General features: G+C 40.0%; 53 protein-coding genes, 2 tRNA genes and 3 pseudogenes (1 of these 58 running past the window's edge). 39 read left to right on the top strand and 19 right to left on the bottom strand.

Annotated elements, in window-relative coordinates; translation table 11 throughout:
* Window positions 1-247, bottom strand: partial view of an ArsR/SmtB family transcription factor gene (locus HCR01_RS02870; protein ID WP_413773921.1) — the 5' portion only. Its footprint begins 38 nt before the window's first position; the window shows 247 of its 285 coding nt (coding positions 1-247); its start codon is at window positions 245-247; the stop codon falls past the left edge of the window.
* Window positions 248-476: 229 nt separating this feature from the next.
* Between HCR01_RS02870 and HCR01_RS02865 the strand changes: the two genes are divergently transcribed.
* Complete coding sequence (locus tag HCR01_RS02865; RefSeq protein ID WP_193194354.1) at window positions 477-1,346, top strand: metal ABC transporter permease; 870 nt, start codon at window positions 477-479, stop codon at window positions 1,344-1,346.
* Window positions 1,347-1,423: 77 nt separating this feature from the next.
* Window positions 1,424-1,496 (top strand) — tRNA-Phe (locus tag HCR01_RS02860).
* 160 nt (window positions 1,497-1,656) lie between these two features.
* On the opposite strand, the pseudogene HCR01_RS02855 reads toward HCR01_RS02860, so the two are convergent.
* Window positions 1,657-2,062 (bottom strand): annotated as a pseudogene (locus tag HCR01_RS02855) (Uma2 family endonuclease); the annotation flags it as partial.
* Between the two features lie 945 nt (window positions 2,063-3,007).
* Here HCR01_RS02855 and HCR01_RS02850 point away from each other — a divergent pair.
* The 16 genes from HCR01_RS02850 (at window position 3,008) to HCR01_RS02775 (ending at window position 20,937) form a co-directional block, all read left to right on the top strand.
* The gene (locus HCR01_RS02850) at window positions 3,008-3,424 is read left to right on the top strand and encodes a hypothetical protein (protein WP_193194350.1); all 417 of its coding nucleotides are present in this window, start codon (window positions 3,008-3,010) and stop codon (window positions 3,422-3,424) included.
* Window positions 3,425-3,485: 61 nt separating this feature from the next.
* Window positions 3,486-5,705 (top strand): GumC family protein, encoded by a 2,220-nt coding sequence (locus tag HCR01_RS02845; RefSeq protein WP_193194348.1) that lies wholly within the window; start codon window positions 3,486-3,488, stop codon window positions 5,703-5,705.
* 77 nt (window positions 5,706-5,782) lie between these two features.
* Window positions 5,783-7,096, top strand: a complete 1,314-nt coding sequence (locus HCR01_RS02840; RefSeq protein WP_193194346.1) for a flippase — start codon at window positions 5,783-5,785, stop codon at window positions 7,094-7,096.
* Between the two features lie 259 nt (window positions 7,097-7,355).
* Entirely contained in the window at window positions 7,356-8,273 is a 918-nt protein-coding gene (locus HCR01_RS02835) for a glycosyltransferase family 2 protein (RefSeq protein WP_193194344.1), read from the top strand.
* 57 nt (window positions 8,274-8,330) lie between these two features.
* A complete protein-coding gene (locus tag HCR01_RS02830; RefSeq protein WP_193194342.1) occupies window positions 8,331-9,176 on the top strand; it encodes a class I SAM-dependent methyltransferase in 846 nt (281 codons plus the stop codon).
* 24 nt (window positions 9,177-9,200) lie between these two features.
* Window positions 9,201-9,815 carry an acyltransferase gene (locus tag HCR01_RS38355; RefSeq protein WP_226889096.1) on the top strand — a complete coding sequence of 205 codons (615 nt, stop codon included), beginning with the start codon at window positions 9,201-9,203 and terminating at the stop codon, window positions 9,813-9,815.
* A 60-nt stretch (window positions 9,816-9,875) separates the two neighbouring features.
* The gene (locus HCR01_RS02820; protein WP_193194340.1) at window positions 9,876-11,132 is read left to right on the top strand and encodes a glycosyltransferase family 4 protein; all 1,257 of its coding nucleotides are present in this window, start codon (window positions 9,876-9,878) and stop codon (window positions 11,130-11,132) included.
* 122 nt (window positions 11,133-11,254) lie between these two features.
* Window positions 11,255-12,490 carry an O-antigen ligase family protein gene (locus HCR01_RS02815; RefSeq protein ID WP_193194338.1) on the top strand — a complete coding sequence of 412 codons (1,236 nt, stop codon included), beginning with the start codon at window positions 11,255-11,257 and terminating at the stop codon, window positions 12,488-12,490.
* Window positions 12,491-12,566: 76 nt separating this feature from the next.
* Window positions 12,567-13,583: a hypothetical protein gene (locus tag HCR01_RS02810; protein ID WP_193194336.1), complete on the top strand. Its 1,017-nt coding sequence runs from the start codon at window positions 12,567-12,569 to the stop codon at window positions 13,581-13,583.
* Window positions 13,584-13,677: 94 nt separating this feature from the next.
* Entirely contained in the window at window positions 13,678-14,553 is an 876-nt protein-coding gene (locus tag HCR01_RS02805) for a glycosyltransferase family 2 protein (RefSeq protein WP_193195169.1), read from the top strand.
* A gap of 132 nt (window positions 14,554-14,685) precedes the next feature.
* On the top strand, window positions 14,686-15,855 hold the full coding sequence (locus HCR01_RS02800; protein WP_193194335.1) for a hypothetical protein: 1,170 nt from the start codon (window positions 14,686-14,688) through the stop codon (window positions 15,853-15,855).
* Between the two features lie 70 nt (window positions 15,856-15,925).
* On the top strand, window positions 15,926-17,074 hold the full coding sequence (locus HCR01_RS02795) for a glycosyltransferase (RefSeq protein ID WP_193194333.1): 1,149 nt from the start codon (window positions 15,926-15,928) through the stop codon (window positions 17,072-17,074).
* A gap of 116 nt (window positions 17,075-17,190) precedes the next feature.
* Window positions 17,191-17,943, top strand: a complete 753-nt coding sequence (locus HCR01_RS02790; protein WP_193195167.1) for a WecB/TagA/CpsF family glycosyltransferase — start codon at window positions 17,191-17,193, stop codon at window positions 17,941-17,943.
* Window positions 17,936-18,148, top strand: coding sequence for a hypothetical protein (locus tag HCR01_RS02785; protein WP_193194331.1), 213 nt, complete (start codon window positions 17,936-17,938; stop codon window positions 18,146-18,148). Before HCR01_RS02790 ends, HCR01_RS02785 begins: the two co-directional genes overlap by 8 nt.
* 118 nt (window positions 18,149-18,266) lie before the next feature.
* Window positions 18,267-19,694, top strand: a complete 1,428-nt coding sequence (locus HCR01_RS02780; protein WP_193194329.1) for a sugar transferase — start codon at window positions 18,267-18,269, stop codon at window positions 19,692-19,694.
* A gap of 175 nt (window positions 19,695-19,869) precedes the next feature.
* Window positions 19,870-20,937, top strand: a complete 1,068-nt coding sequence (locus HCR01_RS02775) for an acyltransferase family protein (protein WP_193194326.1) — start codon at window positions 19,870-19,872, stop codon at window positions 20,935-20,937.
* A gap of 199 nt (window positions 20,938-21,136) precedes the next feature.
* On the opposite strand, the gene HCR01_RS02770 is transcribed toward HCR01_RS02775, so the two are convergent.
* Window positions 21,137-21,292, bottom strand: coding sequence for a hypothetical protein (locus HCR01_RS02770; RefSeq protein ID WP_193194324.1), 156 nt, complete (start codon window positions 21,290-21,292; stop codon window positions 21,137-21,139).
* Window positions 21,293-21,402: 110 nt separating this feature from the next.
* Here HCR01_RS02770 and HCR01_RS02765 point away from each other — a divergent pair, with 110 nt between their 5' ends.
* The 5 genes from HCR01_RS02765 (at window position 21,403) to HCR01_RS02745 (ending at window position 26,121) form a co-directional block, all read left to right on the top strand.
* Window positions 21,403-22,203 carry an S-adenosyl-l-methionine hydroxide adenosyltransferase family protein gene (locus HCR01_RS02765; protein WP_193194322.1) on the top strand — a complete coding sequence of 267 codons (801 nt, stop codon included), beginning with the start codon at window positions 21,403-21,405 and terminating at the stop codon, window positions 22,201-22,203.
* Between the two features lie 179 nt (window positions 22,204-22,382).
* Window positions 22,383-23,039, top strand: a complete 657-nt coding sequence (locus HCR01_RS02760) for a DUF2301 domain-containing membrane protein (protein ID WP_193194320.1) — start codon at window positions 22,383-22,385, stop codon at window positions 23,037-23,039.
* Complete coding sequence (locus HCR01_RS02755; RefSeq protein WP_193194318.1) at window positions 23,039-23,728, top strand: ElyC/SanA/YdcF family protein; 690 nt, start codon at window positions 23,039-23,041, stop codon at window positions 23,726-23,728. The genes HCR01_RS02760 and HCR01_RS02755 overlap by 1 nt, the downstream gene beginning before the upstream one ends.
* Before the next feature lie 214 nt (window positions 23,729-23,942).
* Complete coding sequence (gene dprA, locus HCR01_RS02750) at window positions 23,943-25,061, top strand: DNA-processing protein DprA (protein WP_193195165.1); 1,119 nt, start codon at window positions 23,943-23,945, stop codon at window positions 25,059-25,061.
* A gap of 571 nt (window positions 25,062-25,632) precedes the next feature.
* The gene (locus HCR01_RS02745) at window positions 25,633-26,121 is read left to right on the top strand and encodes a class I SAM-dependent methyltransferase (RefSeq protein WP_226889093.1); all 489 of its coding nucleotides are present in this window, start codon (window positions 25,633-25,635) and stop codon (window positions 26,119-26,121) included.
* Window positions 26,122-26,138: 17 nt separating this feature from the next.
* Here the strand turns inward: HCR01_RS02745 and HCR01_RS02740 are convergent, their stop codons facing one another.
* Both HCR01_RS02740 and HCR01_RS02735 read right to left on the bottom strand, forming a co-directional pair.
* A complete protein-coding gene (locus HCR01_RS02740; RefSeq protein ID WP_193195162.1) occupies window positions 26,139-27,701 on the bottom strand; it encodes a serine hydrolase in 1,563 nt (520 codons plus the stop codon).
* Between the two features lie 175 nt (window positions 27,702-27,876).
* Window positions 27,877-28,617, bottom strand: coding sequence for an RNA methyltransferase (locus tag HCR01_RS02735; protein WP_193194314.1), 741 nt, complete (start codon window positions 28,615-28,617; stop codon window positions 27,877-27,879).
* A gap of 142 nt (window positions 28,618-28,759) precedes the next feature.
* Between HCR01_RS02735 and HCR01_RS39815 the strand changes: the two genes are divergently transcribed.
* From HCR01_RS39815 to HCR01_RS02705, 7 genes are all read left to right on the top strand, one after another.
* A complete protein-coding gene (locus HCR01_RS39815) occupies window positions 28,760-29,671 on the top strand; it encodes a class I SAM-dependent DNA methyltransferase (protein WP_264299873.1) in 912 nt (303 codons plus the stop codon).
* A 50-nt stretch (window positions 29,672-29,721) separates the two neighbouring features.
* Window positions 29,722-30,879 (top strand): SAM-dependent methyltransferase, encoded by a 1,158-nt coding sequence (locus tag HCR01_RS39810; protein ID WP_264299872.1) that lies wholly within the window; start codon window positions 29,722-29,724, stop codon window positions 30,877-30,879.
* Window positions 30,876-31,727 (top strand): restriction endonuclease subunit S, encoded by an 852-nt coding sequence (locus tag HCR01_RS02725; protein ID WP_193194312.1) that lies wholly within the window; start codon window positions 30,876-30,878, stop codon window positions 31,725-31,727. Before HCR01_RS39810 ends, HCR01_RS02725 begins: the two co-directional genes overlap by 4 nt.
* A gap of 87 nt (window positions 31,728-31,814) precedes the next feature.
* Window positions 31,815-32,009 (top strand): hypothetical protein, encoded by a 195-nt coding sequence (locus HCR01_RS02720; RefSeq protein ID WP_193194310.1) that lies wholly within the window; start codon window positions 31,815-31,817, stop codon window positions 32,007-32,009.
* Window positions 32,010-32,088: 79 nt separating this feature from the next.
* Complete coding sequence (locus HCR01_RS02715; RefSeq protein WP_193194308.1) at window positions 32,089-32,394, top strand: DUF3800 domain-containing protein; 306 nt, start codon at window positions 32,089-32,091, stop codon at window positions 32,392-32,394.
* A gap of 54 nt (window positions 32,395-32,448) precedes the next feature.
* Window positions 32,449-32,679, top strand: coding sequence for a hypothetical protein (locus HCR01_RS02710; protein ID WP_193194306.1), 231 nt, complete (start codon window positions 32,449-32,451; stop codon window positions 32,677-32,679).
* Window positions 32,680-32,840: 161 nt separating this feature from the next.
* Window positions 32,841-33,290 carry a UvrB domain 3-containing protein gene (locus HCR01_RS02705; protein ID WP_193194304.1) on the top strand — a complete coding sequence of 150 codons (450 nt, stop codon included), beginning with the start codon at window positions 32,841-32,843 and terminating at the stop codon, window positions 33,288-33,290.
* 94 nt (window positions 33,291-33,384) lie between these two features.
* On the opposite strand, the gene HCR01_RS02700 is transcribed toward HCR01_RS02705, so the two are convergent.
* A tRNA-Val gene (locus HCR01_RS02700) sits at window positions 33,385-33,458 on the bottom strand.
* A 441-nt stretch (window positions 33,459-33,899) separates the two neighbouring features.
* Here HCR01_RS02700 and HCR01_RS02695 point away from each other — a divergent pair.
* Window positions 33,900-34,682 (top strand): SDR family NAD(P)-dependent oxidoreductase, encoded by a 783-nt coding sequence (locus tag HCR01_RS02695; protein WP_193194302.1) that lies wholly within the window; start codon window positions 33,900-33,902, stop codon window positions 34,680-34,682.
* Between the two features lie 12 nt (window positions 34,683-34,694).
* Here HCR01_RS02695 and HCR01_RS02690 read toward each other — a convergent pair whose 3' ends face one another.
* The 7 genes from HCR01_RS02690 to HCR01_RS02660 all read right to left on the bottom strand — a co-directional run bounded on the left by HCR01_RS02690 (window position 34,695) and on the right by HCR01_RS02660 (window position 42,163).
* Complete coding sequence (locus tag HCR01_RS02690) at window positions 34,695-35,474, bottom strand: photosystem II S4 domain protein (protein WP_193194300.1); 780 nt, start codon at window positions 35,472-35,474, stop codon at window positions 34,695-34,697.
* Between the two features lie 322 nt (window positions 35,475-35,796).
* Window positions 35,797-36,303 carry a hypothetical protein gene (locus tag HCR01_RS02685; RefSeq protein WP_193194298.1) on the bottom strand — a complete coding sequence of 169 codons (507 nt, stop codon included), beginning with the start codon at window positions 36,301-36,303 and terminating at the stop codon, window positions 35,797-35,799.
* 164 nt (window positions 36,304-36,467) lie between these two features.
* The gene (locus HCR01_RS02680; protein ID WP_193194296.1) at window positions 36,468-36,845 is read right to left on the bottom strand and encodes a hypothetical protein; all 378 of its coding nucleotides are present in this window, start codon (window positions 36,843-36,845) and stop codon (window positions 36,468-36,470) included.
* Between the two features lie 397 nt (window positions 36,846-37,242).
* Window positions 37,243-39,408, bottom strand: a complete 2,166-nt coding sequence (locus HCR01_RS02675) for a TolC family protein (RefSeq protein ID WP_193194294.1) — start codon at window positions 39,406-39,408, stop codon at window positions 37,243-37,245.
* A 104-nt stretch (window positions 39,409-39,512) separates the two neighbouring features.
* Entirely contained in the window at window positions 39,513-41,075 is a 1,563-nt protein-coding gene (gene kaiC / locus HCR01_RS02670; RefSeq protein ID WP_193194292.1) for a circadian clock protein KaiC, read from the bottom strand.
* Window positions 41,076-41,160: 85 nt separating this feature from the next.
* Window positions 41,161-41,469 carry a circadian clock protein KaiB gene (gene kaiB, locus HCR01_RS02665; RefSeq protein ID WP_193194290.1) on the bottom strand — a complete coding sequence of 103 codons (309 nt, stop codon included), beginning with the start codon at window positions 41,467-41,469 and terminating at the stop codon, window positions 41,161-41,163.
* 112 nt (window positions 41,470-41,581) lie between these two features.
* The gene (locus HCR01_RS02660; RefSeq protein WP_193194289.1) at window positions 41,582-42,163 is read right to left on the bottom strand and encodes a KaiA family protein; all 582 of its coding nucleotides are present in this window, start codon (window positions 42,161-42,163) and stop codon (window positions 41,582-41,584) included.
* 667 nt (window positions 42,164-42,830) lie between these two features.
* Between HCR01_RS02660 and HCR01_RS02655 the strand changes: the two genes are divergently transcribed.
* Entirely contained in the window at window positions 42,831-46,256 is a 3,426-nt protein-coding gene (locus HCR01_RS02655; protein WP_193195160.1) for an ATP-binding protein, read from the top strand.
* A 70-nt stretch (window positions 46,257-46,326) separates the two neighbouring features.
* On the opposite strand, the gene HCR01_RS02650 is transcribed toward HCR01_RS02655, so the two are convergent.
* Window positions 46,327-48,243, bottom strand: a complete 1,917-nt coding sequence (locus tag HCR01_RS02650; protein ID WP_193194287.1) for an ArnT family glycosyltransferase — start codon at window positions 48,241-48,243, stop codon at window positions 46,327-46,329.
* A gap of 206 nt (window positions 48,244-48,449) precedes the next feature.
* Entirely contained in the window at window positions 48,450-49,082 is a 633-nt protein-coding gene (locus tag HCR01_RS02645; RefSeq protein WP_193194284.1) for a hypothetical protein, read from the bottom strand.
* Window positions 49,083-49,838: 756 nt separating this feature from the next.
* Between HCR01_RS02645 and HCR01_RS02640 the strand changes: the two genes are divergently transcribed.
* Genes HCR01_RS02640 through HCR01_RS02630 form a run of 3 tightly spaced genes read left to right on the top strand, consistent with a single transcriptional unit; the run spans window position 49,839 to window position 51,510 of the window.
* On the top strand, window positions 49,839-50,075 hold the full coding sequence (locus tag HCR01_RS02640; protein ID WP_193194283.1) for a hypothetical protein: 237 nt from the start codon (window positions 49,839-49,841) through the stop codon (window positions 50,073-50,075).
* Window positions 50,075-50,407 carry a DUF565 domain-containing protein gene (locus HCR01_RS02635; protein ID WP_191759467.1) on the top strand — a complete coding sequence of 111 codons (333 nt, stop codon included), beginning with the start codon at window positions 50,075-50,077 and terminating at the stop codon, window positions 50,405-50,407. The genes HCR01_RS02640 and HCR01_RS02635 overlap by 1 nt, the downstream gene beginning before the upstream one ends.
* A gap of 32 nt (window positions 50,408-50,439) precedes the next feature.
* Window positions 50,440-51,510 (top strand): glycerate kinase, encoded by a 1,071-nt coding sequence (locus HCR01_RS02630; RefSeq protein WP_193194281.1) that lies wholly within the window; start codon window positions 50,440-50,442, stop codon window positions 51,508-51,510.
* A gap of 120 nt (window positions 51,511-51,630) precedes the next feature.
* On the opposite strand, the gene HCR01_RS02625 is transcribed toward HCR01_RS02630, so the two are convergent.
* Both HCR01_RS02625 and HCR01_RS02620 read right to left on the bottom strand, forming a co-directional pair.
* Window positions 51,631-52,482, bottom strand: coding sequence for a DUF2382 domain-containing protein (locus HCR01_RS02625; RefSeq protein WP_193194279.1), 852 nt, complete (start codon window positions 52,480-52,482; stop codon window positions 51,631-51,633).
* Window positions 52,483-52,792: 310 nt separating this feature from the next.
* A complete protein-coding gene (locus HCR01_RS02620; protein WP_193194277.1) occupies window positions 52,793-52,975 on the bottom strand; it encodes a CsbD family protein in 183 nt (60 codons plus the stop codon).
* 427 nt (window positions 52,976-53,402) lie between these two features.
* Between HCR01_RS02620 and HCR01_RS02615 the strand changes: the two genes are divergently transcribed.
* Entirely contained in the window at window positions 53,403-53,840 is a 438-nt protein-coding gene (locus HCR01_RS02615) for a response regulator (RefSeq protein WP_193194275.1), read from the top strand.
* 227 nt (window positions 53,841-54,067) lie between these two features.
* Here HCR01_RS02615 and HCR01_RS02610 read toward each other — a convergent pair.
* A pseudogene (locus tag HCR01_RS02610) lies at window positions 54,068-54,562 on the bottom strand (cation:proton antiporter); the annotation flags it as partial.
* A gap of 242 nt (window positions 54,563-54,804) precedes the next feature.
* Here HCR01_RS02610 and HCR01_RS02605 point away from each other — a divergent pair.
* The 3 genes from HCR01_RS02605 (at window position 54,805) to HCR01_RS38350 (ending at window position 57,522) form a co-directional block, all read left to right on the top strand.
* Window positions 54,805-56,358, top strand: coding sequence for a cation:proton antiporter (locus HCR01_RS02605; RefSeq protein ID WP_193195158.1), 1,554 nt, complete (start codon window positions 54,805-54,807; stop codon window positions 56,356-56,358).
* A gap of 503 nt (window positions 56,359-56,861) precedes the next feature.
* Window positions 56,862-56,990: a hypothetical protein gene (locus tag HCR01_RS39805; protein ID WP_264299871.1), complete on the top strand. Its 129-nt coding sequence runs from the start codon at window positions 56,862-56,864 to the stop codon at window positions 56,988-56,990.
* Between the two features lie 178 nt (window positions 56,991-57,168).
* A complete protein-coding gene (locus tag HCR01_RS38350) occupies window positions 57,169-57,522 on the top strand; it encodes a hypothetical protein (RefSeq protein WP_226889092.1) in 354 nt (117 codons plus the stop codon).
* Between the two features lie 41 nt (window positions 57,523-57,563).
* Here the strand turns inward: HCR01_RS38350 and HCR01_RS02595 are convergent.
* Window positions 57,564-57,671 (bottom strand): annotated as a pseudogene (locus HCR01_RS02595) (DUF3124 domain-containing protein); the annotation flags it as partial.

The following is a 57,671-nucleotide window of genomic DNA, read 5'->3' as shown; positions in this document are numbered from 1 at the left end:
AGTGTTCGGCAACAGCCTGATAAAGTTGGAAAATATGGCTATCGTGTAAGCGATAGAATACATTACGACCTTGCTTGCGATAACTTACCAAACGCATCGCCCTTAAATTTCGCAATTGATGCGAGACAGCAGATTCACTCATATCCAATAATGTTGCTAAATCACTAACACACAGTTCTTTTGTAGCCAAAAAGGAAAGAATTCGTAGGCGATTAGCATCTCCTAAGAAGCTAAAAAACTCTGCCATGTGCTGAGCTTTTTCACTGCTGAGAACTTTATTTGAGAGGGGTTGCACAATATCACTATCTATAGCGCATCTCGGATTATACTGAATTATTCCCGTTTTATAAATCAAATTAGTGACAATGAAAACTACAGAATTTTTAACAAAAGTGTGAGAAATACTACCTGCCATAGGCTAAAAATAAATACTATTTACTATCAGCATAACTGCTAATAAGTTGAAAATATTACATATGTATATATTCAATAGTTGCCAGACAATTTGGCTAGCCATCATTGATAGTAATGACTTAGTGGAATTGTTGCAATTTCCTTTCATGCAACGGGCGATCGCGGGTGCTATCTTAATGGGAATACTGGGCGGTATGTTAGGTAGTTTTGTCACCTTGCGCCAACTATCTTTTTTCAGCCATGCCGTAGGTCATGCAGCATTAGTAGGTGTAGCGTTAGGTGTGCTACTCCAGTTTAATCCTACTTGGATGCTGTTACCTTTTACCTTAGTTTTTGGCGTTGTTGTCCTCTACTTGATCGACAAAACCGATTTAGGTAGCGATAGCGTACTTAGTATAGTGCTATCAGGAGCATTAGCGATCGGCGTGATTCTCACTAGCTTGATTAAAGGGTATCGCGGTAACTTAATGGCAGTGCTGTTTGGCGATATTCTGGCGATAGATACCACAGATTTAATTTTGACGCTGCTGATACTTGTGGGAGGCAGCATATTTTTACTATCAACTCTACGCCAGCAAATTTTGTTGACGCTTAACCCCGATGTCGCCCAGGTTCAAGGCATTCCAGTTCAATTGTATCGCTACGTGTTTGTGGTTTTGCTATCACTAGCTGTAGCTGTAGCGATTAAAGCTGTTGGTGTCTTACTGGTGAACGCCTTTTTAGTGATTCCTGCTTCTACAGCTAAACTGATGAGTCACCACTTTAGCCGCTTTCTGATCTTGTCGGTGATTGTCGGTTCTAGCAGCAGCATTGCTGGCATGATCATATCGGGTCTTTTTAACCTTGCTTCTGGCCCTAGTATCGTCCTTGTCCAGTTTTTGCTATTTGTCGCAGTTTTCATCTGGGTTAAGTTGAGAATGAAAGCACCATAATTTTTTTTCTTCAAGCTCTTGCTAAATTCTTATATGTTTGCTACATTGATTAATCGTGGCTAAGATAAGTCCCAGCCGCCGGGATAGCTCAGTTGGTAGAGCAGAGGACTGAAAATCCTCGTGTCACCAGTTCAAGTCTGGTTCCTGGCATTCATTAAAAAAATAAGCCTAAGTGTCCCTAGGTAAAGTTTATTTACGAAATTTTATGATTTTGGGAAATTAATCTTAAATCATCATTTTGTGTAATTAGAAAAAAACAGAGGAGCGATCGCTTCTTCTTAGTCCTTATTATCCTTGGTAATTTCACACGAATGGAAGTGAGATCCAAGACAAATCCACACAGCACATCTTCGCCAGAAAGCGTCGGTGGTTTGTCAACAGAGAAATTTAGAGTCTCTACATCAATAGACCTCCCTCTATTTTCAAGGCACGTCTAATAAAATAAAAGCCCGATAAATTTCAACTAGGGGTATTTTAGGGTAGATCGGCCAGCCTAAGCAAGCGCCGTTAGCCTCATATTCTCGCAATTTTGCTAAGGAATCACTTTCAGAACGAAGTTCAATCACAAAATCTGGACACAATGGAGGGAAGCGCCGCCTTTGTTCAGAGGATAACGCTTTCCAGCATTCTAGTCGCACCCAGGAAGCATCAGGAGAACGATAAGCACCATAAGGCAAATGAAACTCAGTTGAAGGATAAAGACTTTTCCCAGATTTTTAAGCTACATCAGTTCTGATATACGAAACATTACTTAAGTAGTGTATTTATAAAAATACGTACGTATAAGTAAAGCTTAATATTACTTATTGTACTGTGGATGATTAGCATTAAGTAGTATAAGTTTTAAGCGTTACATTAAAAACTCCGACTAATTAATCATGCTCTTAAGCTGGATTTAGCGATTGATAGTGATAGCTGTGGCTATCGCTCCATGTAATAGGCTGTTAGTACTCTCTTGGGTAAGTGCTGAAACATTTTGAAAATTAAGTTAATCTAAATACTTCCAAAAAAACATAACTTGTTGTATACTTACATATCAAAGCACTACTAGCTTTCAAGAATTGTGATAAACAATACCTCAATTTTTTTGCTATCAGGAGAAACATGTGTCAGGAAAGTTTTACTGACGAACTAAGTTCAGTTATCAAGTAATGAGTAATTACAATGTTCAGATAATTTGTATGAATGCAGTAATTTATACTGTTGAACAATCTCTCTACTGAGCAGTGCTTTGTCGTATTAATTTTGATGAGTTACAAATTGCCAAAGCAAATTAATTTCAAAACTTTTGAAATTTAATTACTAATCAAAATCAATGTGATATCTCACTAGGCTGTCATCTACTTATAGGAGCGTGCTGAATAGTCAATAAGAGTAAGCACTAAGATTTACACTTTCTTAAGCTGCCTATAAAGTGTTTTCACCAAATAGTTTTCGTTTAAAACTAGAGTTATAAAAATTAAGTTTTAACTCTTCTAGAAGACTGGAGTAAAAAACACCTCAATCATTGATAGTAGATTGATTTTAATTAATCAATTTCATTTTAATTAAATAGTTGATATTGGATTTAGGAGTTGGGCTTTGATGATCTTTTTGATCTCAGTCCCTCCAACGTAACCTTGTCCTTGTCTGTGGTGTCTCTACCGATAAGTGAGGTCGAATTGCAGAACAAGTGTCACCAAAATCGAAAACGTTCAAAGCGGCGGGCTATCTATTGTCCAATTCATAGATGCTACCTGCATAGCATGAGTCAAAAGTATAATTTGTATGCTGATAGTGCTGGACAACTGCAAGAAAGAGGGATAGGGCGGCAAACAGCACTAATTTTAGTGGCAACTAAGACCGCAGTTTCTCTAGAGGGTGAATGGTTAGAAGCATTCTGGTGTGATCAATGCGAGCAAACAAAATGGTATCACGTCAAAAAATGCGATCGCACCTATGAAGTTTCGATTGCATCTGTAGAACTTTGGCAACAAGCAAGCGGAGTCATTCATCCTGCAGGAAATCCTTCTGTAGGAGAGTTTACTCGCACGCAAGCCCGGATGGTTGGCAATAACAATAGTAAGTATTTCCGGTGAAGAAGCTAAGCCAGTTGCAATCGAAATTGAATGTATCAGTACCAATCAATAATCTGCCATTATGGAATCTAAATCAAACTTGGAAGAGGTAGATTTTCAAAAATACCTACTTATTGTGCAACGCCGCTGGCTGCCAGCAGTAGGATTCTTTGGAGTAGTTGTTACCCTTGCATTCTTGTATGCATTTTCATTAAAACCTTCATTTAAAGCAGAGGGAAGTTTGTTGATCAAGACAAATCGTACCTCTTCACTAACAGGTTTGGGGGAAGCTATAGGGCGACTGGATTCTTTAACTACTACAAACAATCCTTTAGAAACTCAGGCAAAGATAGTTACATCTGTGCCTGTTATTCAGGAAACCATTAGAACACTTAACCTAAAAGATAGTAAAGGCGAACCCTTTACAATACAGGATTTAACTAAAAAACTGAAGATAGAAAATGCCAAAGGAACTGAGATTTTGCAAATTTCCTATACAGATAGAGATCCAGTTTTGGCTGCAACAGTTGTCAACCAACTTATGAAAGTTTATATCAGGAATAATATAGAAGCCAATCGAGCTGAGGCAGTCTCAGCCCGCAAGTTTATTTTAGAAGAAATACCTGGCACTGAAGCAGCGGTAAGAGAAGCTGAGTCAACCCTGCGTAAATTCAAAGAACAACACAAAATAATCACTTTAGAAGCAGAATCAGAGCTAGCAGTCCAGACAATTTCTAATTTAGAACAACAAATTTATCAAGCTCAAGCTCAATTAGTTTATGTTACGGCTCAATCACAGAAGTTACAAAATCAGGCCAACATTGATTCGCAGCAATCTGTAAGTTCTGCCTCGTTGAGTCAAATACCCGGAATTCAGCAAGTGCTTGGTCAACTTCAAGAAGCACAAAACCAGCTGACGGTTGAGCAAACCCGTTTGCAGGCAGAACATCCTACTATTATCAATTTGCAAGAAAAAATCATCGCTCTCAAAAGCTTATTAGAAGGACGAATAGAGCAAGCATTTGTCAGTAATGAACAAGTATCTATGGGAAATGTCCAGATTGGAGAACTGCGACAAAACCTCATTGAAGATTTTGCCCGCACTGAGGCACAACGAGTCGGTTTGGTTGAACAAATCAGTACATTATCGAATGAGTGGTCTGCCTACAAACAAAGAGTAAATGTTTTGCCCAGACTAGAACAGGCCCAAAGACAGCTTGAGCGAAAACGAAAAGCGGCTCAAGCAACTTACGAAGCACTTTTGACAAAACTGCAAGAAGTCCAAGTAGCTGAAAATCAAAATATTGGGAATGCTCGCGTCATCTCTCCTGCCTTAGTTCCAGATCAATCAATTGGTTCTCGCAAGCTTCTGATTATCGGGGGTGGAGGAGTTTTCGGTGTGATGCTGGGTATAGTTGCTGCTTTCACTTTAGATCTAATTGACCGCTCGATCAAAACAGTCAAAGAAGCTAGAGAATTGTTTCAATATACCTTGCTGGGGGTAATTCCTTCAGTAAGTAAGAATAGCAAAAAAAGCTCTTATTCGCCAGTAGATAAACAGATTCCGAGAGTAATTGGCAGAGACATTCCGCACTTTCCTATTGGTGATGCATACCAAATGCTGCAAGCGAACTTGAATTTCTTGAGTTCAGATAAAAAGCTTAAGGCGATTGTAGTTACCAGTTCTGTGTCTAAAGAGGGCAAGTCAGAGGTAGCTGCAAACTTAGCTGTGACAATGGCTCAGTTAGGGCGACGGGTACTGTTGGTAGATGCCGATATGCGCCATCCAGTTCAGCATCATATCTGGGAAATTACAAATGCCGTAGGGTTATCGAATGTGATTGTTGACCGAGTTACTCTTGATGCAGCCGTACAGGAAGTAACGCTCAACCTTTACGTTCTGCCGTCCGGGGTTGTACCTCCTAACCCAGTAGCACTACTAGATTCCAGGCGGATGGCTGCATTAGTTACCTCTTTTACAGAGGATTATGATTTCGTAATTTTTGATACGCCAACACTAGCGGGAACGGCTGATGCTGCTGTGTTAAGCAAGTTGGCTGATGGGATTTTATTGGTGGTGCGTCCTGGGGTAATTAACTATGCCAGTGCCAATGCTGCTAAAGAGTTCCTCAAACAGTCAGGTCAACAAGTGTTGGGTATGGTGATTAACGGTGTGAATATCAAATTAGAGCCTGACAGCTACTTTTACTATTCCAGAGAATCGGTTGAGTCTGGTTCTGTGTCAGGAAATCCTGAAGTTGTTAAACCTATATCAAGAATTACAGGTAGTAACAATTTCTAAATGATAAATGTCACTGTGTGTCTACATCTTTGAAGCAATAGCCGTTTGAACTAGAAAACCACAACAACTAGAGTTTGATGCTGCGTAAACTACAAATTGAAAAGTTATCATTTCTCAAATCTCGCTCTGGGCTGCGTGCGATTGTTGTAAATACAAGTTGGCTATTTGCTGACCGCATTCTACGTATGGGTGTAGGTCTAATAGTAGGAGTCTGGGTTGCACGCTACTTAGGAGTGCAACAGTATGGTCTTTTCAACTACACTATTGCCTTTGTAGCCCTCTTCAACCCATTTGCAACTTTGGGGCTAGACAATGTAGTTATTCGCAATATTGTGCGTGACTCATCGAACAAAGAACAAGTTTTAGGAACAACTTTATGGCTCAAATTGAGCGGTGGGGTTGGTTCTGCATTTTTAGCAATCGCCTCTATTTTTGTATTTCACCAGAATGAAAGTTTAACCATCTGGCTAGTAGTGATTTTGTCAATAGCAGGAATTTTTCAGGCTTTTGACACTATTGACTTCTGGTTTCAGTCTCAAGTCCAATCAAAATATACTGTGGTTGCAAAAAACACAGCGTTTATTATCATTACTCTGGCTAAAATTACTCTAATCAAAATGCAAGCACCATTGATTGCTTTTGCGTGGATGACATTCGCAGAGATTGGATTGGGTGCGATGGGTTTGGTGAGCATTTACAAAATTAAAGGTTACTCATTACGGTTATGGCGTTGGAGTTTTCCAGTTGCTAAAGAATTACTCAAGGACAGTTGGCCTCTAATTCTTTCTGGTCTAACAATCATGATTTACATGAAAATTGACCAGATTATGCTCGGTCAGATGATTGGCAATGATGCTGTAGGTATTTACTCGGCTGCATCCCGTATTTCTGAAGTTTGGTATTTTATTCCTACGGCGATCGTTTCTTCGGTATCTCCGGCAATTTTTTCAGCCAAGCAAGTTAGTGAAGCGCTTTACTATAAGCGCATCAAACAATTACTGCGTGTCATGATAATAATTTCTATTGCGATCGCTCTACCAATGTCATTTCTATCCGAGTCTATAATTATCTTGCTTTTTGGGGATGGCTATGCAGCATCAAGCCAAATCCTGGCAATACACATCTGGTCATCTTTTTTTGTCTTCATGGGTGTGGCAACATCACCCTGGTTTATTACTGAGAATTTGACTCATCTTTCCTTAAGTAGAACTTTTATAGGAGCAATTATTAATGTGATATTAAACCTATTACTAATCCCAACTTATGCTGGAGTTGGCGCTGCTATAGCAACTGTAATATCTCAAGCATTTGCTACATTTTTTAGCCATGCATTTCATAGAAAAACGCAAAAAATATTTCAGCTTCAGATTCAATCACTTTTACCTTTTTAATTATCAGTTTATATATTCATGAGATAAATATTATTATAAGCAAGTTTTTTAAAAGATAATTTATTAAATACTAAATGACTATTATTCTAGATATTAGTACCAGATAACTTAGTGTTTTAAAGTTCAGCTTTTAAACTTAGAAATATTTAACTATCAAAATATTATTAACTTGACAAATGTTATTATACAAAGCTAAAAATTGTCTTAATGCCTAATTTTGAAAAAATAATTATTCATTAATATTACATTTATTTGCTACATGAAAGTTCCAGTTGTATTTATTATCTTTAAACGACCAAATACTACTGAAAAAGTATTTGAAGCAATTCGTCAGGCAAAACCACCGAAACTTTTTGTCATTGCAGACGGCCCACGCGCTGACCGTCCTGGAGAGGCAGAAAAGTGCAAAGCTACGCGTGCAATTATTGAACGAGTCGATTGGAATTGTGAAGTTATAACTAACTACTCTGACATTAATTTAGGCTGTAGATTGCGTGTTTCAAGTGGCTTAGATTGGGTATTCACTCAGGTCGAAGAAGCCATAATTCTTGAGGATGATTGTTTACCACATCCTACTTTCTTCCAATTTTGTGATGAATTGCTCGATAAATACCGAGATGACAATAGAATCATGGTTGTAGCAGGTAATAACTTTCAGTATGGTCGAGTTCGGAATCAAGATAGTTACTATTTTTCACGCTACAATCACTGCTGGGGATGGGCTACTTGGCGACGAGCATGGCAACACTATGATCATGAAATGAAGCTGTGGCCTAAAATTCGCGATGAAGACTGGCTAAAAGACATTCTGTTAGACCCTTCGGCGGTCAAATTTTGGCAAAATATTTTTCAATATACTTACGAAGAAAAGATCAATAGTTGGGCTTATGCATGGACATTTAGCTGTTGGATTCAAAACGGCTTAAGTATTCTTCCTAACGTAAATATAGTATCTAATATTGGATATTCTTTAGAGGCAACTCACACAGTTAAAAACTATAATGATTTTGCCAATATGCCAGTAAAAGCTCTAGATTTTCCGCTTCAGCATCCATTATTTATGATTCGCAATTCTCAAGCAGATCTCTTTACTCAAAGAAATAATTTTTATGATTCTAGAATCTCTATAATTCTTCAACAAAAAATTAAACATTTTGCTAATAAGTTATCTAATTAATCAAATACTTTAATAAGTCTTAAATTACCTGTTTGGATTGAAACAGTTGAAAATACCATGAAAAAGAACATAGACTCACCCAACCTGTCAGATGACATCCAACTAGAAATTGAAAAAATACTTTTAGATGCTGAACGTCAGCCAATAGAAGTTGAAGAAATCTGGCAGCTAATGGACGACGTTTGGGATAGTTTAGGATGTAATAACATAAAAAATGAGCCAGAAAAGGTCAGTTTATTTTACGGTCATCCTGTTTGGCTACTTAATGGCTTATTTATTGAGCAGCATAATGTTTCCATTCTCCACCGCCACGCGATCGCTGATTGGATTAATGTAAATAATAACGACATTATATCGGTTCTAGATTATGGCGGCGGTTTTGGTACACTTGCTCGTTTAATTGCAGATAAAAATCAAGAGGTAGTAGTTGATATTTACGAACCACACCCTAGTCAACTTGCTCTTGAGAAGTTAAAAGCCTACTCTAACGTTAAATTTATTAGTTCTCTAAAAAAACAATATGACTGTTTAGTCTGTACAGATGTTCTAGAACACGTTCCTGATCCTTTAAGTTTATTAGCTGAAATGATTGAGAGCGTTAAAATTGATGGTTATTTAGTAATTGCCAATTGTTTTTATCCTGTAATTAAGTGTCACTTACCTGAAACGTTTCATCTTCGCTATAGCTTTAATCAATTTACAACTCTTATGGGGCTTGATACTATTGGTTCCTGCAATGGTAGTCACGCCACTATATATAAGAAGATCAGACAAGAACCAATCAATTGGAAAAAAATTCGTACTCAAGAAAAAATATCAAAAGCTGTATTCCCCTTTTTGAGTATGTCTCAATCGACTTATCAAGCTTTAAAAAGCATATTCTTACAAACACATAAAAATTAGATATTTTAGGTAATATGAAAACTTATGTTTACCTTACAGACTTTAAAAATAGTTATTAAAATATTTCAAAGATTAGTTAGGAATTGGCTGAATTACTTGCATATTCTACAGCAAAATCAGGGTATAGATATACCTTTATCTGTAGTTTTGCAATACGACGATATTAATGCTATCAAGATTAGCCCTGAAGTTAATATAGGAGAATTTGTAGAAATTGTTGTCGTAGCGAAATCTACATATAGTAATATTCCAGGGCAATTAATTATTGAAAAACGTGCTGTTATTGGTTCACATGCTAATATTCGTGCTGCTGGAGGAGAAATATACATAGGGCAAAATTGCATTATTGCACAGCATGTATCTCTGATTGCCTGTAATCATACAATATCCTCTGAAAAGCCATATAGAGACTTACCTTGGGATAAAGATAAAACGGGTATCTTCATAGATGAAAATGTTTGGATTGGTTGTGGTGTAACTATTCTTCCTGGTTGTCGTATTGGAACAAATTCAGTAATTGGGGCTGGAAGTATCGTTACTAAATCTATTCCAGCTAATGAGGTGTGGGCTGGTGTACCAGCTAGAAAAATTAAGGATATCAATTGTTACAAGTCTGAAAATCTTAGTTATAAACTATAGGAAACTAACGGAAAGTTTGGAATTCCAAGATACGACTGTTTATAAATAATTAAATTAATAATGAAAGTTTTATTGCTTAATAGTTCTGATATTGAAGGTGGAGCCGCTCGTGCTGCATATCGATTACATCAAGGTCTTCAGAATCTTGATATCCCTACACAGATGCTTGTACAACTTAAAAAAAGTGATGATAGAAATGTCATTGGTTCACGAGCTTCATCTGGAATTGCACAAGCTGTTACTGGTTTGAGATTAACTTTAGATCAGCTACCGTTAAAGCTTTACACTAATCGGGATCAAGCTACTCATTCGCCTCAATGGCTTCCAGATAACCTCGTCTCCAGAATTAGCCAATTGAATCCAAATATCATCAATCTACATTGGGTCAATAATGGATACTTACTGATTGAATCAGTAGCTAAATTAGCTAAACCAATCGTTTGGACTCTCCACGATATGTGGGCTTTTACAGGGGGATGCCACTACAGTCAAGACTGTACTCGTTACACTGATGCTTGTGGCAAATGTCCGCAACTTCATAGTTCCCAAGATTGGGATTTATCCCGTTGGGTATGGCAACGCAAAGCTAAAGCTTGGAAAAATCTTAACCTGACTATAGTTACGCCTAGCTCCTGGTTAGCTAAGTGTGCCAGTGCTAGCTCACTTTTTAAAGATCTACGAATAAAAGTAATTCCAAATGGAATTGATACTCAAATTTATAAACCTATTAATAAACAAATAGCACGAGAACTGCTAAATTTGCCCCAAGATAAACAACTAATTTTATTCGGTTCGCTACAGTCAACTAGTGATAAACGTAAGGGATTTCATCTGCTACAAGCATCTCTGCAAAATCTTAGCAAAGCTGGCTGGTCAGATAGGTTAGAGATAGTTATTTTCGGAGCATCTCAGCCTAATAATCCTCCTGAGTTTGGTTTTAAGTCTTATTATCTAGGTACGTTGAACGATGATTTATCTTTAGCTTTATTGTATTCAGCAGCAGATGTATTTGTTCTGCCTTCTGCTCAGGAAAACTTGGCGAATACTGTGATGGAGGCAATTGCTTGTGGAATTCCCTGTGTTGCCTTCAATATTGGCGGTATGCCAGATATGATTGAGCATCAAAAAAATGGTTATTTAGCTCAAGCTTATAAAGTTGAAGATTTAGCTCAAGGCATTGTTTGGATACTAGAAAATCATGAAAGGTATCACAAACTATCTTACTGGGCCCGTCAAAAAGCAGAACAAGAATTTACATTAGAGATTCAAGCAAGTCGCTACTTATATATATTCAATGAACTTCTAGCCTTAAAATAACTTAGGAAAGATATATTATTGAAAACTAGTAAATACTGATTATAAAACTATTAATAATAATTACAGTAATTTGAAATAGCAATATACTTTTAACTTAATATAAATAAATTGGAGAATAAAATTTGAAAACTAATACAATAAAATGGTTAGAAACATTTAGTGTTATTTTATTAATTTTAACTAGCGATTGTAGATTGCATCCAGTATTAGAGCAACTTGTTAAAATTGCCAGTTATCCAACGGTAGCATTATTAATTATTAGACAACCATTGGGAAGAGTAGCATATGTCGCTACAAGAGATTGGTCTTTAATAGTATTATGCCTCTTTGCCTGTTCTTCAATCTTTTGGACTGAGAATACACAAGAAACTGCAACTCAACTTAAATCTTTATTTCGTACAACTTTGCTTGGTACGTATTTAGCTGTACGCTACTCTCCTAAAGAACAAATGCGCTTGCTAATTCGGGTAATAGGTATAGCAGCAATTCTAAGTCTAGTGTTTGCTGTAGCAGTACCATCCTATGGTACTGCTATCTCAAATAATGTTTTCGTGTGGCAAGGTATATATGCCCATAAGCAATATTTAGCTAGAGCTATGACCGTAGGCTCTATGGTTTTTCTCCTAGCTTTATTAGTTAGTAGAAAGTATTGGTGGCTCAAGCTGGCGATACTGTTCATTATGTTAGTACTGCTCTGGAAGAGTACTAGTAGAACAGGTATAGGATTTCTTTTACTGTGCATATATATTATGCCTCTTTATAAAATAGCTAAGCAAAAATTCAGAATTCGGGAAACAATTTTGGCTATAGCTTTTATGCTTAACGGTACTATAGCTATGTTGATTCTAGGTAATCTAGAAACTATAGTGGTTGACATCATGGGTAAAGATTTAGAGTTCAACGGGCGTTTACCTCTATGGCAAAGAGCGATTGAAGTTGGCGTTAGCTATGGTCAACCCTGGTTTGGATATGGGTATGCTGGTTTTTGGAGTTCGCCTATATCTTTAGAAGTTGCTAAAGGTTTATGGATACGCCAAGAAGTGAATGCAAATCATTCTCATAATGGTTTTATTGATATGTTTCTTCAATTGGGCATAGTGGGATTAATTTTATTATTATTTAATTTTTTGCAAGTTATTTTTAGAGCTATGTATTTGTTATTTATAAGTAAAAAAATAGAATGCTTTTGGATGTTTAATATGATATTTTTGATGTTATGTTTTAATATTTTTGAACTTAATACGCTGTTAACCAGTAATTTTTTATGGGTTTACTATATATCAATATCATTATCCCTTGTTTTAGAGCTTGAACAAATAAAAAATAAAACTTTAACTCATGAGACTAATTTCAAATAGAAATTTAATTAAATAAATTGATTAGTATAAATCTAATGAGTACCAACTAAAATGTTTGAGGTTTTATATAATAAACATGTCAAATAATATAGTTTTTTTAATTTGTACAGAACCAGGACGTCTAGAGCAGCAATCTTTACTATTGGCAGAAAGTATTCGTAAATTCGGTGGTAAGTTGAAAGATACTCCTATATCTAGTTTCCATCCTCGCAAAGGCGAGCCTATTTCTAGTAAAACTACAAAGCTATTTGATTCTCTAGAAGTTTATCATCAACAAATTATACTTAATATAGAGTATCAAGACTATTACTTAGCAAATAAAATTGTAACTTCTGCTTATGCTGAAGAGAATATAGATGCAAATTTTTTAGTCTTTTTAGATAGCGACAAATGCTTTTTTGCTGAACCACAGGAGTTTTTATTACCAATAAATTACAATATAGGGCTACGTCCTGAATATGGAAAAGGTATTGGCTCTGAAGGTAAAAACGATATTCAAGACGATTACTGGCAAAAACTTTATAAATTACTTGATATTAAGCAAGAAATATTTGTCCGAACCCCAATTGCTAACAAGAAGATTAGAGGCTATTGGAATAGTGGAATAGTAGCTGCCAGAAAAGAGGCTGGATTTTTTACAGCTTGGAAAAATAACTTTGATAAAGTTATGCGACAAAAGCTTGAGCCACCTCAAGGAAATTATTTTACAGAGATGGCTGTACTATCTGCTACTGCTTGCTCAATGGCAGAAGGTTTATATACATTTTCTCCATCTTACAGCTATCCTTTGCCTTTACACAATCGTCTAGCTAAAGAATATAAGCTAAATAGTTTTGACAAAATTGTATCTATTCATTATTTCAACATGTTTGCTTATAAAGATTGGAATAAACAACTAGGAAACTTAAGTAATCTTGATAGTGTGTCAGAGAAATATCAATGGTTAATAGAAAGAATAGTTAAATACAATATGCCATATAAATCAGTATTGCATCGACATATATTAGAACTTATAAGAATCGAGAATAAGTTACGTAGCTTTAATATTGATGTTAATTTAAGTAGTTTGATAAAACGCATTACCAAACTTTAAAGTATCTAATAATAAAATTTCTGCTTTCAACATTTGGTTTATTTTGCATCCCGAATCTATGTAGTCCAGATTTAACACTATGACTAATGAACTTATGAAGCATGAAAAATTGTCAGTCATTATGACTTGTTATAACAGGCGTGATACAACTCTCGCCTGTCTGTCTGCGTTATATCAGCAGACAAACCCTTTTGATATTTATTTAACCGATGATGGTAGCTCTGACGGTACTTCAGATGCAATCAAGGTTTCTTATCCACAAGTTCAAGTTCTTAAAGGTAATGGGAATTTATTTTGGGTTGGAGGAATGAGATTAGCCTTTGCTGAGGCTTTGAAAAAGGATTATGACTATTATCTTTGGCTTAATGATGACACTCTACTTGAACCAAATGCTCTGAGTAAACTGCTTGCTACCCACCATTACCTCACAGAACATGATCATCCAAATTCTATAATTGTTGGTTCAACCCAAGATGCAGCTACAGGAAAACCGACTTACGGTGGTGCTGTACGTTCCAAGCATTGGTACTCGAATAAGTACGAATTTGTGCAGCCTAGTCAGGAACTTCAAGAATGCGACACTATGTATGGAAACTGCATCCTTATTCCCCGTTCTGTTGCAGAAAGAGTAGGTAATTTAGATCCTGCTTTTATTCATAATCTAGGAGATCTGGATTATGGACTTAGAGCACGTAAGCTAGGGTGTTCAGTATGGATAGCACCAGGATACGTAGGTACTTGCTCGAAAAACTCTGTTCGAGGGAGCTGGGTAGATGCTAACCTTCCAGTTAATGAACGCTTAAAAAGAGCGTTTGACATTAAAAGTTTTCCAGTACAAGCATGGACTGTTTTTACTATGCGGCATTCTGGATCGTTTTGGTTTCTTTATTGGTTTTTACCTTATTTACGTGCGGTAATGGGTTATAAAAATTTGAGCGCATCGTCTACTTTTAGTGAGGAAATTAACTGAATAAATAAAAGCATAGATGTTCACCATTACAAGTATTAAGTTTGTTTTAGATATTACTAAACTAGGGTTTTTCCCAATCTAATACGTACATAACCTAATATCACATAAATTCTAATTAAATACATAAGACAAATGTCTAAAATCAAAGTTCTTGTTATAACTTTTCTAGCAAATCCAACTTGTACAAATTGGATACAGGGGCTTAAAAGTTTAGGCTTAAACGTTGCAGTTTTGGACTGGAAACAATCTGCGGCAACCCAAAGTGAAATTGAGAATTGGGGATTTAAAGAAAATGAAATTCCTATATTTAATTTTTGGGATGATTTCTCCACAGAGAAGCAACAAAAGGTAGAAAATTTCCTTGGAGGAACACCCGATATTTTATTTTCTTGGGAGGGTGCATTGATTTTAAAGCCCCTGCAAATGGTGAAAACAATTTACCCTATGGCTAAAATTGTTCATTGCGTGAATACTTATCCCAATGCCGTTAATAAATTAACTGAAATCCGCATGAATTGGCGCTATCGTAATGTGAATTCACTGATTGACAGTTATATATTTTATTCGCATACACAAAGGAATATGTTTGTAAAAAATATTCCTAATACAGAGAATAAGCCTTATTTAGTAATGGTTGAACCCTTCTTTGAAAAAGCCTATTCTTCCAACACTAATATTAAGTCTAATAATATACCACAACTCCATCGATTTGATGATAATCCTCATGTTGTCTTTACTGGACGAGCTAGTGAACTATGGCACAAAAACTTTTATTTAGGTTTTAAAGTTCATAGTTGTCGGGATGCTTTAGGTTCGTTTTTTCAGGAATTAGCAAAGCAAGGTATTCATATTTTTCTTCCATCACAAGCAGATACAAAAAATATTCCCAATCTTCACCTGTACCCTGATTTCTCTAATGATGAGATATTTGAAGGTCAATTTGCTGAATATATTTCACAATTTGACGCTCATCTAGTTATGTACAACGAGTACAACAGTACAATGCGTAATTGGGTTACTTCAGGTCTATCTACTCGCTTTGCTTCTTCGTTAACCTCTACTACCCCATTAGCTGTGACTAAAACCAGTAAGTTCGTTGAAGAGCATTGGAAAGATAAGCCTTTCGGATTTACTTTTTCTGATGTTGAGGATTTAGCCAAATCTCTTCGCAATAAGCAAATGCTGGCTTCACTCCGCTTGAATATGGAGAAAGTTCATACATCTTATTCTTTTGAATCGCAAAGTAAGAATGTTACTCAGTTTTTAAATGAAGTATTGAAAAAGCCTAAAATCTTAAATTAGTTTATTTTGCTATGGTAAAACCTATGGTTTAAAAACACATTTTGTTAATAAATAAGGATATCCAATCAATATGAGTAAACGCTTATTGATAGTCTCTACTCTTGATTCAACTCAACCATTCGGTGCGTTTACTAGACCTTTCTACCTTGGACAATATCTACTCAAATATTTTGAGGTTTATCAACTTGGCTTAAACTGTTCCGCAGTTGATTATGCACCCTCTGTATCTGTTGGTTCAAGAAGTTTGAGTTTATATGTTAGAGCAGTGCAAAAGTGCATAGAAGATTTCCGTCCAGATATAGTATATGCTCAGGAAACTCTACCTGGATTCGCCGCTCTAATTTCACTCACGTTTATAAAACAAAAAAACTGCTCTCTTGTGTTGGATTTCCATACTTTTTCTGCTTTTGAATATTGGAGCCGCTTATCTTCTGTTGCTAATCCATTTAAAGAATTTCTGCAATTTATTAAGACATACATTGCTCAGGGTGTACTTGTATTTTCTGGGAATCCAATTATTGCCGCGGGTGAATCAACTCCACAACTAATTAAGCAGTGGTATGGTAAGAAATCGCACAAAATTTTCTGTATAGGAAATGGCGTTACTGAAGACATAGTAAATGTTAAAGATGCTCATAACAAAGATCCATATCATGCACTGCGACCAGCAAAAATAGCTGTTGTTGTAGCTCCTAAAACATTTCAGTTTCCAAGCAATGATATGTCTGTATCTATGACTATTGAAGCAGCTAAATATCTAGAAAATCACCAGCAAAAAGTACATTTTGTTGTTATTGGACGTGATGCTAAGGAAGTGGAAGAAGTATTACCGTCAAACATAACATTTGTCGGTTTTTTGCCAGAGCGAAAAGATTTTATTACGCATTTAAAATATGCAGATATAGGTCTTTTGCCATTCCCCAAGCAAGCGGTTGCTGGCGGAGCACGTAATAAAGCATTAGATTATTTCGCTAGTAGAAAATTGGTTGTATCTACACCCGAAGGTTTGAGAGGTTTAGAGGAATTTCATCATCAAAAACATCTGTTGATTTCAGGAGACTCTGCCCAAGAGGTGGCTAATACAGTTTTGGAGGCAACTTTGAATCTAAACAAATACGAGCCACTTGTGGAAACTGCACATAGCCTAATTCAAGATAGATATTCTTGGAGTGCAAAAGCACAAATGGTTGCTGAGGTGCTTTTACAGGCAGTCAAGTAATAAAAATCTATTCATTCAAGTAACCCTAAGAGCAAAGTTTGTCCATAACTTTTCTATTTAAGGGTGATTTTTTATCTTTGCTCAAGAAAAATTTAGAAAATTTAGAACAAGTTTCTATGAAGCGATCGCCATACAAATTTCTTGGTGTTCAAGTAGACGCGCTTGCCATACCTGAACTAAATTCATTGATTACAGAATCTATCGAGCAGGATAAAAAATGGATCATTGCCAATCACAATCTGCATAGTCTTTATCTTTATCATCACAGTTCTAAAATGCAAGCTTTTTATGCCAAAGCAGACTATGTTCATATCGACGGTATGCCTTTGGTGTTCCTGGGAAAATTACTTGGTTTTCCACTCAAGCGAGAGCAAAGAGTTACCTATGCTGACTGGGTATGGCCTTTAATGTCTGAAGCAGCTCAGCGAGGTTGGCGTGTATTCTATCTTGGCTCAAAGCCAGGAGTAGCAGAGCAAGGAGCTAGGATTTTGCGAGAGAAGTTTGCTGGTTTACAGATTGCGACAGCTCATGGCTACATCAATATGGGAGGTAATCAAGAAAACCTTGCCACGCTGGCAGCAATTAACGCTTACCAACCCCACGTATTAATGGTAGGCATGGGTATGCCACGCCAAGAACACTGGATTCTAGACAATCTAGAGCATATCCAGACCAATACCATTCTTACTAGTGGAGCCTGTATTGACTATGTAGCTGGAGCTGTTCCAACTCCACCTCGTTGGATGGGTAAGTTGGGCTTGGAGTGGTTGTATCGCCTGTTTAGTGAGCCACGAAGGCTGTGGAGGCGTTACTTACTAGAGCCTTGGTTTGTAGTCAGACTCTTATTACAGGAAATTCTCAGTGCTTAATAACCTATTAGTGGCTAGGCGACAAGTTCTCATGATTGCAATATTAACTGGGAGATTTAGCGATCGCGCTATGTCTGTTCCACATATACTCCCTACTCAGATTCTCTCTGTACCAGTGCATCCCTTACGACTAGACTCAAAGCTCAAACCCAAGTTGGTACGGAATGCTATAACGAAAGCGTTTGACCATGCTCTAAAACGTTGAAACTAGCTTTGTAAAGCATTGCAGTCTACTTCACATAGACTTTGCTAGTCAATCATGACTGAATCATCTATCAAATCCAGAGTGCAGTTCCATCTGAAACGCAGAGAGTATAGGAACAATGACATCCAGATACCTCCCATTAATAGATTTCAAACCAGACTTAAGATCAGCTAAAGGCACAAGAATACAGAGAGGGCTAGCTCTCAAAGTACTTCGGGTAATCACGCTTATCCTGCTTGATGCCATGTCTCTAACCTTGGCATGGAAGTTAGCAATATTTTATGGAACACCATTAGATTCTCCTTGGACTGAAAGATCATCTTTTCAATTGCTAACTCTCGCGGTAGCAATAGGAATGATGGCAGCTCAAGGCCTATATGAGGCAGGCATTCACCGCCGTAATTATGCTCGTCTAATCAAAGCAGTTTCTCTGTCAGAATTTTTCCTCTTGCTGATTGCGTTTCTCTATGAACCAAGTCGTTATGTTTCACGCTCAAGTTTTATCTTATTTTGGTTGTTTTCTGTAATCTTTATCTGTGTTGCTCGTTTGAGCTTTGATGTTGCTACTAACCTTGTGCGAAAAAAAGGAGCAATTCGTTACCCTGTTTTTCTGATCACAGATGCAGAAGATCAACAAAGTAGCATCAGATTAATTGAAAAAGAGAATTGCTACAACTTGATGGGAGTGGCTGAGGCTAGCTCTTTGGATAGATATAAACGAGAGTCAACCTTAGAGTTTCTTCGCAATCAAGGCATTGTTGAGGCTTTCGTTTCTTGGAATGCGATTAAAAACCGTTTGTACATTTCTTGGCATTTCATGAGTGCTGGTATTACCCTCCGCATTTTGCCTACAGAAAGGGAAGTTCTACCGCCTAAAACTGTATTGTGGATGATTGGGGAAGTGCCATGTCTGACAATTCCTGCACCAATTATTGCAGGTAGTGATTTTTGGGTTAAGCGCGGCTTTGACCTTTGTTGTGCAAGTATTTTGCTGTTGCTGCTAGCACCTATCTATTTGTTGATTTCCTTGCTAATTAAGCTAGATTCTCCTGGACCAATCTTGTTTAAGCAGAAGCGAATTGGTCTACATTGTAAGGAGTTTAAAATCTGGAAGTTCCGCACAATGGTTGCAAATGCGGAAAAGTTGCAAGCATCTCTAGAAGCAAAGAATGAAATCAAAGATGGCATCTTGTTTAAACTCAAAGACGACCCTCGTGTGACACGAGTTGGCAAATTTCTACGTCGTTACAGTCTAGACGAATTGCCGCAACTGTTTAATGTTCTAATTGGGGAAATGAGCCTAGTTGGGCCGCGCCCTCTCCCTGTTAGAGATGTAGAAAGGTTCCAAACAACTCACTTTATCAGACAAGAAGTTTTGCCTGGGATCACCGGATTGTGGCAGGTTTCTGGTCGCTCTGATATTGAAAACTTTGAAGATGGGGTGAAATTAGATATCACCTACATTGAAAACTGGTCGCTTTGGCTAGACCTGAAGATTTTGCTGAAAACTGTGAGTGTTGTACTACAAAAGACTGGCGCTTACTAATTAGCAAATTATAACTATAAGATGCGATCGCTAATTCCTTATAAAGATGCGATCGCATCTTATCTAGATAATTAAATTATCATCATTAGAAATAATTAGCTAATACTTTGCTTCAACTTACTAGTGTTGAAATATTAAACTTCAAACTCGGTATTTCTCACCGATAGGTAAAAATATGAAAAAATCTTCAGTTATCAAACAAGAAGCTAATTCTAATATTAAAAAAACTTTATCTCAAGATTTATATTTTATTCGAGGAATTGCGATCGCTTTTGTAGCTCTAGGTCATGTAATTGGGAATCGAGATTCCGGTATTCGTCAATTATACGAGCAAGATTTACCATACATGGGGTGGATATATAATTTTATTTACACTTTTCATATGCCAATATTTTTTATTATTTCTGGCATTTGCTTTAGTGTTTTTAGTAGTAGCAACAATAGTTATGCCAAATTTATTAATTCTAAGTTTACTAGGATACTTATTCCTTTGGTTTGTTGGGCCCCAATTTATTACATTTTTCGCTCTTTATCTGGTAGTATTAAGTTCTCCTTTATTGGACTGATTCAATCAATAATTTATCCTAATTTTATTTTCTGGTTTTTTCATGCATTATTATTAGCAACAGTTTTATCTTTTCTGACAATCAACAAGCTTGGTTCTCAATTAGTTTATTACGCAATTTCGATTGCCTTGTTTGCACTTTCATTTAACCTGAAAGAACCATTGGTAGAAATTTGCTATTTTAATATCTTCTATGCTTTTGGAATTGCTATTGCACCATATATCACAAATATTCGTTTCAGACTAGAGAAAACACCATCTAGTTTAACTGTCTTACTCTTGTTAACTTGTACTTTCTTGATGCTCAGCATTAACTATTTTCTAGGTAGCGAATATGGCTTAGTCACAAAGTTTATGAATGGCATCATAGGTTTTACATTTATGTATATACTTGCCACTTGGAATCAACCATTTCCTATGTTTCAGTGGTTGAATCGGTTTTCACAATCGATTGCAGACGTTTTTGTTTACTTCGGCCTGCTTAGTATGAGCATCTATTTGCTTCACATACTTGTTGGCTCAACTACGAGAACCATTTTGGTAAAATTTGGCATAACTGACCCATTAATACAATTTACTCTTGGATATATCGCTTCCACGTTAGGGCCTATATTGATTTACAACTTCTTACACAAAAGAAGTAAACTTTTCCGATATTCAGTTGGTGAAGCTAAATAAATAATTTACATTAAACAGATTGTGTTTTGCCGATGCCGCCTAATGTTGCCCATCACCCGCCTTAAATTTAGTGCCATTCGGGTATGGGGTATTGGGCATTAGGGATATCGCCTATGGAATAGTTCCGCTACCCTAAAAACAAAAAAACCCGGTTTAGCGGGTTAAGCATAAACAAAACTATGAATAATGAAAACTTGAGTTAGCCGAAATACTTCATTTCAGCTTCCAGTTGACGAATCAGGCTTTCGTTACCCTGCGCTCTAGCAACTTGTAAGCGATGCTCTAGGCTTCTTTGAATATTCACTCTGTGAACTTCTCTTGCTTTTCTTGTAGCTTGTAGTCTGCTGTTGGCCATAATGATTACCTCTTTAATTTTATCTTTATGTCGCGTAATCCTAACATAACATAAATTTAGTAGCTGTTGTTACAGAAAAATATGATTTCTTTTAATTTGCTGAGCTAGCCGTGTCTGAAAAGCAGATAAATCAACCACTCCTCACCCTGCTGAGCGATTTTGGCGATCGCGATGGGTATGTAGGCGTGATCAAAGGAGTCATAGCTCAAATCAACCCCAATTTAATTGTGGTGGACTTAACGCACCAGATTCCACCGCAAAACATCGCCGCAGCTAGGTTTTGCCTGATGAATGCTTATGCATATTTCCCAGTTGGGACAGTACATGTAGCGGTGGTAGATCCGGGTGTGGGAGGTAAGCGACGGGCGATCGCAGTAGAGTTTGCTCAAGGTTTTTTAGTCGGCCCAGATAATGGTATCTTCAGTGGGGTACTAAGTCAAAGTCCTGCGATCGCTGCTGTTGAACTCACAAACCCTGATTATTGGAGAACGCCTCAACCAAGCAAGACTTTTCACGGTAGAGATATCTTTGCACCAGTAGGAGCCAATCTTGCTAATGGTGTTCCTCTCAAACAGCTTGGACGAGAAATTAATCCCACAGATTTGGTACAACTGGATATAAACTATTGTAACGAAACACCAACTGGTATGGCGGGTTGCATTCAATACATTGATCACTTTGGCAACTTAGTGAGCAACATTCCAAGGAGTTGCGTGCAAGGCAAAACTTGGAGTGTGCAAGTCGCTGGGTTGACTATACCTGGATGTGAAACTTACGCTGATGTCAATGTTGGAGAAGCGATCGCTTTAATTGGCAGTCATGGCTGGGTAGAAATTGCTATTAATAGCGGTAATGCTCATTTACAGTTACAGATTAACTGGCAAGATACGTTACAAGTCTTATTTTTATAAGAAATAACTAAGCTCCAAAGTGCTTGTTACTCCTACCTGTTGCAAGCGAAGAAATATTATGATGCTAAGTTAGCCTGATTGCCCATCATAATAAAAGTAACCAGTCAGTAAATTCCCTTCGCACTTGACAAGGGAATCAGCAGCGCAAACTACTGGCTATCCTTACTCATTGCTTTTATATGACTACGCAAACACTATCCGCACCAGAAATTTATCAAGGTCAGTTCGGGGAATTTACAATTACTCAGAGCGATCGCACCGGCGTAATTATTTATCGTGCTGGTTTAATGGTAGCTGCACTTAGCTTTGCCATCGGCAGCGCTTTGGTTTTGCTCAACAATAACCCGAATGTTTTCACCACACTGACGCTGTTATATGCCTGCTTTAGTCTCGCTCTCGGTGTCAGTTTATTTACCATTCATATCTACATGGCATCACTACACCGATTGTTGCAAATTTTTTGGGCGATCGGTAGCATTACAGCTGTAGCCTTCGCCCTGGCTAGTAGTGAACCTTTGGCTCTTACTGTTTACAATCATCCCGTTACTTTATTCGGAGTTGGTTTTACTTTCGTTGCTTTAACAGGCATTTATTTCAAAGAAGCTTTTTGCTTTAATCGTCTGGAAACCAAGGTATTAACTATTACTGTACCACTACTATTATTAGGACATTTAGTGGGCATTATACCAACTCAAGCAGAACAGATTTTATTAGGAGTTTGGGCAATTTTGTTTCTAGTATTTGCTTTGCGTAAAGTAGTGCAAGCAATTCCTCCTGATATCGGCGATAAATCTGTATTTGCTTATTTGAAAAATCAAAGCTCAGTAAAGGCTTAATGCAGAGAAGATCTCACAAATATCTAAAAATTCCCAAATTTCGGCTACTTAAACGCCAACAAATCTGGACACTTACGGCTCAGGGATGGTTGATATTTATTGCTACTGCCGCTTCTTTAATATTCTTGCTAATTACTCATATCCACCCATTTCTAGCCGTAAATTCTCCCATCAAAACAGCAGATGCATTAGTTGTTGAAGGATGGGTACCAGACTATGGAATACAACAAGCTTTGACTGAGTTTAATAGTGGTTCTTATCGCCTAATTATTACTACAGGAAGCAGCATAGATAGAGGAAGTTATCTGATTGGATACAAAAACTTTGCAGAAGTTTCAGCCGCTACCTTCAAAAAGCTCGGTTTAGCATCAGAGAAAGTGATAGCTGTTCCTACTCCTTCTGTTATCAAGAATCGTAGTTATGCATCTGCTGCCGAGTTTCGCCGCTGGCTATCTAATTCAGATATCAAGATAAAATCAATTAATCTTCTCTCCTGGGACGTTCATTCCCGTAGGAGTTGGCTGTTATTCAAACAAATACTTGCTCCCCAAATTAAAGTGGGTGTAATTGCAGCCAAAAACAATAATTACGATCCAAGTAAGTGGTGGGTTTCTAGCGAAGGTGTGCGGACAATCATGTCAGAAACTATCGCTTATATTTATGCTCGGTTTTTCAATTGGAAAGCATAGGAGATAAGTCGCTTCGCTCTAATTCATAATTCATAATTTGTAATTTGTAATGGGTTATGCCACGCTGCGCTCTAAGCGTAGCTATGCCGGAGGCTTTACGTAATTCGTCATTTGTCATTAATTATTCTTTCCCCTACCCCCCTGCTATCCATGCACACAAACAGAAAAGCCTAATTTGGGGAATACTCAAACCAGTAGGCGTGAGGATGGAATTGTGGTAGAAGAGGGTGCGTATTGGCTAGCTTGGTCGCAAATTTCTGGGATTGGCCCGGTATTGCTGCGACGGTTGCAACAGCATTTCGGTACGCTAGCAATAGCTTGGAAAGCTAGCAAGGCTCAATTGGGAGAAGTTGAAGGTTTTGGCTTTCAGACATTGGAAAAAGTAGTACAACAGCGATCGCGTCTACACCCAGAAAATCTATTCATCAAACATCAGCAAGAAAACTCGCATTTCTGGACACCAGCAGATACAGATTATCCCCGTTTGCTGCTGGAAACTCCTAGCCCACCGCCAATTTTGTACTATCGCGGTGAAGTTGAACTGCAAGAAAATCTGGGACAAAAACCACTGGTTGGGATTGTGGGGACACGCCAACCATCGGAGTATGGTATTCGTTGGACTCGCCAAATTAGCACAGCTTTGGCTAAAAATGGTTTTACAGTTGTTTCTGGTATGGCGGAGGGAATTGACACAGAAAGCCATACCGCCGCGATGAAAGCAGGTGGACGGACGATCGCTGTTTTAGGTACTGGTGTAGATGTCATCTATCCACACAAAAATCGAGATCTGTACAAACATATTTTGACTGCTGGGTTAGTTGTGAGTGAATATCCAACAAAAACCCCACCCGATCGCACTCACTTTCCTCGCCGCAACCGGATTATTGCAGGTTTAAGCCGTGCCATCTTGGTAATGGAAGCACCTTTGAAATCTGGTGCTTTAATTACAGCTACCTATGCAAATGAATTTGGTCGAGATGTCTATGCACTACCTGGAAGGCTAGATGATAACCCGGCTCAAGGTTGTTTAAAGTTACTAAATCAAGGAGCTTCTTTTATTCTTAAGGAAATAGACGAACTGTTAACTATGTTGGGAGCAGTTCCACAACTTGATGTAATGGAGGTATCACCAATATTTGAGCAGTTAAGTTTGCCTGATTTATCGCCAGAACTACAAAGGGTAATGGATGCACTTACTTGTGATGCTCTACCCTTTGATTTTATTGTTCAACAAACAGATTTGCCTGCTAGCTCAGTTTCCAGTGCTTTATTACAGTTGGAACTTATGGGTTTAATTTCCCAACTGCCAGGAATGCGGTATCAGAAAAGTTAAAAGTTTAAGATATATTAATTTTTAAATATGAGAATTGCTCTATGACAAAATAAATTGTATGGAATTTTATTTGGATAAATTTGCCAAGTTTGTCAATGAGCCAACTGGGTATTAATAGTGTGAAATATCTTGATTATAAGTCAATAAATTTATTCATGATATTTCCAGTATCCAACATTTAATCCTACGCTCAAGTACTTTGAAAAACTCGAAATGGTACTAGCAGCGGAATTTATTATCGGTGAGTTAGGTATTTAAGACGACAATTTCCTGAATTGCCGTCTTAAATACCAACTGATGTTCTCTTTATTTAGATGAACCACAAATCATGAATTTAATAATTAGATCTTTGGCTCGCGAAGTTGTCAAAGGGCCTATAGGACAAGTTCTGTTTTTTGGGAATGCTCGTTTTTGTCCGATTTGCCAAAGCAATTTGCGATCTTTTCTACCATATGGCTATCCCCGCAGACTGGATGTTAGGTGTCCTATCTGCGATTCAGTAGAAAGACATCGACTAATTTGGTTATTCTTTCAAAAGAAAACTAATCTTTTTGATTCAAATCAGAAAAAAATGCTCCACGTTGCACCAGAAGGGTGTTTAGCTACTCGACTGAGTGGAATGCAGAATTTAGAATATTTGTCCGCAGATATTGATAATCCTGCCGCTATGGTAAAGATGGATATTACGAATATTCAATATCCAGATAATACTTTTGATGTAATTTATTGCAGCCACGTTCTTGAACACGTTTTAGATGATCGCAAGGCAATGCGCGAATTTTATCGGGTCTTAACTTATGAAGGTTGGGCTGTCCTACAAGTACCAATAATGTTAGAAACTACTTATGAAGATCCAGCAATTATAGATCCTTCTGAAAGAGCAAAAGCATTTGGTCAATCCGATCACGTTAGATGCTACGGTCAAGATTACGAGCAACGTCTAATTGATGCTGGATTTAACGTCAAACGTATTAAAGTTACTGAAGTTGTTAAGCAGGAGGAAATAGAATGGATGAGAATTGATGAAAATGAAGATATTTTCTTTTGCACTAAGTCATAGACTCATAAAATCCTAAATTATCTTGGGGGATAATATTGGGGATTCATCGCTGGAGATGGATAACCATTTATGGGTGTAGTACTTCCCATGCCATTGGGTGGAGGAGCTATTATTGGAGACTGATAGCCGCTGATGGGCATATTAGTTGTTGTAGGGTTGGGGAGAGGAGGAGTTATAACTGGGGATTGATAACTAGTTCCAGGTATGGTAGTCGGCGTATTATTTGGTGTGACAGCATTTTGGCTAAATTGTTCGTAAGCAGCACGAGAAATTGAGCTAATCAGTTTTTCGGCGCGAGGATCGTTGGTGGGGCGTTGTACCATGACAGCGGCTATGTAGCGCTTGCCAGTTGGGATATCAACCAAACCGGCATCCGCCAGCATTGTCCCAATATCGCCCGTTTTGTGGTATATCCTTGCACCTGTGCCTAAACCGGATGGCAGTAAATTATCTTTCTCAGTTCGGCGCATGATATCAAGGATTAGATCGCGCGATCGCATACTCACCAAATTACCCTGATTCACAATAGCGATCAAATTCCCCAATTCTTTGGGACTGGTAGTATTTGTCCCTTGTAAATCTGGAAGTTGATTACGAATTGTTGTGGTTGTCAATCCCCAACTGCGAAAACGTTGGTTTAGCACCTCCATGCCTCCCATATGGGCAATTAATATATTTGTCGCTGTGTTGTCGCTGATTGTAATCATTTTAGTTGCGACTTCTAAAGCGGAGTACTTAGTTCCTGCTGGTTTGTATTGCAGATTTCCTGAGCCGCCAGCCATCATTTCCTGTTGCATGGTCAGCATTTCATCTAGGCGGATTTTCCCGGCATCTACATCTTGGAAAAAAGCAATCAGAATCGGCACTTTAATCGTGCTAGCCGCTGGAAAACTGGCGGAACCATTCACATCCACGTAAGCCCCAGTGTCTAAATCTACTAAGAATGCTCCAGGTGTTAGATCTGAGTTAGCTGCTGCCAGATTTTGCACAGCATTTTTTAGGGAAGTAATTTCTTGGGAGAGATATAAACTCGAAACTGATTGATTTTGGGTAGGTTGTGGTTGCGATCGCCCAACACCAACATTAGTATTAGATTGCCCCGACGAAGTTGTGCTGATCCGATTAGCAGGGTCTAATATTGACAACACTGTGCCGATAATCGCGCCAATACCAACTCCCACAATTAATAATCGCAGGACGTACAACATAGTTCTTGCCATTGGCTTTAACCGCGTCTTACGCGATACTGGTCTGCCTTTTTTCGGCAACAACTGCTTTTCTACACGCACTGTTTTTGACTTGACAGCACCCGGTTTCAAGGGTGGAATCTTCCCCTTTGCAGTCGGAATTGGTTTCACTGCTGCTGGCATGACTAACCCCTTAACCCTCCGTGTACCAGTAGGGATTGAGGGAGGACTGATACCATTTTTTGGGCGTGTTAACCCTACATCTCCACCAGTAGCACTCTGTTGCTGGTTTTTCACTTTCTTCTGTCCCACTTTTTGAATGAGTGGACGCTGGCGACTATTTAAAGGTTGACGCCGCGAGAAAGCTGTTAGTTTGTCACTCGACTCTGACACCGCTACTCCTTGTGACACGCTTGACTTTATTTATTGCAGATTCCTGACCCAAAACTTAATCTTCAAATACTTTGATACTCAAATCCTCTCTGCTACTAAGTAGCATTTTTGTGTTTATAAGTCTAAGCCATATTCTTCGTTTTGGGAGATGATTGGATACATATTAAACAATGAGTTACAAGTTTTCACTATCAATCTGGTTTTTAAGCGCCCATTCAACCTGATGCATAATCCCGCGGAGCATTGCTACTTCGCCTGTTTCCAGGTGAGCGCGATTGTACAGTTGGCGGAATTTTTCCATACGACTAGCTGCCGTATGCGGATAAAGATAACCTATTTTCAACAGTAGCGATTCTAGTTGCTGGTAGTATGCTTCCACAACATCCAAAGGTGCGAGATCAGATTGAGATTGGGTCTGAGTCTCAGGTAACTCTGCACATTGTGCCAGTTCATAACAGCAGATTGCCACAGCAGTAGCCAAATTCAGAGATAGATAATTCTGATTTGTGGGAATGCAAACAAACCGCTGAGCATAATTTAATTCTTCATTGCTTAATCCCCGGTCTTCCCTGCCAAAAATTAGGGCTGCGGGTTTTTCTGGTTCCTCCAGTAACCAGGGTAACGCAGTGCGAGGGTTTTCTAAAGGCATTTCCCAACTCCGAACGCGCCCGGTGGTGGCGATCGCCCGTACACATCCCTGCAACGCTTCTGGTAAAGTTGCTACCAATACCGCAGATTCTAAAATTTCTTTAGCATGGACTGCCATCTTTAAAGCTTCCATCGACAGCGGATTGCACTGAGGATTTACTAATACTAAATGATGTAGTCCGAAATTTTTCATGACTCTGGCAATCGCCCCAACATTTAAGGGCCCAGCTGGCTCTACCAACACAATTCTTAACCCAGCTAAGCTCATGTTTTGCCTCCTGCGATCGCACTAAAGAAATAATTATAAGGGTGCTTTCAAACAAGTGTGTCCCTGTCCCCATTGTAAACGTGGCACATTGCCCAACTGGACACGATATAATTCTCTCTTTGCCCGAGTTACCGACATCTAAATGCCCGTACTAGGGTTAATCTTTCTCCGCCATGCAACAAATCGCTTCAATGCTGTAAAGGTGGAGATTGAGGAGAGTTTACCATCACGGGGTGGGAGAAAACGCGCGATCGCTAAAGATGACTTTAAAAGCAAGTCAGCGATTTTTTTACCACTAGAAGCTCAGTATGATGCTCTGCTGAATTTGGCAGAAAAAGCAGATATTGGCAGTGCCATTAATACAGCGATGAAAGCCATTGAGGATGAAGTCGAGATGTTGCAGGGGGTGTTGCCAAAAGATTACACCAGTTTTGAGCAAGATTTGCTGTACAACTTGGTGCGAATTTTTGACCGGGAAGAGTTACGCACGGCGACGGGTGATGTGTTTGGGCGAATTTACGAGTATTTTCTGAATAAGTTTGCTATGAGTGGCGCGCAGGAAGGAGGGGAATTTTTTACACCACCTTCTTTGGTACGCACAATTGTAAATATGATTGAACCTGACCGGGGAAATGTCCTAGACCCAGCTTGCGGGAGTGCGGGTATGTTTGTGCAGACGGGGCATTTTCTCGAAAATCGCGGTGATGATGCAGCAAAAACTTCTGTGGGCGACTTTACCGACTTGAGGGGAGTTTCCAAGACAGCCGCAAAAATTACTTTTTACGGACAGGAAAAGTCTGATACTAATACGCGTCTATCGCGGATGAACCCAGCAGTACATGCTTTAGAAGGGATCATTCGCCAGAATAATACTTTTTACGATCGCTGGGAAGAGTTGCTGGGAAAATGTGATTTTGTCATGTCTAACCCGCCGTTTAATGTCGATGGAGTAAGTCCAGAGAAGGTGAAGACTGACCCTCGATTGTTTAGTGACAAAAAGATACCGGGGATTGCTGCAAAAACTAAAGCTGTGAGTAATGAAAATTACTTATAAATACAGTATTTTTACAGTTTTTAAATGAGCGAGGTAGGGCGGGGTTTGTGATGGCAAGTTATGCTTCTGATGCGGGACATGGAGAAAAGGAAATTCGAGAAGAGTTGATCGCCACTCAAGCAGTGGATATGATTATCTCTATTGGCACAAACTTTTTTTACACAAAATCTCTACCTTGTACCTTGTGGTTTTTTGACAAGGGAAAACCAGCGGAACGCAAAGACAAGGTGTTGATGATTGATGCGCGGAATGTTTACCGGGTAGTGACGCGCAAAATCCGCGATTTTAGTGAAGAACAGCTCCAGAATATCACTGCGATCGCTTGGTTGTATCGCGGTCAGCAAGAACGTTATTTAGGGTTGGTGCGGGAATATTTAAACAAAACGCATCAAAAAGCGGGGACTATTGAAGATGTACTAACTCAGTTAGAGTCACCCTTAGCTAAGTTGATGCAATTATTGCAGATTTTTAGCGATCATCTTGGTGCTTCCCTTCCTTTATTAAAGGAGTTACCGCAAGCTGAGGAATTAGTTGCTGAAGATATTGCCAATGAGAATGTAGAGACTTTCCGCGCTACTTTATTAGAGTTGGAGACGGGAATTAAAGAATTTGCTGCGGCGAGACAAGATTTAATTAGTGAATTACAAATGCATCTTGCGTGCTTTGTAACTCAAACTGAATCACTGTCTACTAACGAAGCGCAAAAAGACTGTGCAGCAAAGTTTGTACAATTTATTCCGCAATTGAAAACTCTGCAAAAGCACATCAACGAAGTGCATAAACTCGCCACCCGTGCTGTGGAACTTGCAGAGAAAAAGCTAGACGCGCGTAAACAAGAAAGTTGGGACGCGAAAGAAATAAAAAAACAACGTGATGTACTTGATATAGGTCGAGATACGGCTATTTCTGCTATTAAGTCTACGCTGTATTTGAAAGCGCAAGTCACCTGGTTACAAACTCGGTTTCCCGAAGCGGTGTTTGTGGATGTACCGGGGTTGTGTAAATTGGTAACTCGTGATGAAATTGCCAAGCAGGATAGTAGTTTAACACCTGGGCGATATGTGGGTGTGACAGCTTTGGATGGGGAAGATGAGGATGATTTTGAGGAGAGAATGCGGGAAATTCATTTAGAGTTGGCGAGTTTGAATGAGGAGGCGGTGGAGTTAGCGGCGGCTATTGCGGCGAATTTTGAGGAGTTGGGGATATGACGTGGGCTGAGCGTAAACTCGATGAACTAGGATATGTGTCTAGAGGTAGGTCTCGTCATAGACCGCATGATGATGAGTCTCTGTATGGAGGAAATTATCCTTTTATTCAGACCGGAGACGTAAAGCACTCTCATTTTTATATTAGATCTTATACACAAACATACAATGAAAAAGGATTATCTCAAAGCCGTCTTTGGTCAGCAGGTACTTTATGTATAACAATTGCAGCAAATATTGCTGACACAGCTATTCTTTCTTTCAATGCTTGTTTTCCATACAGTATCATTGGATTTATAGCTAATCCTCATATATGTGATGTGCGATATATCAAATACTTCTTTGATACTGTACAAGCACGATACAAACAGATTGCACAAGGTGCTGCTCAGGATAATTTGAGTCTACAAAAACTGCTAACTTTTTCGATATTGACTCCGCCACTTACAACCCAACAACGCATAGCTGACATCCTCTCAACATACGACAATCTCATCGACAACAACAACCGCCGAATAGCACTGCTGCAAGAGTCTATCCACCAGCTTTACAAAGAATGGTTTGTGCGTCTGCACTTCCCTGGCTACGAGTCGGTGAAGGTAGTTGATGGCATTCCAGAGGGGTGGAATCGTATAGATTTTAGTGAAGCTTTAATACTTCAGAGAGGTTTTGATCTTCCAAGCAAAGACCGAAAATCTGGAGATATCCCTGTATATGCATCAACTGGAATTAATGGATTTCATGATACACCTAAAGTAAAAGCTCCTGGTATTGTAACCGGAAGAAGTGGAACTGTAGGAACTGTAATGTACATACATAAAGACTTCTGGCCCTTGAACACCACGCTTTAGGTAAAGGAGTTTAAAAAAGTTACGCTACCTTTTACCTATTGTCTACTCTCACAGATGGATCTAAGCAGTTATCAAGCAGGTACAGCAGTGCCAACTTTAAATAGAAATGTAATCCACGGAGTTAAAATTCTTATTCCTGATGAGCAGCTTCAGCATAAATTTAATAATTTTGCAAATTCAGTTCTTATAGAAATTGAATTGCTGAAAAAATATAATAATGACCTTAGCCAAGCCCGCGATTTATTCCTCCCTCGCATCCTGAATGGAAGCATAGCAGCGTAATTCAGAGATTTTCCTGCTACTATAGTACAAATTAACCAGCAATTAACTAGCGGGTAGCATCGCCATAGGAGAGGTGCAATTGTCTAAGGAGTATATATTTTATTGTGACGAATCGATTGACAAAGGACGTTTCTTTTCTCACTTTTATGGTGGTGCGTTGGTACGTTCTCAGGACTTGCGCGAAGTTCAAAAAGCTTTAATAGCTAAGAAAAATGATTTAAATTTGTACAACGAGGTTAAATGGTCAAAATTAACCGATCAATATCTATATAAATATATTTATTTGATGGAAGCGTTTTTTGACTTCATCGAAGCTGATATCATCAAAATCAGAATTATGTTTACTCAAAATTGTAATATTCCTAACAATTTAAGTCCTCAGTAGGATCATAATGAGTATTTTTTACTTTACTATCAATTTATTAAACACGTTTTCGGATTGCAACACTCTAACTCAGAACAGGAAAGAATAAGAGTTAGACTTTATCTAGATGACCTTCCTGATACACGAGAAAAAGCAGCCAGCTTTAAAAACTTTTTGCTCGGCTTAAATAAAAATCCTCAATTCCAAAGTGCAGGTATTTTCCTTGATAAAAATCAGATGGCTGAGGTTAAATCACACGATCATCCAGTATTACAATGCTTAGACGTAGTTTTAGGAGCAATGTAGTTTCGCCTAAACAACAAGCATAAAGAAAAACCTGATGGAGCAAGATTTCGTGCCAAGCGTACAATTGCTAAAGAGAAACTATATATTCACATTTACCAGCGCATTAGCAAGATATATCCACGTTTTAATATAGGAGTCAGTACAAGATTACTGCTGTGCGGATGCACGAACTTATCCATAAATACTGGAGGCAAACGATACAAATACAGAAACAATTAGTTAAACAAGCCGCTGATGAACAAGAGGAGATGGAGTATCAGCAACATTTGCAATGGTTGCAGTCAACAGAATATTTAGTCGTTATCAGCGAAGCCCAAAACGAAGTTAAAACTTTCAAAGATTGGGGTTTAGATATAGTTCCCCATCGTCAGATTATCAAAAGTCTCAATCTAGAGGAAGAATTTAAAAACGAGAAATACTCCTTCCGTTTTGCCATTGTCTGCGCCATGTGGTTAACTGGCTTTGATATCCCTAGCCTTGCGACCCTCTACGTCGATAAACCCTTACAAGGACATACTCTCATGCAAGCGATCGCCCGTGCAAACCGCGTCCATGAAGGTAAAAATAACGGCTTGTTAATTGATTACAACGGTATTACAACGGTATTTTAACAAGTCTCCGTATATCCTTGACAAAGTGCCTTCAACGCCGCCTTTTCACATTAATCTGTCATTGGTGACAGATAATTTGTCACTATATAATAGATGGACGTAACTGGATTCGAACCAGTGACCTCTACGATGTCAACGTAGCGCTCTAACCAACTGAGCTATACGTCCTTAACCACACAATTATCAAATATAGCATACATTTCCCTGAGAAGCCAAGATTAAAAGCAGGAATCAGGCGATGCCTAGGTTGGGCTACGCCTACGCCATAACATAACGTAACTGATCCTTTATTTCGGCTGTAGCGAGTTATTTTGAGGGTTTTTATGTAGAATTTTTCAGTTAATTTTGTGTAAAAACGCCATATTTAAGATAATTAACACTTGGTTTATTATTCCCAAATGCAGATGTAAATCCCAACGTTAATGCGATTTTTTGCTAATGATACAAATTACATATAACCATTGTTACTATTTAATGGAAAGCTGGAAAACTATCTATCCTACTGACAATTACTTTACCCTGGTTGGTATATAACTCTAGATAGTGAAAAATTGATAGTAAGTATAGTTAATATTTATCAAGTGGATAAAAACGATTTTAATAGATAGAATGTCAACTGCTTTAATTACTGGCGCATCTAGTGGTATTGGTAAAGCCTTTGCTAAAGAACTAGCTGCACGCAATACAAATCTTGTTCTTGTTGCTCGTTCTGAAGAAAAACTAAACCTATTAGCTAAAGAACTACAAGAGCAATACAAAATTCAAGTAGACGTTATTATTAAAGACCTCACAGAACCTAATGCGGCTGCCAGTGTATTTGATGCTACGAAAAATCAGGGATTAATAATTGACTTATTAATCAATAATGCTGGTTTTGGGTACTATGGAGACTTTGCCGAAGGAGATGTTGAAAGACAACTTAAAATCGTACAATTAAACATTTTGGCATTGGTAGATTTAACCCATAAGTTTCTACCCCTAATGCGCCAACGTCGTTCAGGAAGTATTATTAACGTATCCTCAATTACCGGATTTCAACCGATACCATACCTTTCTGTTTATGCCGCTAGTAAAGCTTTTATTCTCAGTTTTAGTGAGGCACTTTGGGCAGAAAATCGTGACTATGGTGTTCGAGTTTTAGTTACTTGTCCAGGGCCAATAGAAACCAACTTTTTTGCAGAAGCTAATTTTCCTCCAGCACTGGCAGAAAGTACAGATAAGGTTTATTCTGTCGAAAAAGTGGTTCAAGAATCGCTACAAGCTTTAGAAAATGGGTATCCAACTGTTATTAGTTCAGATACCACTACTCAAATCAGAAGTAAATTATCTCGGCTCGTACCACGCCAAATTTTACTAAATATGTTGGCAAAACATTTTAAAGTTGAAGAATGAGAACTTTTACCTCTACATATACCGTGTCAATTGCACTCGGTAACGGTCTTTTTTAGTGACGGCGATTTCACCAACTTCTAAACGTCCTTTACCGCGAATAGCGATTAAGTCACCTGATTTAACCTGAGAACTAGCTTGAGTAACTTCCTTCCAATTGACGCGAACATCACTGGAGTCGATTAAATCTACCATTTTGCTGCGAGACATCCCAAAACCAGCAGAGGCGATCGCATCTAACCGCAAAGAAGCCTCGACAGTGGTTAATTCTTTTTTCTTCGGTTCCCGAACTTTTAACTCGTTGATATCAATCGGCTGAGTTTTCACGCTAACCGATCGCACCTGTTTAAGACTCATTTCCAAAAATTCCGTCAACTCTGGTGCTACAATTGCTTGCGCTCCTCGTTCCCCTAAAACAATAATGTCTCCAGTCTTTTCGCGGACAATTCCCGTCCCCAACATTGCGCCTAAAAAGTCGCGGTGAGTTGCTGTGTCAAACAAGAAATTTCCAGCAATTTCTAGTACTACGAGACTAACTTGAGACTGATCTAGGGGAATTTCCGAACGCGCGATCGCTATTCTTTTGCGTTCAGCTTGCGGATATCCACCCCATGCTACCAGTTGCACTTCTGTTAAGCGACTAAACACTCGTTGAATTTCTACCAATTCTGGAGGAGATAAAAAATCCGTCAAAACCACTTCCCAAGTTTTGATGGCTTGCTCCGCTTGATCAATTACACGAGCTATACTATCTCGATTTTCTACACCTTTTAAAAGTTCTTCTCTTGGCAACATTCTGAAAAATTATGAGTTATCAGTTGAGAATTAATCTGCTAAAACTATCTTAATTCTAACTTTAATTCCCATTCCAGCAGGCTTTCATCTCTAATGTGCATTAAGCATACACCTCAGATTAACTACGAGCGATCGCCAAGTTTTAGGTATAGTTGGATAACAAATCTTGCACCTCTGACGTATGCCAATTATCAGGAACTCTCACCCCTAACAACCTCTTAACTTAAGATTTGTTTTTTATAGTAGCGGCTTGCGCCACCTCCAAAGAACAAGAAAGCAACTCAAGTCGCTATCTCGTCACATGTAAACTATGATTTATTAGCTACACGCTAGTTGTGTCAGCATAACCCTGAATATTTTCTGGCTCAAACTGACGTAAAACTCTGGTTGCTTGCCGAGTGAGAGTTTCAGAACCTTGAACTGCAATTAAGTATTTACCCGCATCCAAACGATTGCGGTAAGGCAAAGCATCACCACTTCCCACGAGTAAACCGACTCCGCCACCGACAATTACACCACCCATAGCACCACTAGCAGCACCCAACAGTCCGCCAACGATGTGATTACCAATTTCACCCGCCCAGGCAAAAGTGTCTAAACCTGTAATGAGGCTGAAGGTAAATCCTGCAAAAAAACCGAATGGTACTAGCCAGATTGTCATCAGCCGTGCTTGCTTTTTGGCTTGCTCTTTGGGGTCGATTAAACCAAACTCGTCAGCAGTTTTATACCCCTTGCCCAGGATAGTACTGTTTATGCCTTCTTTTTCTAAGGCTAAATAAGCAGCTTCAGCTTGAATACGGTCTGGTAATACAGCAACAAGGTAATTCATTGATTAACAATAGTGTCTAATAAAAGTTTTGCTTTAATTAACAGCGTAACAGTACTAGTTGCATCAATCTGTCGTTGGGCAGGGTCAGAATAAAGATGTCACTCGTCAGAAAGCTCCCATCTCCCTAAATCGAGAATAGTACAAGTTCAATCTAAATCAACCAATCACTTGAGCGAATCCAGTGGCTCACAAAAATTACTCACGCCTTGCTTGAGGACATATATCAAAACTGGCGTTGCTAAAATCTTAGGAAACGTCGGCATTGTTTTAAGGTGTTCCATCATCTTCTGAAGCGATCTGTTCAGCAATTCTTCCCGATATTCTTGTTCACAAATCACAGCACGCCATTTTCTAGCCAAAGCGTCTAACCACTCTGAATTTGCTCTTTCGGGTTGTTGTCCGGCTCGAATAGCTAGCGTCATCGCTGCATCTTCTAAATCTCCATCACAGTCTTCAATCAAGTCCAGCGCTTCTAGAGCTACGAGATCATCTGCTAATTGAGAGCGAAACTGTGCAATCTCTTGTGATGTTACTTTAGTCATGAATTCTTGACAAGGCGAGGGATTGAACACTCAGTTATGTTAGTCCAATTTTGTAATTCGTAATTCGTAATATTCGCCTCCGGCGAGAAGCAAGCTACGTAATTCGTAATTCATATCCTAAGTATTTCTGTTTTACTACACAAAACCATCCCTCTGTTTGACTTTAACTATCAGTTCAAGGCAAGAAGAAGTTTATTCAACTCACGTTTAATTACGAACTACTAATTACGTGAGGCTAACGGAGTATAGCCTATTATGAATGTGTTTTAACACAATTTTTTTTACAAAAAAAATCTTCTAACTCAGTAATTACACTAGAGTAGAAGATTTTTTTGGAGATTTTCAATTAGAAATGGTGTTTTATTCCGCGATGCCTTGAGGCAGATGCGTGGTGGTACTAGGGTAATCCTCTAGCTGTGACGGCTCGTTGTAACCGAGCTAAAGCACGGTTGTAATCCAAAATCGCTTGGACTCGATTACCTTCGGCTCTTGTCAAATCGTTTTCAGAGTTAATGACATCAGTTTGAGTACCTACACCAGCCTGGAATCGCAAACGCGCTAAACGTAGAGCTTCCCTAGCCTGTTCTAAAGCAGTATTGGCGGTTTGAACATTGTTCAAATTAGATTGCTGGGTAGAAAAAGCTTGTTCTACTTGAAAGCGGATTTGATTGCGTTGCTCAGCAAATTGAGTTTCTGCGATCGCAATATTACTTCTTGCTTGAGCCGCCCTTGCTCTTGACGCTCCCCCATCGAATAAATTCAGGCTAGCCCTCACACCCACCGAATAACCATCGGTAACGCTAACACTATCATCGAACTGATCTAGCAGATTGTAGCTGGCAACCAAACTAACTTGAGGGCCAAGCTCTGAAAGGGCTTGGCGTCGCTGTTGCTCACTAATGTTACGTTGCGCCAACTGCTGTTGCAATTCTGGACGGTTTTGAAAAGCTCGCACAATACTTTGCTCTAGCGTCTGGTTCCAAAGACCAGCTAATTGCACAGGATCAGCCGCACTGATATTTACTGACTGCGTCAAACTTAACCGAGTAGCTAACTGACGACGGGCAACTTGCTGCTCAGATATAGCCCTAGTCAGATCTTGTTGGGCATTTGCTAAATTCACCTGAGAGCGCAATACATCGAACCGAGTACCAACTCCCGCTCGTTCTAAAGCTTCTGCATCACGCAAACTAGCTTGGGAGTTCTGCACAGCCGACTGGGCAATCCTGACGTTTTCATCTGCTTGTTGCAAATTGTAGTAGTCAGTAGAAACATTCAGCCGAATTACCTCAGACTGAGTCTCTAAAGCCAACTCATCGGATCGTGCCTGTTCCTCAGCCTGTCTGATAGCAGCTTGCCGTCTCCCAGAAGTGTAGAGGTTATACGTCAGTTCGGCTTGACCGGAAAAAGCTGTACTAGCTTCATCCCCCGGCTGTGGTATACCCGTTTGCCGTTCTTGTTGTTCCAACTGAAGCTGAGTACTAGCAGACTGCTGACGAGTGATGTCCGCACCAATACTAAGATTAGGAAACAAAGCAGCTTGCTGCTCTCGTACAGCAGCTCTACTGCGTTCTAGCTGCAATATCGCTACCTGTAAATCCCGATTATTACGCCGTGCTAGCTCTAGAGCCTGTGCCAAAGTAATCGGCTCATTTCTCTCAAGTGTCACTTCCTCTGGTTTAGTGGGATATTGCAGAGGATTTGGACTGGGATTGAGATTCTCAGGAATTTGCACAGAACCGGGCGACACAGGGTTTACCGTTCCTGGCACAACAGGCGTTTGCACAGAACCGGGTGGTACAGGGTTTACCGTTCCTGGCGCACTAGGGATATTATTCTGAGCTACACGTTTTCCAGCAGTATTTTGTTGTGGGCAAGTATTTGAGGCAAAAAGTAAGTAAGTCCGAGGAGCAGTTTGGCTTTTTCCTACTTGCTGCGGACACCTATCGACTGCCAACAATTCTGCTGCTGTTACACCTGTAGCTGAAGTCTGTAAAAATGTTTGTAACTGAGTATCAACATTTTTTTTCGGAACCGCTGGCTTCTTCACAGCAGCCAGTGGCAAGATTTTTTTTGCGATAAAAGCAGGTTTTGCAGTAGAGTTGGAAACTACTATATTTTCTAATTTCTGCTTATAAGTGGCTGAATTACTCTGTTGTTGGTTTTGAGCAGAATAATTCACATCTGGCTGTTGAGAGAGATCAGAGGTAGGTGTCAAACTGAAAAATCTACCTTTATCTCTCTTAGAGACTTGTTCTATTGGTACACTAGTGTACCAAGTCACAAGCATTGGAATACTATGATTAATTAAAGGCTTTACACCGAGTTTAGTGAAACTAGGAGCAGGTACTAGGGCTGGAATACTAACATCCCCAGTATTAGGCAGTTGGGTAGTAATGATGTCCGTAACTAATGTTCGACTATAAGTAGAAGTCAAAACACTAGGAGAAGACGTTGGTTGTACCCCACTTACTTTTACAGTACCAGCCCAAGCAGGCTGGGTTGTTAAGACTGCTGCTGTCACACCAGGTAAGAAGCTATGGAATAATTGCTGTCCTTTCACCGCATCGCCTCACACGAAAATCAATCTAGCGGCAGAAACCTTTACCTCACCACAGAATATAGCACGATACTAAATTTAGGAAGGGATATACTACGATACCAAATTTAAGGATCGGAACTCTGTTTGTCTTCAAAACGCCTAACAATGCGAGAAAGTTCCGCCTTTTCATCAATATTAACGCGGGTCGGAGCACCACTGACAATTCGTTCGTAGTTACGGAAAGAATCTTTAATTTCGGGGCCATCGGCAGTGATATTGTACTCACGGATACCCTTGTCGTGCCATGATCCCCGCATTTTAAATACGTTAATTGCTCGTGACATTTCTCCACGAATTTCTACGTATTGCAACATCAAAATTGTGTCTGTAATCGTGGAAATATGGGAATCTGTAATTGAATGTGACCCCATAAATTGATCGGTTGTATTGGTAAAAAAACCAGTTATTTCTTCTTGCTTCGCGTAACCAGTAACACCAATCACAAATTGCCGGAATGCATTATTGCTTACTCCTCTAGCTAGTGCTGAGAGGGAATCAATTGCAATCCGGGCTGGCTTAAAGACAGCAATTTCTGATTTAATAATTTGCAAGTGGTCTTCTAAACCAGTTGATTCGGGATATGTACAAATTATTTTGAGTAGACCTTGGTGTTCTAATTCTTCAAAATCAATTCCCCAAGAAGAGGCATTGCGAGACAATTGAGCGCGTGATTCTTCATAAGCAAATAGTATTGCTCGTTCGCCAGAAAGACAGCCATCTTGAATAAACTTGCTGACTAACAGCGTCTTACCAGTACCAGTGGCTCCCGTTGCCAAAATAATTGAATCTTTAAAGAATCCACCTCCACACATTTCATCTAGGGTTTTGACCCCAGAGGAAACGCGTACGTTAGAAGACCTTTGAGTTAGGCGCATTGCCCCCAAAGGGAAGATGTTGACTCCTTCATTGGTAATTGTGAAAGGATACTCGCCTTTCATGTGAGTTGTACCGCGTAATTTGAGGATTTCACTTGTGCGGCGTCGGCGTTCTCCTTCTAATACATTGCGAACAATTACCACATTATCGGAAACAAATTCTTCCACCCCAAAAGAGGCAACAGGGCCATATTCGTCGCTACGTTCAGTGGTGATGATGGTAGTGACATTCAGTAGTTTGAGACGTGCTACAAGACGAAAAATCTCACGCCGTACTACTCCCATCGCTTCATACTGCTGAAATACCGCTGTTATTGAATCGATTGAAACCCGTTTTGCCTTGTATTTGCGAATAGCATATTGTAATCGCTCAATGAGTGCCGAAAGGTCAAAGTTACCGACGATATCTTGTCCTTCAGGATCAGGAGAAGCATCAAGAATAAACAACTTACCTTCATCAATGAGGCGTTGCAAATTCCACCCAAAAATATAAGCATTTTTAATAATGTCGCTGGGTGATTCTTCAAAAGTGACAAATACTCCTGCTTCATCAAAGTAGGTGATACCGTTATAGAGAAACTGAAGAGAGAATAAAGTTTTGCCTGTACCAGATGTGCCACTTACCAAGGTAGTTCTACCAACAGGTAAGCCGCCATGACTAATATCGTCAAAACCTTCTATCATCGTGCGGATTTTTTCTACACCCCCAATTAACGGTGTTTTGTTTTGCTCTGCTTGGTCTTTTTCACTCATTGCTTGGTAACAAATTAGGTATTAAACCCAGTTATTCTATTACTAAAGTTTGTAATCAATTTTTTTATGATTAGATATTTCACTCTTAAAAGTTTTCTTCACTCAGTTCTTCATAAAGTAAATCTAATCCAATTAACACTCTTTCTCTGTCTGAAAGATCTCCAATAATCTTGCGAACGGGCGGGGGCAAAATTTTTGATAACGTTGGCGTGGCTAATATTTTGTCTTCTTCTGCCAACTGTGGACTTTTTAGTACATCGATTACTTTCAAAGCATAAACACCTTGAAACTCCTGCTCTAAAATATTTTTGAGTGTTTTTAAGGCCCGTACTGAATTAGGAGTGTTCCCTGCTACATAAAGCTTGAGAACATAAGTTTTTCTAGCTTTATCCATATTGTTTACAGGCTAGGCTTGAGAATATAAATATTAAGATGTGCTTGGGGAGTGTGACGAAAGTTATAGTAGCAGCCTGTGCTAAGTTAAACATAAAATAAATAAATTGAATCTATTTAGAAGCTGAACTTCTATAAACTTCGCACAAGTGAGCCAAGATATCTATCAATGTCAAGCGGTAATCAAGTAATGTTTCATCACTCCTTCCTTCTAATTTTAGCTGTATAGAAAATTCTTCAATTAGTTCCATGTGAATTTTGATGATTTGAGGCACAGGGATATTAGCATAAAATACAGCATTGATAAATTTATCAATTTTTTCTTTAAGATTTTTTTCTGCGGTAAAATAGTATATGAGTATTTGGCTGTAATCTGATTTAAGCTGCTCCAACAGTACTTGTTGATCAGTTGGAGTCATCTGCTGAAATATCTGCTGATTTATTTGCTTGTGACACGTAAATACATAGCAATTTGTGTCTATGGATTGTTCATGCAAGTTTGGTTGCACCCACCCAGGTAAATAGTGAGTTTTAATAGGGATAGTTGCAGCTACAGGCTGGTAGCCCAATCGTCCAATGATTATATAGAAAAATTTCCACATCAACTCGCTCAAACCTTGCTGTTTGGACAGAGAAGAGGAATTATTTAAACATTTTTTAACATGAGGTTGCAGAATCAATATGGGTAGTAACATTTATTATTTACATATCTCCTTGATCGCCTTGACCAAGAGTGGTTAGCTGATAGGTATGGCAAAAGCTTGCAGTTTAAAATTGAATGTGGAGTAAACCTGTGAGTTCCATCTCAGGCAAATACTTTGTGTTAAGACAAAGTGCTGGTTACTTAACAACCTGATGCAGCGACTAAGTAGTAAGACTTAGTAGGTCGTTGATGAGGCGTTTGCCACAGAAGGTGCAGTATCTAAATTATGATTCGCATATGCATATCTATCTACATACAGATTTCTAGATTTCACTCCTTGATAAGATACTTAAACGAACTTAAAGGATTGTCGCATTCTAAATCATTATAATTCCTCAAGGTTCTAAAGCGAATCTTTGGAGCCATAATTGTTTTAACCGTTGCTATCGATGAGGAGTTTCAATACCAGTAGGATACAAAATCAGGCTAGTCACTGAAAAATTTGAGAGCGGCAAATATAAACGCCACCGCTTGGAAAATTTAGACCAGTCAAGTGTCTTTGAGGGCAAAGCCCATTAGATGATTTTAGTGGCGTTGGTGTAACCAGAATCGCTTATGTGAGTCTTCTTGGAGAATATTACTTCAGGCTCAAAGAGCATCAGCAGTTGCCAGATGATCATGCCGGAGGTTTCCACAGGAAGAATGACCCCCAAATCCCTATGTCAATGCTACAGTACCCGCTTTATGACTTTCTAGCAACCGTACCCAGCTGCTTAGAAACAAGTACTCTGGCAGTGGTGCTGGAGATTTTTGAGAAAGAGCAGTGCGATCGCTTGGTGGTAGTGAATCAACAGCAAAGCCCCATAGGTTTGCTGTATTCTGCCCGTTTAATACAAAAATTATTAGCAGATGATGGTGATACATTTTTAAATTTACAGCAGTCACTCTCCACCCTAGGTCAAGCTCTAATTGACCCAATACAGACAATACCAGCTTCCAAGCATGTAGAGCAATTAAGTTGGTGGTTGCGTTACCAACAAGCCCAAAAACACCAGAATTTAGATTGGGCGCTAATTGACTCCGATGGCAAGTTTTTGGGGCTGGTAGATAACTTACGCTTGTTGCAATTGTTGGCGAAGCAGAGAGCCACAGGCTCATTTCCACTCGGCTCAACCGCCCAAATGTCGCCTCAAGAGACACCCCAAGAGTATGATGCGCCTGTGACAACTCACTCGCGGGTGCGGGTGCAAAATGAACACAAGTCATTAGTACAGCTATTGGAAAGACTGCCTTGGCCTTTGATGTTGCAAACGGGTACAGGCGAGGTAGTGGCGCAAAATCCAGCTTGGTGGCAGCAATTAGGAGTTTTAAAAGATCCAGAAGGAGTTAAGCAACAGGTTGAGGCAATACTTGCCCCCGCCAAAGTCAAAAAAACAGAATACGCCACTCAAAAAGCAGTCAAGGTTCATTCCAATGGTAGAGGAGATGAGCTTGGTGATGAGGGACAACCGACGCCGAGCATAAATCATCTAGAAGAACATCCCTTATCGTTACAGGGTGAAGCAATACCTCAACCAGGCTTGCCAATCTCACAGTCTTACAACCAGGAACAACAAGCAGTTATAGAGACTCCATTTAGTCGGTGCTTCTTGGATAGTCAGGTAGGTACTTGCACCTGCGTTGTCGAAGTTCAAAACGGTCAGGAGCGAATCTGGCAGTTTGCCAAAATCCCGTTAGATAGTCCTGATCTGAAAGTCATAAATGCTGAGTCAGAAGTTTTTCTGAGCAACGCAGTGGCTTCTCAAATCGAGAGATCCGCCCACGCGGCTGGTTCTTCAGCACGGACTGCGCCCCGCTACGCTCACAACACTGACTTATGGTTAGTGTTAGCTACTGATGTGACTGAACAGCAGCAGCTTTGCAAAGAACTGGCTGCTAAAAATGCCGATTTAATTCAATTGAATCGGTTAAAAGATGAGTTTTTAGCTTGTATTAGTCATGAACTGAAGACTCCGTTGACTGCCGTTTTGGGGTTATCACGGTTGCTTGTAGATCAGCAATTGGGAGAACTCAACGAGCGTCAAGCCCGTTATGCCGGATTAATTCATCAAAGTGGACGCCATTTGATGAGTGTAGTCAATGACATTTTGGATCTGACCCGCATGGAAACGGGACAGATGGATTTGACATTAACCCCAGTCAAAATTCGGGCTGTGTGCGATCGCGCCCTATCGGAAGCAACAGCTATCCACACTCAAACTACCAAATCATCAGCCGCCCAATCTGAAGCCCGTTCATCGACTCCTCAATTTACTCTCTCCATTGAACTAGGCTTAGACCAGATCGTGGCAGATGAATTGCGCTTACGTCAGATGCTAGTACATTTACTTTCCAACGCCTTTAAGTTCACTGAAATATCTGGCGAAATTGGGCTGCGGGTAAGTCGGTGGGAAGGATGGATTGCCTTTACAATCTGGGATACAGGCATTGGCATTCCCGAACACCAACAACATTTAATATTCCAAAAATTCCAACAATTAGAAAATCCTCTCACCCGCCAGTTTGAAGGCACAGGTCTGGGGCTAGTATTAACCAGGGCACTGGCTCGCCTTCATGGAGGTGATGTCAGTTTCTTATCTCGTGAAGGTAAAGGCAGCCAATTCACACTACTTTTACCGCCCAGCCCTCCGAAAACAAGCTTTTCTGAGCCAGAGGTGGGAACCAGTGAAAACGGGGAGATACAGCCCAGAGGAATCACAACAACAGCTCGTCAGCTTTTGAGTGCGCCCTCACACCATCACCCCACATCTTCGCAACGTTTGGTCTTGGTAGTCGAAGCAGTAGCCCGATATATCGAGGATTTGACCGAACAACTCAAAGGTTTAGGTTATCGAGTAGTCATTGCGCGATCGGGAACAGAGGCAGTAGAAAAAGCTAGGCGCTTGCAACCAATAGCGATATTTTTGAACCCCTTGCTACCCTTGTTGTCAGGTTGGGATGTACTGACCCTATTAAAATCTGATACTGCAACCCGTCATATCTCTGTAATTGTCACAGCGACGGGAGCCGAAAAGGAGCAAGCATTTGCTAATCGAGCCGATGGTTTTTTAAGCTTGCCAGTCGAGCATCAGGTCTTAGCACCGATCCTAGAAAAATTATGTGCCACACCAGAAGTTCCTCAGCTAGGGTCAGATAGTCGTAAAATCAGCCCGACTAACACTCCACTACGAATTCTCAGGTTGGTGAATCCTGAGTTGGAATCGGTAAATCCTCACTCGTCACTTCGAGAACACCGGGTGATTGAAGTAGATGACTTAGATCAGGCAGAACTCTTAGCGCGAGTTTGGCAGTTCGATGTAGTTTTACTAGATGTAGAAGGTTCTGTCGCCCAAACTTACCTACAAAAACTGATTGGACACTCACGTTTGGCTGCTCTACCGCTGGTTACTTGTGATGTCGCAACCACCTTGGCGGCCTCTCAGATACCAGGGTTATCTGTGTTTCCCTGTTTAACACCAATTGGCAACAACAATCGCGGCGGGAAAACAGATGCTTTATTGTCAGTACTGCAAATTGCCTCTGGTATCTGCTGCCCTCCCAATATATTAGTGGTGGATTTGACAGTGCTGCGTGATTTACCGCAGGGAAGACGCAAGCAGGTAAAAGGTTATCGAGCAGAAAAAAATTGTTCAATCAGTAGTGAAACTGCTGAACGCGGATCTGAATGGTTCCAAGCCTTAATTCAGTATTTACAAACAGCAGGCTTTAAAGCAGCGATGGCTCACTGTTGGGCAGAAGTGCTACAACAAATTCGTCACCAAAGCGTTGACTTATTACTGATTTGTCTAGGAGAATCTGCCATTCATAAAGAGATACTAAAAGCTCTGAGAGCTTTGAAAGATTTACCTTTCAAGTTACCACCAATTTTGGTACTCAACCAGCGATTAACTTGTACCGAGGTAATTTCTCAGTCTCAAGCTCACGAGCAAGGGCAAAAGCAGAGGAAAAATGGATTGGAATCTCTAGAAACTGTTGTGAGCGCGATCGCAACTCAAATCCTACCGCGTTCAATATCAATGGAAGACTTATTAAACCAGATCAATCAAGCTTTAGCTGCCAATGGTCAACATAATAAATGTGAATGATGTCATTGGTCATTAGTCACTAGTCATTAGTTATTGGTTTTTTACAAAGGACAAATGACAAAATCACAATTTAATGAACATTAAATGATATATCCATTTTTTCATTTTTCCTTTTCTTAAAAGGAACTCGAATTAAGTTGTAAGCACCCTTGGTAGCTAAATTTTTGTAATCATCTGGCTGTAAGTCCATTTTGAGAAACTTTTTCTGTTCAGCCAGAAGCAGTAACGAAGGTGGCTGTGGTGTTTTAGCTGCCTCGTTTTGAATATGCTGGACAACTTCTTGAGGAAATCTTAAATAATTTACCTGGGTTTGACTATAGAATGCCACACTAGGTTTTTTAAAGCCCATCATCACTAATTCTTCATCTGGTTGTTTGGCTTGCAGTGCCATCACAGATAATTCCCTCAAAGGTAATTGACGTTCCCGATCCATGAAGAACAAAGCAGGCGTCAAGACAACAATTAAAAACGCCATAAATCCCAGCGTGTTAATACTGATGATATAATTCCAGCGGCGATTTAGTAGTAAACCTGCAACCAAAACAGCACAAACAAGCCAAATTACACCCCCTGTTACTGGTAAACCTGACTGTTGAATTAGTATACGGAAGTTTGGTACAGCCGGATCTCTACCTAATAAGTGGCTTAAATTAAACATTCCTGTTGCCAGAAATGATAAAAATATTACATTCACCCAACCACTTACCCGGAAAAAGGAGGAGTGGGAGAGGGAAGGAGTGGGAGGGGAAAGTAGAGTTTGCTTTGTCTTCAGAACTGGAAAAAAGTCGCTCCACAACAGCGCCACAAGGATAGCTGCTGCTGGCATTAAAGGCAACACGTAGCTAGGAAGTTTGGTGACAGCAATGCTAAAAAAGCCAAAGATGCCAGCAAACCAGAACCACGCAAATAAACCTAATTGCTCAGAGCGTTCCTGGAAACGCCAGTGCGATCGCTGCCAAAATTTTAGCCTAACTATTGCGATCGGCAAATACACTGAATATGGTGCAAAACCTAACAGCACCACTAAAAAGTAAAAATACCAGGGAGCTGAGTGGTGATTGACAACGCCCGTAAAGCGTTCCAGATTATGATAACCAAAAAAGGAGTTAATATAACCCCAGCCATTGCGCCAAGTCACTAACGCATACCAGGGCGCTGATAAACCAAAAATAATCAAGATACCCATCAGAGGGCGCATTTCTTGCAGCACCTCCCGCAGCTTTCCTAAATAGAGCAAAAACGCGGCAATAATTAACCCTGGTAAAACAATTCCCACTGGGCCTTTAGCTAGAATTGCAGCCGCAATTAGCACATAACAAGCTAAGTACCACTTATTTGGGAATGGGGATCGAGAAAATTCCTCCCCAGTCCCCAGTTTCCCAATCGCCAGTCCCCAATGCCCAGTCTCTCCCTTGCTTGCGTACCCCAAAAAGAAGCATAACAAAGCTGATGCCATGCATCCGGTGAGTAGCATATCTGAGACACCAGTTCTCCCCCAAATAATCATTTCGGGATTGAGTGCCATGATAGCTGCTACCATAAACGCTGTTAAGTAGCGGCGAGCAGGACGTGAAACTTTTTCTAATTTGTCTTGTTTTGCTAAACACCACTGGACAGTGTAAAAAGCCAAACTAATTACGGTCATCGCGGCGATCGCAGAGGGTAGACGCACTGCCCACTCATTTACCCCAATGATTGCATAAGCGATCGCTTGACACCAATAAATTAAAACAGGTTTATCAAAACGAGTCTCGCCATTAAAAAATGGCGTAACCCAATCACCTGTAACAAACATCTGACGCGAAGCTTCGGCAAACAGTGGCTCTGTTTCATCAATCAAGCCAATGCTGCCTAAATTCCACCCAAAAGCTACCCAACCAATTAAACTCAACCACAAAATCGAAACAGTCACAGCAAGGGCTGGACGCTTTTCTAGATTGTTGAACCACTGCTCAACAGCGCTTTTAACACTCAATTTCAGCCTCAATCAATCAATAGTCAACAATCAGTTACCAGTTATCAGATATCATTCTGCTGAGTCCCCCACTAATATAAATGGCTCGTTTGAGTTAGGGGCCAAATTTCTGCTTGAAATCTTAGTAACTGTTCACTGGTTTAATAGTCGTTGGTTATTGATGTTTTGTTCTTCTTTATTTTTGAGTTTTTCATTGGTTTTTGACTATGAACTACAACCTATGGACTCAGAACTAGTTGCCATTCCCTGTTTTGGGTATTCCACTTAGGTGAAGGAGTTTCTCCCACAACATAAGGCCCCCAGTAACGACGGGAACCATCTTGGGCAAAGGCAACTAAAATATCTCCCTTTTCCAGCTTTAAGTTCCCTTGAGGCAAAGATAAAATCAGCCCCTTTTCACCACCTTCTTTAGGAGCAAAATCCCAATGTGCCGGAACATCATAATTAGCCTGTTTAGAAACTGTGCCTTTGGCTCCTGACTGCCTTGCCAGTAGGGCCAGCCGAACAGGTTGATTGGTGAGATTGCTCATCCGCAAAGTCCCTAATCCTTTGACTTTACCAGATGATCGATTCCGAGCCAAGACAGGATGAGTATTTTCTCTAGTGCTATATTCTACTTGATTAGTTGGGATTGTAGCTGAAGTAGCTAGGCTAGCAGAGATTGCTTTTTCAGGTAAAACAGGTACAGAGGGAGTTCTCTCTAACTGTGAAGTCTCTGTTGACCTTTGTGTAGATACATCAGGGTTTTCCGGCTCAAAAGATACGCTCATCTCAAAGCATCCCACCATTAGCCCAAGCAATCCCAAGCAAAAAGCTGTAACACCAACGTTACGGTACACTGAAAATCTCATATTGATAGTCTTTAAAAATAAGTATTTTGTTTAGGCTTGACCAAATAGTAGCCCATTATCACAAAAGGCAGTCAAAGAAAGTAGCTTATTATAGATTCTCTTTAAATTTAGGTATCAAATGTATCATAAATATTATTTTTGTTAGAAAACCTTCGATGAGAATAATTCTCTTGATGCTTTTCCCAGAAGGGATGTAGACGTCTTTTTGTTTGGGTATTACCCGTAGACATAGAATAAAAAAGTAAAACTTGATACAGAGTCAGCGAATTATTTTTGTAGAAAAATCAGAATTTCAGTTAGGCCGCTAGCGATCGCAACAAGGCGTCTTCTGCCAAACCTTATAGATAACTCCACTAAGCTGTGAGATACTAAAAGACGGACAACTCCATCTTGGGGATCAATAACTTCCCTAAAAATAATTAAGATATATAAACTTTTTTGGACACTGGAAAACCAGTACATATTCACATATTAACAAAGAAGCTTATGCTAGAAGCAATATCCTTAATATTAAGAATATTTCAACTAGTCGCAGAGCGATAGCAAAGTACGAGCGTCAGAGTCCCCAATCCCCAGCGATGCGCTGAGCGGCTAGTGAGCGGAGTCGAACCATGTCCATTGGTGTCAACTTAAGCTCAAACACTCAATTTCCAGTAGTTTCAGATCCCCCAACCCCCTTCAAAAGGGGGCATTCGATTCTAATTCCCCCTTAAAAAGGGGAGCCAGCGCGGTCTTCTCCCAAGGGGAGACGCAATCATGCGATGGGGTCTCCCCAAGTGGAGCGACTGGCGTGGGTTAGGGGGGATCTCAAGTCTCGGTGGTACATCGAAAAACTTTGAAATGCTTATCAGACTAGGCTTTCACGTTAAGTTGACACCAATGAACCATGTCGTACCCCTACGGGTAAGCAAGCTACGCGTAGCATCTCGTAGGGAAGTATCCCCAGTCCCTAGTTCCCAATCCCCAATGACTTTTGCCCAGAAGCCTCACTGATGCAAAACACTCGTCTCAACAACCTTTTCGATGCCATTGCTAGCCGTTTGGGACAATGGTTTTTGAATCCTTGGCGGCGACTCTCGCTGCTGATAATTAGTTTTTTGTTCGGTTTTTTTGTAGGAAACGCAGTTTCTACTACAGCTGGTCAAAGGGGTTTCTTAGACATTGTGGTGGCTGCATTTTTAGTGGTGTTGACAGAATTTACTAGCAGAATATTTTATAGTCAGAGCTTTTTGTCTAGGCGATCGCTTTGGGTAGACTCACTAAATTTCCTGAAAGTTGGTTTCATCTATAGCCTGTTTCTTGAAGCCTTTAAGCTGGGATCGTGAGAAGAATAGGGGCAGGGGGAGACTGTAAATTTATGAAGTCGTGGTTTAGAGAGATTTTGACTGGAATAGAGGCACAAGAAAGTTGGCGGCAAGAAGTCAGAGAAGCAGCGCTGAGAGATAAGTTAAGGGCAAAAGCTTTTGGGATCACATCAGAAAATGTAGATGAAGTTATCCAAGTGCGATCGCATCTACTAAAATCTGTTTTGCCAGCTTTTAGCGAATTCTGCCAAACTACCCTCATGGTGCAACCCCAGGAAATGTTACAGGTGTTGTGGGACTTGTGGCTACCTCTGGGAATCAAACTAGCATCGCACCGCCAACAGTTGGAACGACCTCTAATTCAGGGGATTTTGGGAGCGCAAGGCACAGGTAAAACCACAATGTCCAAGGTTCTCACCTTGATTCTTCAGCAGTTGGGATACCGGACTCTCAGTTTATCTTTGGATGACTTGTACAAAACTTATAGCGATCGTCTAGCCTTAATACAGCAAGATCCTCGCTTGATTTGGCGGGGGCCACCAGGAACCCATGATATAGACTTAGGCTTAAATTTACTAGATCAGATTCGCCAGCGGCAAAGTCCAGTTATGGTTCCCCGTTTTGATAAATCTGCCTATGGAGGTGCTGGCGATCGCACTACTCCAGAAATGATCACAGGTGTGGATATTGTACTATTTGAAGGTTGGTTTGTGGGTGTGCGGCCAATTAACGCAGATATATTTGATACTGCACCGCCACCAATTATCACAGATGAAGATAGAACATTTGCCCGTGATATAAATCACCGCCTCCACGATTATGTTCCACTGTGGGCGCGATTAGACAGCTTAATTTTGCTATATCCAACCGATTACCGCTGTTCTTTGGAGTGGCGTAAACAGGCGGAACAACAGATGATTGCTGCTGGTAAATCGGGGATGCCTGACGCAGAGATAGAGCAATTTGTCAACTATTTTTGGCGATCGCTTCACCCAGAATTATTCATCAAGTCACTGCTAGAAGATCCCACAGCGGTGGATTTAGTTATTGAGATTCAAGCTGATCATAGTTTTAGTGCAGTATATAGCGATGCGCTACGCCCCGCCGTAGGCGATCGCACCTGATACCAAATTGAAACTGGATAATCAAAAATACAGGCAGAGCCTCAAATGCAACTCGCCTGTATTATTTTTAAGTGGAAGCAGATTTAAAACTGCTCGCCTTTGAATTTCGCTCAAACATAATTAAATTAAATTTGAATCTGAGCCTTCCACAACGGGAAGTCCATCGGTCTCAACATCTAACTCTTCTCGACGAAGCGTTTCTTGCGTTTCAACCATTTCTTGCTCTACCACTTTCTTGACTCTAACTTCTTCATGCACAAATGCTTCTTTGTGAATGTCAGCCGTCTCTTCATAAACTTCTATGCGTGCTACCTCACCTTCGCTGAAGTTAACACTACCAGGCGCAACCGCTTTTCCAGCATCTACTGGAGTCACTCGTTCAATCACAACTCGTTCTTTTTCGATTGGTACTGAAACCCGTGCAGTTTCAGTTTCAACACGCTTGCCAATCGCTACTTCTCCTGTCTTAATGCGAGTCTTACTTGCAATTAGCCGTTCTTGATACAGTTTGAAGGTTTGATGATCCTGGTCATTGAGATCGTACAAAGACGGCTCTTGTTGGTAGTTGTAGGTATCGGGGTTGTAAGTGTTAGCAGTCGAAGATTCTGCGTCTAGAAATGTTGGGCGATATACTTGCCTTACCCGTTCTTCGTAGTCACTATCAACCTCTTGGCGCTCGTTAAACTCAGGTAAATTTTCCGCTTGCTCTTTAGTCATCCCCACAGCGTAGATGCGGTCAGAGTTCTGGTCAAGCCGGGAACGACCAACTGGTAATAGTACTTTTTTGCCAAAAATCCAGAAGCCCAAATCAACAACAAAATATCGGAAAAGACCTTCTTCATCTACTAAAACATCACTGACTGTACCAATCTTCTCATCCCTATCTGTATAGATATCCATTCCCTTGATATCATTTTCATCAAAATTTTCATGATAGTTGGGATCGAAGTCTGCGATTTTTACAAGAGCCATAACAATTTACTCCTATTTGGTACAGTTGGTTTTTACGTCTTTAAAGGACAGTCAAAGTAATTGCGTAATTGAGAATAGACTACACCCCGCTGCGTTAACGTAATTCGTAGTTGCAATCAGTGGTTCTGCACTTTCTTGAATTACGTAGCTTGCTTCTCACCGGAGGCAAGTATTACGAATTATTTTGTTATTGATTTATAAAATTGACCCCTTTGAGAGTCCAATTAAGTCCAATAAAGGGGTCGATTTCACAACGGTTATCCAGCTTTTAACCGTGTTCTATAGTAGACTAGGAAAATTAGAACTTTTACTAGTCAATATTCTTCTTAACTTGATCTTTAACGTCTTCTACGCCATGACGAACTTCGCTTTCAGCTTGCTTAGCTTTACCTTTGGCTTTATCTTCAGGATCGCCAGTAATATTTCCTAGTGCTTCTTGGGCTTTGCCTTCAACGTTTTTAGCAGCAGCTTTTGCTCTATCTTCTATACTCATTTTGCTTCTCCTTATTTTTGACAAGACCGATTTCAAAGCTTGATTTAAACTTAGAAGTCGTTTTGTTATTCTGTATACAGATTAGCTTTATCTTTTATATTGTGTCTTCTTCCAGAAGATACATAGGATTCTATTCCGAAAGAGCAATATTATATAACTGGCAATGAATTACTTAGAAACACACGATCATTGCACCAAACTCTGATAATCGCTAAATTGGTTCTTAGTATCTAATAGCTTCACTATTTTGGTATTAACTTTAGGCGCGATCGCTCATTTAATCAGACGGTCAAGATTGCTCCGTAAATAAATTTATTCACGTCGATAATGCTTTTTTATCTAAATGTGTTTATTTAGAGGGAACACTTATTTCGCTCCATGCGTTGCAATAGAAAAAGTAGAGTATGCTAAGTGATTAAGGAACAGCATGGCGAAAGACCAAACCAGCGCTCAAGAAAGTAAGACAAATTTGCTTCAGCACCTTGTTGGAATCAGGATCATGCTGGTGGAAGATGAGCCAGACATTGCAGACTTGCTCATCTTCATTCTGGAAGCATCAGGTGCAGAGGTGATGGCTTTCGTTAATGCAGAAATAGCCCTCGCCTTGGTCGAATCGCTTCATCCCGATATTCTGCTGTGTAATGTAAAGTTGCCCCATCATGATGGCAATTGGTTGATTGGGCAAATTCGGGTGCATTCTTGCCGATTTCTACGGCAGTTACCAGCGATCGCCCTCACTTCTTATACACGTGAGGTTTCATGTCACAAGGCTTTGAGTGCTGGCTTTGATCGATTCATAGCCAAGCTTGAAAATCCAGAGGAAATTATAAATGAGATTGCTCACTTATTATCAGCTCGTGAATAGCAGCGTGGGGACTGGGAACTGAGGAGAAAATAACTAAATGACTCTTAACAAATGACAAATAACAAACAACAAATTAACTTACTCCTCTCTTTCATTTCCATATTGCAAAACGTCTTGAAGTATGGGTGCTAGTTGTTTATTTAACCGACCAGATTTAACAAATTCTGCATAAGTATCTGCTTCAATTGCTAGTAGTTCGCCTCGGAATTGTTCAGTTGTAAAACTACTAAGCTTTCACCCTCCATGAGAGTGACCAGACGGCTACCTACACCCAATTCACGAAACAAAGCGGTGACAGAAACAGGGTCAGTGGCAGACAGGCTAGCGCCAATAAGCAAAGCTGTAGTTAACGAGAGTCCAGCTAGTTGATCGAGAGCGATCGCCACCCCTACAATCGAAATCACTACCCCCAAAACTGCATACAGGCAAATTGGCACTAAATCCTTTTTCAATTCTGACCATTTCAAATTCCATGCAGCTTCAAACAACAGTGGTGGTAAACAAATGGACAAAATTAATTCGGGGGAAAGAGTCACCAGACGGACATCAACCAACGCCAACCCTAAGCCGACAATCACCAGTAGTAAAGTGTAGGGTATCTGGCGAAACCAGCTAAATATCTGCGGTAGTGTCGCTACGCTTAAAGATACTGAAAGTACCAAGAGAAACTGCTTGAGATTGGTTGCAATGACTTCCTCACCGATCGCTGATTCAAGTACCATAATGAGATTCCTGGTAATTTTGCACTTTATCTTTATCTGACTATTTTCAGACGACACTAGATCAATAGGAAAATTTAATTAGTCAAAAAGCAAGAATTGACAACTAACCGAGCTTACAGGTTAAAAATTTTAGACACAAGCGATCGCAACCACAAATCCAACAACTGCAAATCTGAAGTTGCTAATTTAGCAACTGTAAGGTGAGAATCTATCAGTATCAAAATAACTTTTCAGAACGTAATGTGGATGTTACTCTATTAGTCAAAGTTTCAATTATTCTCTTGCTAGTTGCTACAGGTGTAGCTTTACTATCCCGGCGATTGCGAATCCCTTATGTTACGGGCTTAGTATTGGCAGGTTTACCAATTACTGAGTTATTGTCTCGTCCGATTGGCTTAGATCCTTCCCTAGTTTTGAATCTTTTTCTACCAATTCTCATCTTTGAAGCTGGCATTAATACAGATGTCAGCCGTCTACGCAGCACGTTTAAACCAATTGCCCTTCTGGCTGGGCCTGGGGCTGTGCTTTCTAGTGCTATTATTGCCGTCTTGTTGAAGTTTGGGCTGGGACTGAGTTGGATACCTGCCTTATTTGTCGGCGTAATTCTGGCAAACACTGATACAGTTTCAATGATTGCCGTCTTTAAAGAGATACCAGTACCCTCTCGGCTTTCCACCATTGTTGAAGGAGAAACCCTATTCAACGATGCCGCCGCCCTAGTTTCATTCAACCTGATTTTGCAAGTATATTCAACAGGTTCACTCACATTTCTAGAGGGAATCCAACAACTGCTATTTATCTCTCTGGGGGGTTGCCTTGTTGGGTTAGTCTTAGGCTACTTAAGTATACCTGTATTTACCCGTTTAGATGATCCTCTTAGCAGTCTTTTACTAACAGTTGCAGTTGCGTTAGGAACTTTTCAGGTAGGGCAATTTCTAGGTGTATCTGGTGCTGTAGCTGTAGTCGTAGCTGGATTAATTTTCGGGAATTTTGGGCTTTCTCGTAATACTTCTGCTTCTAGTCGCATTACCTTATTAAGTTTCTGGGAATATGCCAGTTTTACTGTCAACACCTTTATTTTTCTGCTGATTGGTGTAGAAATAAATCTGATAACGCTTTGGAGGACTTTACCTGCAATTCTACTTGCAGTTTTGGCTTATCAAATCGGGCGAGTTCTTACAGTCTATCCACTGCTAGCAGGAATTCGTTGGTTTGACCGCCCAATTCCGCTGCGTTGGCAACATTTACTGTTTTTAGGCAACATCAAAGGTTCACTCTCAATGGCTCTGGCCTTGAGCTTACCTACCACACTCCCAGGGCGAGAAGTTCTCATCGCTTTAGTCTTTGGTAGTGTGCTGGTGTCGTTAGTAGGACAGGGTTTGAGTTTGCCTTGGGTGGTAAAACGCTTAAAATTATCTCAATTTTCAGAAGCTCAGCAGCAGGTAGAAGAATTGCAAGCCCAATTGATGACGGGTAAAGCAGCACAAGATGAATTAGATAGCTTATTAAAGTCAGGGGTCTTACCAAAAGCCGTCTATGAAGAGATGCGTTCAGCTTATCAGGTGCGAATTGCCGGAGCAGAAAAAGCATTGCGGGAATTTTATAATCGTCGCCCAGAGGAGTTGGAAGCCAAAAATGGTGAGCTCAGTAAACTTGATGCCGTTCGCCGCCGTTTACTACTGGCTGAAAAAGGAGCGCTCAATGAGGCAATGCGGAAGCGAATTCTCTCAGAAGAAATTGTGCGAAGGCGGATACAAGCTATTGATGAACAATTGCTTCAACTTGATGATGATTAAGTTGTTGGGCATAGGGCTAGGACTTACGCACTGAAGCTTGAAACCTAGATCCCCCCTAACCCACGCCAGTCGCTCCACTTGGGGAGACCCCAAGACCGCGCTGGCTCCCCTTTTTAAGGCTACGGTGTACACACAAGTCTTTTAGAGTTGCCCCACAGGCTTTTGATCCCCCCAACCCCCCTTCAAAAGGGGGGCAAAAACCTCTCAAAGTCCCCCTTTTTAAGGGGGATTTAGGAGGATATACAACGATTTTGGTTTTGTACACAGATGTTTGTACACCGTAGCTTTTTAAGGGGGAACTTCTAAAGCCCCCTTTTTAAGGGGGAAACTTCTAAAGCCCCCTTTTTAAGGGGGTTGGGGGATCTGAGTGCGTAAGTCCTGAGGGCATAGAAAGAAATCTTTTTATTTCCTGGTGTGCCTATTCAGACGTGGAGGTTTAGATAGAACTTAGGACTAGCCCTTTCCAGGTGGGTGAAAAATCTGCTTTCATTACCTGGTTTTTCATGATTCAACTTGGTGTCTTTGTGCGGGCAGTCCGCTCAAGTCAAGCCACTGCCTTGCGGGGGTTCCCCCCGTTGTGGCAAGTGGCGCGGGAAACCCGCCCACGCGGCTACCCTTGTCTTTGTGGTTAAATAAAATTTATCTTTTCACCACAAAGACACCAAGACACGAAGAAAACTTATTGTTTAGGATTGCACCTTGAAAGGGCTAGTTCTAGAACTGATTAAATTTTGTTTATAGGTAGAGATTAGGAGCAATACAAATCTTGTAAATAAGTCTTTGATACTCGTGAATGAACCTCTGAGCTTCGTGAATAAACCTCTGAGCTTCGTGAATGAACCTCTGTGCTTTGTCGATGAACCTTTGAGCTTCGTGAATGAACCTTTGAGCTTTGTTGATGAACCTTTGAGCTTTGTCGATGAACCTTTGAGCTTCGTGAATGAACCTTTGAGTTTCGTGGATGAACCTCTGAGCTTCGTGGATGAACCTTTGAGTTTCGTGGATGAACCTCTGAGCTTCGTGAATGAACCTTTGAGCTTCGTGAATGAACCTTTGAGCTTCGTGGATGAACCTTTGAGCTTTGTCGATGAACCTCTGATACTCATTAATATGTCTACCTACTCAGAACCACAGGTAAACACAGATATAGCCTCCCTAAATTAGTTGTGAGAAACTACAAATGAGAAATGAGCTTTTTAAGACAGTTATGGTGAAAGCGATCGCTGATTACTAGTCTGATTTTTAATTACCCTACTAGGACTGATAAAAGAAATTCCTTGTTGAAAGTCAGTACCAATCATGATTGCCTCTAC

It is taken from the genome of Nostoc sp. MG11, assembly GCF_014904695.1.
Classification (GTDB): domain Bacteria; phylum Cyanobacteriota; class Cyanobacteriia; order Cyanobacteriales; family Nostocaceae; genus Komarekiella.
The sequence above is the reverse complement of the archived record's forward strand: the minus strand, read 5'-3'. Positions and strand labels throughout refer to the sequence as shown.

Bases quoted from the DNA above. Each gene is read 5' to 3' on its own strand.
- kaiB (WP_193194290.1), bottom strand. From the start codon at position 41,469: ATGGATAAAGCTAGAAAAACTTATGTTCTCAAGCTTTATGTAGCAGGG.
- HCR01_RS02790 (WP_193195167.1), top strand. From the start codon at position 17,191: ATGAAGCGATCGCCATACAAATTTCTTGGTGTTCAAGTAGACGCGCTT.
- HCR01_RS02780 (WP_193194329.1), top strand. From the start codon at position 18,267: ATGACATCCAGATACCTCCCATTAATAGATTTCAAACCAGACTTAAGA.
- HCR01_RS02640 (WP_193194283.1), top strand. From the start codon at position 49,839: ATGCGATGGGGTCTCCCCAAGTGGAGCGACTGGCGTGGGTTAGGGGGG.
- HCR01_RS02725 (WP_193194312.1), top strand. From the start codon at position 30,876: ATGACGTGGGCTGAGCGTAAACTCGATGAACTAGGATATGTGTCTAGA.
- HCR01_RS38355 (WP_226889096.1), top strand. From the start codon at position 9,201: ATGTTTACCTTACAGACTTTAAAAATAGTTATTAAAATATTTCAAAGA.
- HCR01_RS02775 (WP_193194326.1), top strand. From the start codon at position 19,870: ATGAAAAAATCTTCAGTTATCAAACAAGAAGCTAATTCTAATATTAAA.
- HCR01_RS39810 (WP_264299872.1), top strand. From the start codon at position 29,722: ATGGCAAGTTATGCTTCTGATGCGGGACATGGAGAAAAGGAAATTCGA.
- HCR01_RS02685 (WP_193194298.1), bottom strand. From the start codon at position 36,303: ATGAATTACCTTGTTGCTGTATTACCAGACCGTATTCAAGCTGAAGCT.
- HCR01_RS02835 (WP_193194344.1), top strand. From the start codon at position 7,356: ATGAAAGTTCCAGTTGTATTTATTATCTTTAAACGACCAAATACTACT.
- HCR01_RS02620 (WP_193194277.1), bottom strand. From the start codon at position 52,975: ATGAGTATAGAAGATAGAGCAAAAGCTGCTGCTAAAAACGTTGAAGGC.
- HCR01_RS02680 (WP_193194296.1), bottom strand. From the start codon at position 36,845: ATGACTAAAGTAACATCACAAGAGATTGCACAGTTTCGCTCTCAATTA.
- HCR01_RS02660 (WP_193194289.1), bottom strand. From the start codon at position 42,163: ATGTTACTACCCATATTGATTCTGCAACCTCATGTTAAAAAATGTTTA.
- HCR01_RS02800 (WP_193194335.1), top strand. From the start codon at position 14,686: ATGTCTAAAATCAAAGTTCTTGTTATAACTTTTCTAGCAAATCCAACT.
- HCR01_RS02795 (WP_193194333.1), top strand. From the start codon at position 15,926: ATGAGTAAACGCTTATTGATAGTCTCTACTCTTGATTCAACTCAACCA.
- HCR01_RS02755 (WP_193194318.1), top strand. From the start codon at position 23,039: ATGCAGAGAAGATCTCACAAATATCTAAAAATTCCCAAATTTCGGCTA.
- HCR01_RS02805 (WP_193195169.1), top strand. From the start codon at position 13,678: ATGAAGCATGAAAAATTGTCAGTCATTATGACTTGTTATAACAGGCGT.
- HCR01_RS02695 (WP_193194302.1), top strand. From the start codon at position 33,900: ATGTCAACTGCTTTAATTACTGGCGCATCTAGTGGTATTGGTAAAGCC.
- HCR01_RS02690 (WP_193194300.1), bottom strand. From the start codon at position 35,474: ATGTTGCCAAGAGAAGAACTTTTAAAAGGTGTAGAAAATCGAGATAGT.
- HCR01_RS02845 (WP_193194348.1), top strand. From the start codon at position 3,486: ATGGAATCTAAATCAAACTTGGAAGAGGTAGATTTTCAAAAATACCTA.
- HCR01_RS02865 (WP_193194354.1), top strand. From the start codon at position 477: ATGTATATATTCAATAGTTGCCAGACAATTTGGCTAGCCATCATTGAT.
- HCR01_RS02810 (WP_193194336.1), top strand. From the start codon at position 12,567: ATGTCAAATAATATAGTTTTTTTAATTTGTACAGAACCAGGACGTCTA.
- HCR01_RS02655 (WP_193195160.1), top strand. From the start codon at position 42,831: ATGTCAATGCTACAGTACCCGCTTTATGACTTTCTAGCAACCGTACCC.
- HCR01_RS02635 (WP_191759467.1), top strand. From the start codon at position 50,075: ATGCAAAACACTCGTCTCAACAACCTTTTCGATGCCATTGCTAGCCGT.
- HCR01_RS02840 (WP_193194346.1), top strand. From the start codon at position 5,783: ATGCTGCGTAAACTACAAATTGAAAAGTTATCATTTCTCAAATCTCGC.
- HCR01_RS02630 (WP_193194281.1), top strand. From the start codon at position 50,440: ATGAAGTCGTGGTTTAGAGAGATTTTGACTGGAATAGAGGCACAAGAA.
- HCR01_RS02820 (WP_193194340.1), top strand. From the start codon at position 9,876: ATGAAAGTTTTATTGCTTAATAGTTCTGATATTGAAGGTGGAGCCGCT.
- HCR01_RS39805 (WP_264299871.1), top strand. From the start codon at position 56,862: ATGATTCAACTTGGTGTCTTTGTGCGGGCAGTCCGCTCAAGTCAAGCC.
- HCR01_RS02770 (WP_193194324.1), bottom strand. From the start codon at position 21,292: ATGGCCAACAGCAGACTACAAGCTACAAGAAAAGCAAGAGAAGTTCAC.
- kaiC (WP_193194292.1), bottom strand. From the start codon at position 41,075: ATGAGTGAAAAAGACCAAGCAGAGCAAAACAAAACACCGTTAATTGGG.
- HCR01_RS02760 (WP_193194320.1), top strand. From the start codon at position 22,383: ATGACTACGCAAACACTATCCGCACCAGAAATTTATCAAGGTCAGTTC.
- HCR01_RS02830 (WP_193194342.1), top strand. From the start codon at position 8,331: ATGAAAAAGAACATAGACTCACCCAACCTGTCAGATGACATCCAACTA.
- HCR01_RS02615 (WP_193194275.1), top strand. From the start codon at position 53,403: ATGGCGAAAGACCAAACCAGCGCTCAAGAAAGTAAGACAAATTTGCTT.
- HCR01_RS02745 (WP_226889093.1), top strand. From the start codon at position 25,633: ATGCTCCACGTTGCACCAGAAGGGTGTTTAGCTACTCGACTGAGTGGA.
- HCR01_RS02735 (WP_193194314.1), bottom strand. From the start codon at position 28,617: ATGAGCTTAGCTGGGTTAAGAATTGTGTTGGTAGAGCCAGCTGGGCCC.
- HCR01_RS02625 (WP_193194279.1), bottom strand. From the start codon at position 52,482: ATGGCTCTTGTAAAAATCGCAGACTTCGATCCCAACTATCATGAAAAT.
- HCR01_RS02645 (WP_193194284.1), bottom strand. From the start codon at position 49,082: ATGAGATTTTCAGTGTACCGTAACGTTGGTGTTACAGCTTTTTGCTTG.
- HCR01_RS39815 (WP_264299873.1), top strand. From the start codon at position 28,760: ATGCCCGTACTAGGGTTAATCTTTCTCCGCCATGCAACAAATCGCTTC.
- HCR01_RS02705 (WP_193194304.1), top strand. From the start codon at position 32,841: ATGCACGAACTTATCCATAAATACTGGAGGCAAACGATACAAATACAG.